Annotated in this window: 52 protein-coding genes and 5 pseudogenes (2 of these 57 running past the window's edge); 23 read left to right on the forward strand and 34 right to left on the reverse strand. The window is 70.4% G+C overall.

What is annotated here, in order from left to right; genetic code table 11:
• The 3 genes in view from QQY66_RS03820 to QQY66_RS03830 are tightly spaced (each overlapping or abutting the next) and all read right to left on the reverse strand, a layout consistent with a single transcriptional unit that may run on beyond the window.
• Positions 1-830: the 5' portion of an RNA polymerase sigma factor gene (locus tag QQY66_RS03820; protein WP_301977588.1), read on the reverse strand. It extends 415 nt beyond the left edge of the window; only the first 830 of its 1,245 coding nucleotides appear in the window; it begins with the start codon at positions 828-830; its stop codon lies off the left edge, out of view.
• The gene (locus QQY66_RS03825) at positions 827-1,168 is read right to left on the reverse strand and encodes a YciI family protein (protein WP_301977590.1); all 342 of its coding nucleotides are present in this window, start codon (positions 1,166-1,168) and stop codon (positions 827-829) included. The genes QQY66_RS03820 and QQY66_RS03825 overlap by 4 nt, the downstream gene beginning before the upstream one ends.
• Complete coding sequence (locus tag QQY66_RS03830; protein WP_301977591.1) at positions 1,165-1,908, reverse strand: SgcJ/EcaC family oxidoreductase; 744 nt, start codon at positions 1,906-1,908, stop codon at positions 1,165-1,167. Before QQY66_RS03830 ends, QQY66_RS03825 begins: the two co-directional genes overlap by 4 nt.
• 118 nt (positions 1,909-2,026) lie before the next feature.
• On the opposite strand from QQY66_RS03830, the gene QQY66_RS03835 reads away from it, so the two are divergent.
• The 3 genes and pseudogenes from QQY66_RS03835 to QQY66_RS03845 all read left to right on the forward strand — a co-directional run.
• A complete protein-coding gene (locus tag QQY66_RS03835; RefSeq protein ID WP_301977592.1) occupies positions 2,027-2,854 on the forward strand; it encodes a class I SAM-dependent methyltransferase in 828 nt (275 codons plus the stop codon).
• A gap of 294 nt (positions 2,855-3,148) precedes the next feature.
• Positions 3,149-4,291, forward strand: a complete 1,143-nt coding sequence (rho, locus tag QQY66_RS03840) for a transcription termination factor Rho (protein ID WP_301977593.1) — start codon at positions 3,149-3,151, stop codon at positions 4,289-4,291.
• Between the two features lie 193 nt (positions 4,292-4,484).
• A pseudogene (locus QQY66_RS03845) lies at positions 4,485-5,264 on the forward strand (D-alanyl-D-alanine carboxypeptidase family protein); the annotation flags it as partial.
• Positions 5,265-5,299: 35 nt separating this feature from the next.
• Here QQY66_RS03845 and QQY66_RS03850 read toward each other — a convergent pair.
• From QQY66_RS03850 to QQY66_RS03920, 15 genes and pseudogenes are all read right to left on the reverse strand, one after another.
• Entirely contained in the window at positions 5,300-6,652 is a 1,353-nt protein-coding gene (locus tag QQY66_RS03850; protein WP_301977595.1) for a glycosyltransferase 87 family protein, read from the reverse strand.
• Positions 6,649-8,049 (reverse strand): polyprenol phosphomannose-dependent alpha 1,6 mannosyltransferase MptB, encoded by a 1,401-nt coding sequence (gene mptB / locus QQY66_RS03855; RefSeq protein WP_301977596.1) that lies wholly within the window; start codon positions 8,047-8,049, stop codon positions 6,649-6,651. Before mptB ends, QQY66_RS03850 begins: the two co-directional genes overlap by 4 nt.
• Before the next feature lie 123 nt (positions 8,050-8,172).
• Positions 8,173-9,093, reverse strand: a complete 921-nt coding sequence (locus QQY66_RS03860) for a glutaminase (RefSeq protein ID WP_301977597.1) — start codon at positions 9,091-9,093, stop codon at positions 8,173-8,175.
• Positions 9,094-9,138: 45 nt separating this feature from the next.
• Positions 9,139-10,179 (reverse strand): annotated as a pseudogene (locus QQY66_RS03865) (lyase family protein).
• Between the two features lie 78 nt (positions 10,180-10,257).
• The gene (locus tag QQY66_RS03870) at positions 10,258-11,274 is read right to left on the reverse strand and encodes an asparaginase (protein WP_301987154.1); all 1,017 of its coding nucleotides are present in this window, start codon (positions 11,272-11,274) and stop codon (positions 10,258-10,260) included.
• 32 nt (positions 11,275-11,306) lie between these two features.
• Positions 11,307-11,864, reverse strand: a complete 558-nt coding sequence (locus tag QQY66_RS03875; protein ID WP_301977598.1) for a hypothetical protein — start codon at positions 11,862-11,864, stop codon at positions 11,307-11,309.
• Positions 11,861-12,538 carry a FadR/GntR family transcriptional regulator gene (locus QQY66_RS03880; protein ID WP_301977599.1) on the reverse strand — a complete coding sequence of 226 codons (678 nt, stop codon included), beginning with the start codon at positions 12,536-12,538 and terminating at the stop codon, positions 11,861-11,863. Before QQY66_RS03880 ends, QQY66_RS03875 begins: the two co-directional genes overlap by 4 nt.
• Positions 12,539-12,690: 152 nt before the next feature.
• Complete coding sequence (locus QQY66_RS03885; RefSeq protein ID WP_301977600.1) at positions 12,691-13,527, reverse strand: undecaprenyl-diphosphate phosphatase; 837 nt, start codon at positions 13,525-13,527, stop codon at positions 12,691-12,693.
• Positions 13,528-13,605: 78 nt separating this feature from the next.
• Positions 13,606-13,959, reverse strand: a complete 354-nt coding sequence (gene crcB / locus QQY66_RS03890; protein ID WP_301977601.1) for a fluoride efflux transporter CrcB — start codon at positions 13,957-13,959, stop codon at positions 13,606-13,608.
• Complete coding sequence (locus QQY66_RS03895) at positions 13,956-14,336, reverse strand: DUF190 domain-containing protein (protein WP_301977602.1); 381 nt, start codon at positions 14,334-14,336, stop codon at positions 13,956-13,958. The genes crcB (QQY66_RS03890) and QQY66_RS03895 overlap by 4 nt, the downstream gene beginning before the upstream one ends.
• Positions 14,333-14,782 carry a fluoride efflux transporter CrcB gene (gene crcB, locus QQY66_RS03900; RefSeq protein ID WP_301977603.1) on the reverse strand — a complete coding sequence of 150 codons (450 nt, stop codon included), beginning with the start codon at positions 14,780-14,782 and terminating at the stop codon, positions 14,333-14,335. Before crcB (QQY66_RS03900) ends, QQY66_RS03895 begins: the two co-directional genes overlap by 4 nt.
• A 161-nt stretch (positions 14,783-14,943) precedes the next feature.
• Entirely contained in the window at positions 14,944-15,906 is a 963-nt protein-coding gene (locus QQY66_RS03905; RefSeq protein ID WP_301977604.1) for an SMP-30/gluconolactonase/LRE family protein, read from the reverse strand.
• Between the two features lie 36 nt (positions 15,907-15,942).
• A complete protein-coding gene (locus QQY66_RS03910) occupies positions 15,943-16,230 on the reverse strand; it encodes a helix-turn-helix domain-containing protein (RefSeq protein ID WP_301987156.1) in 288 nt (95 codons plus the stop codon).
• Between the two features lie 129 nt (positions 16,231-16,359).
• Positions 16,360-16,580, reverse strand: a pseudogene (locus tag QQY66_RS03915) (arabinogalactan endo-1,4-beta-galactosidase); the annotation flags it as partial.
• A gap of 114 nt (positions 16,581-16,694) precedes the next feature.
• Positions 16,695-18,716 (reverse strand): beta-galactosidase, encoded by a 2,022-nt coding sequence (locus QQY66_RS03920; RefSeq protein WP_301977605.1) that lies wholly within the window; start codon positions 18,714-18,716, stop codon positions 16,695-16,697.
• A 220-nt stretch (positions 18,717-18,936) separates the two neighbouring features.
• Between QQY66_RS03920 and QQY66_RS03925 the strand changes: the two genes are divergently transcribed.
• The 6 genes from QQY66_RS03925 (at position 18,937) to QQY66_RS03950 (ending at position 24,082) form a co-directional block, all read left to right on the forward strand.
• A complete protein-coding gene (locus QQY66_RS03925) occupies positions 18,937-20,256 on the forward strand; it encodes an ABC transporter substrate-binding protein (RefSeq protein ID WP_301977606.1) in 1,320 nt (439 codons plus the stop codon).
• Positions 20,256-21,230: a carbohydrate ABC transporter permease gene (locus QQY66_RS03930; RefSeq protein WP_301977607.1), complete on the forward strand. Its 975-nt coding sequence runs from the start codon at positions 20,256-20,258 to the stop codon at positions 21,228-21,230. Before QQY66_RS03925 ends, QQY66_RS03930 begins: the two co-directional genes overlap by 1 nt.
• On the forward strand, positions 21,227-22,129 hold the full coding sequence (locus QQY66_RS03935) for a carbohydrate ABC transporter permease (RefSeq protein ID WP_301977608.1): 903 nt from the start codon (positions 21,227-21,229) through the stop codon (positions 22,127-22,129). Before QQY66_RS03930 ends, QQY66_RS03935 begins: the two co-directional genes overlap by 4 nt.
• A complete protein-coding gene (locus QQY66_RS03940) occupies positions 22,126-23,157 on the forward strand; it encodes a LacI family DNA-binding transcriptional regulator (RefSeq protein ID WP_301977609.1) in 1,032 nt (343 codons plus the stop codon). Before QQY66_RS03935 ends, QQY66_RS03940 begins: the two co-directional genes overlap by 4 nt.
• A gap of 134 nt (positions 23,158-23,291) precedes the next feature.
• Positions 23,292-23,639 (forward strand): VOC family protein, encoded by a 348-nt coding sequence (locus QQY66_RS03945; protein ID WP_301977610.1) that lies wholly within the window; start codon positions 23,292-23,294, stop codon positions 23,637-23,639.
• A 53-nt stretch (positions 23,640-23,692) separates the two neighbouring features.
• Complete coding sequence (locus QQY66_RS03950; RefSeq protein WP_301977611.1) at positions 23,693-24,082, forward strand: MarR family winged helix-turn-helix transcriptional regulator; 390 nt, start codon at positions 23,693-23,695, stop codon at positions 24,080-24,082.
• Positions 24,083-24,382: 300 nt separating this feature from the next.
• Here the strand turns inward: QQY66_RS03950 and QQY66_RS03955 are convergent, their stop codons facing one another.
• The 3 genes from QQY66_RS03955 to QQY66_RS03965 form a co-directional block, all read right to left on the reverse strand.
• Complete coding sequence (locus tag QQY66_RS03955; RefSeq protein ID WP_301977612.1) at positions 24,383-24,784, reverse strand: SseB family protein; 402 nt, start codon at positions 24,782-24,784, stop codon at positions 24,383-24,385.
• A gap of 96 nt (positions 24,785-24,880) precedes the next feature.
• Positions 24,881-25,408 carry a hypothetical protein gene (locus QQY66_RS03960; protein WP_301977613.1) on the reverse strand — a complete coding sequence of 176 codons (528 nt, stop codon included), beginning with the start codon at positions 25,406-25,408 and terminating at the stop codon, positions 24,881-24,883.
• Positions 25,409-25,504: 96 nt separating this feature from the next.
• Positions 25,505-26,122: an acyl-CoA dehydrogenase family protein gene (locus QQY66_RS03965; protein WP_301977614.1), complete on the reverse strand. Its 618-nt coding sequence runs from the start codon at positions 26,120-26,122 to the stop codon at positions 25,505-25,507.
• A gap of 266 nt (positions 26,123-26,388) precedes the next feature.
• Between QQY66_RS03965 and QQY66_RS03970 the strand changes: the two genes are divergently transcribed.
• Genes QQY66_RS03970 through QQY66_RS03980 form a run of 3 tightly spaced genes read left to right on the forward strand, consistent with a single transcriptional unit; the run spans position 26,389 to position 29,966 of the window.
• The gene (locus tag QQY66_RS03970) at positions 26,389-27,810 is read left to right on the forward strand and encodes a family 2B encapsulin nanocompartment shell protein (RefSeq protein WP_301977615.1); all 1,422 of its coding nucleotides are present in this window, start codon (positions 26,389-26,391) and stop codon (positions 27,808-27,810) included.
• A gap of 5 nt (positions 27,811-27,815) precedes the next feature.
• Positions 27,816-29,054 carry a family 2 encapsulin nanocompartment cargo protein terpene cyclase gene (locus tag QQY66_RS03975; RefSeq protein WP_301977616.1) on the forward strand — a complete coding sequence of 413 codons (1,239 nt, stop codon included), beginning with the start codon at positions 27,816-27,818 and terminating at the stop codon, positions 29,052-29,054.
• Positions 29,055-29,096: 42 nt separating this feature from the next.
• The gene (locus tag QQY66_RS03980; protein ID WP_301977617.1) at positions 29,097-29,966 is read left to right on the forward strand and encodes a geranyl diphosphate 2-C-methyltransferase; all 870 of its coding nucleotides are present in this window, start codon (positions 29,097-29,099) and stop codon (positions 29,964-29,966) included.
• 18 nt (positions 29,967-29,984) lie between these two features.
• Here the strand turns inward: QQY66_RS03980 and QQY66_RS03985 are convergent, their stop codons facing one another.
• Positions 29,985-30,125 carry a hypothetical protein gene (locus QQY66_RS03985; protein ID WP_301977619.1) on the reverse strand — a complete coding sequence of 47 codons (141 nt, stop codon included), beginning with the start codon at positions 30,123-30,125 and terminating at the stop codon, positions 29,985-29,987.
• 520 nt (positions 30,126-30,645) lie between these two features.
• Here QQY66_RS03985 and QQY66_RS03990 point away from each other — a divergent pair.
• Positions 30,646-33,651 (forward strand): family 16 glycoside hydrolase, encoded by a 3,006-nt coding sequence (locus QQY66_RS03990; RefSeq protein ID WP_301987158.1) that lies wholly within the window; start codon positions 30,646-30,648, stop codon positions 33,649-33,651.
• 36 nt (positions 33,652-33,687) lie between these two features.
• On the opposite strand, the gene QQY66_RS03995 is transcribed toward QQY66_RS03990, so the two are convergent.
• Positions 33,688-33,861 (reverse strand): hypothetical protein, encoded by a 174-nt coding sequence (locus QQY66_RS03995; RefSeq protein ID WP_301977621.1) that lies wholly within the window; start codon positions 33,859-33,861, stop codon positions 33,688-33,690.
• A gap of 84 nt (positions 33,862-33,945) precedes the next feature.
• On the opposite strand from QQY66_RS03995, the gene QQY66_RS04000 reads away from it, so the two are divergent.
• Positions 33,946-34,707: a PIG-L deacetylase family protein gene (locus QQY66_RS04000; RefSeq protein ID WP_301977622.1), complete on the forward strand. Its 762-nt coding sequence runs from the start codon at positions 33,946-33,948 to the stop codon at positions 34,705-34,707.
• Positions 34,708-34,726: 19 nt separating this feature from the next.
• Here QQY66_RS04000 and QQY66_RS04005 read toward each other — a convergent pair whose 3' ends face one another.
• From QQY66_RS04005 to QQY66_RS04015, 3 genes are all read right to left on the reverse strand, one after another.
• Positions 34,727-35,272, reverse strand: a complete 546-nt coding sequence (locus tag QQY66_RS04005) for a nitroreductase/quinone reductase family protein (protein ID WP_301977623.1) — start codon at positions 35,270-35,272, stop codon at positions 34,727-34,729.
• A gap of 59 nt (positions 35,273-35,331) precedes the next feature.
• On the reverse strand, positions 35,332-35,865 hold the full coding sequence (locus QQY66_RS04010; protein WP_301977624.1) for a GNAT family N-acetyltransferase: 534 nt from the start codon (positions 35,863-35,865) through the stop codon (positions 35,332-35,334).
• A gap of 674 nt (positions 35,866-36,539) precedes the next feature.
• Positions 36,540-37,097, reverse strand: coding sequence for a TetR/AcrR family transcriptional regulator (locus QQY66_RS04015; protein WP_301977626.1), 558 nt, complete (start codon positions 37,095-37,097; stop codon positions 36,540-36,542).
• 95 nt (positions 37,098-37,192) lie between these two features.
• Here QQY66_RS04015 and QQY66_RS04020 point away from each other — a divergent pair, with 95 nt between their 5' ends.
• Positions 37,193-37,795: a DUF2867 domain-containing protein gene (locus tag QQY66_RS04020; protein WP_301977627.1), complete on the forward strand. Its 603-nt coding sequence runs from the start codon at positions 37,193-37,195 to the stop codon at positions 37,793-37,795.
• Positions 37,796-38,327: 532 nt separating this feature from the next.
• On the opposite strand, the pseudogene QQY66_RS04025 reads toward QQY66_RS04020, so the two are convergent.
• The 3 genes and pseudogenes from QQY66_RS04025 to lnt all read right to left on the reverse strand — a co-directional run.
• Positions 38,328-38,622 (reverse strand): annotated as a pseudogene (locus QQY66_RS04025) (SDR family NAD(P)-dependent oxidoreductase); the annotation flags it as partial.
• A 54-nt stretch (positions 38,623-38,676) separates the two neighbouring features.
• Positions 38,677-39,156: an NUDIX domain-containing protein gene (locus QQY66_RS04030; protein WP_301977628.1), complete on the reverse strand. Its 480-nt coding sequence runs from the start codon at positions 39,154-39,156 to the stop codon at positions 38,677-38,679.
• Positions 39,157-39,214: 58 nt separating this feature from the next.
• On the reverse strand, positions 39,215-40,825 hold the full coding sequence (gene lnt / locus QQY66_RS04035; protein ID WP_301977629.1) for an apolipoprotein N-acyltransferase: 1,611 nt from the start codon (positions 40,823-40,825) through the stop codon (positions 39,215-39,217).
• Between the two features lie 240 nt (positions 40,826-41,065).
• On the opposite strand from lnt, the gene QQY66_RS04040 reads away from it, so the two are divergent.
• Positions 41,066-42,133, forward strand: a complete 1,068-nt coding sequence (locus QQY66_RS04040) for an O-antigen ligase (RefSeq protein WP_301977632.1) — start codon at positions 41,066-41,068, stop codon at positions 42,131-42,133.
• Positions 42,134-42,161: 28 nt separating this feature from the next.
• Here QQY66_RS04040 and QQY66_RS04045 read toward each other — a convergent pair whose 3' ends face one another.
• Both QQY66_RS04045 and QQY66_RS04050 read right to left on the reverse strand, forming a co-directional pair.
• Positions 42,162-42,716: a hypothetical protein gene (locus tag QQY66_RS04045; RefSeq protein WP_301977633.1), complete on the reverse strand. Its 555-nt coding sequence runs from the start codon at positions 42,714-42,716 to the stop codon at positions 42,162-42,164.
• A gap of 106 nt (positions 42,717-42,822) precedes the next feature.
• Positions 42,823-43,608 (reverse strand): glutamate racemase, encoded by a 786-nt coding sequence (locus QQY66_RS04050; protein WP_301977634.1) that lies wholly within the window; start codon positions 43,606-43,608, stop codon positions 42,823-42,825.
• Between the two features lie 57 nt (positions 43,609-43,665).
• Between QQY66_RS04050 and QQY66_RS04055 the strand changes: the two genes are divergently transcribed.
• Positions 43,666-44,841: a glycosyltransferase gene (locus QQY66_RS04055; protein ID WP_301977635.1), complete on the forward strand. Its 1,176-nt coding sequence runs from the start codon at positions 43,666-43,668 to the stop codon at positions 44,839-44,841.
• A 7-nt stretch (positions 44,842-44,848) separates the two neighbouring features.
• On the opposite strand, the pseudogene QQY66_RS04060 reads toward QQY66_RS04055, so the two are convergent.
• A pseudogene (locus QQY66_RS04060) lies at positions 44,849-46,112 on the reverse strand (TerD family protein).
• A gap of 286 nt (positions 46,113-46,398) precedes the next feature.
• On the opposite strand from QQY66_RS04060, the gene QQY66_RS04065 reads away from it, so the two are divergent.
• From QQY66_RS04065 to QQY66_RS04080, 4 genes are all read left to right on the forward strand, one after another.
• Complete coding sequence (locus QQY66_RS04065) at positions 46,399-46,830, forward strand: DUF6643 family protein (protein ID WP_301977636.1); 432 nt, start codon at positions 46,399-46,401, stop codon at positions 46,828-46,830.
• A gap of 42 nt (positions 46,831-46,872) precedes the next feature.
• Positions 46,873-47,706 (forward strand): MOSC domain-containing protein, encoded by an 834-nt coding sequence (locus QQY66_RS04070; RefSeq protein ID WP_301977638.1) that lies wholly within the window; start codon positions 46,873-46,875, stop codon positions 47,704-47,706.
• Positions 47,707-47,884: 178 nt separating this feature from the next.
• Complete coding sequence (locus QQY66_RS04075; RefSeq protein ID WP_301977639.1) at positions 47,885-48,490, forward strand: hypothetical protein; 606 nt, start codon at positions 47,885-47,887, stop codon at positions 48,488-48,490.
• A gap of 163 nt (positions 48,491-48,653) precedes the next feature.
• Positions 48,654-51,089, forward strand: coding sequence for a right-handed parallel beta-helix repeat-containing protein (locus QQY66_RS04080; RefSeq protein WP_301977640.1), 2,436 nt, complete (start codon positions 48,654-48,656; stop codon positions 51,087-51,089).
• On the opposite strand, the gene QQY66_RS04085 is transcribed toward QQY66_RS04080, so the two are convergent.
• Entirely contained in the window at positions 51,059-53,386 is a 2,328-nt protein-coding gene (locus QQY66_RS04085; RefSeq protein WP_301977641.1) for a hypothetical protein, read from the reverse strand. The genes QQY66_RS04080 and QQY66_RS04085 overlap by 31 nt on opposite strands.
• Before the next feature lie 307 nt (positions 53,387-53,693).
• Here QQY66_RS04085 and QQY66_RS04090 point away from each other — a divergent pair, with 307 nt between their 5' ends.
• Positions 53,694-54,524 carry a DeoR/GlpR family DNA-binding transcription regulator gene (locus QQY66_RS04090; protein WP_301977642.1) on the forward strand — a complete coding sequence of 277 codons (831 nt, stop codon included), beginning with the start codon at positions 53,694-53,696 and terminating at the stop codon, positions 54,522-54,524.
• A 97-nt stretch (positions 54,525-54,621) separates the two neighbouring features.
• Positions 54,622-55,095, forward strand: a complete 474-nt coding sequence (locus QQY66_RS04095; RefSeq protein WP_301977643.1) for an SRPBCC family protein — start codon at positions 54,622-54,624, stop codon at positions 55,093-55,095.
• A gap of 37 nt (positions 55,096-55,132) precedes the next feature.
• On the opposite strand, the gene QQY66_RS04100 is transcribed toward QQY66_RS04095, so the two are convergent.
• Positions 55,133-56,031: the 3' portion of a PLP-dependent cysteine synthase family protein gene (locus QQY66_RS04100; RefSeq protein ID WP_301977644.1), read on the reverse strand. 226 nt of this gene lie beyond the right edge of the window; 899 of the gene's 1,125 nt are visible here — the last part of the coding sequence; its start codon lies off the right edge, out of view — the gene reads right to left on this strand; it ends in the stop codon at positions 55,133-55,135.

Consider the following 56,031-nt stretch of genomic DNA (forward strand, 5'->3'; position numbering starts at 1 on the left):
CCGGTGCCTTCGTCGATCTCGGCGCGGTCCCACACCGTGCGGTCCTGGTCCTCCAGCGTCACCAGGTCGCCCGCCGCGTTCACGCGGGTCGCCCGGCGGGCGTCGTGCAGGAGCAGCAGCGCCAGCAGGCCGAGCACCTCGGGCTCGTCGGGCATGAGCCGGGCGAGCAGACGGGTGAGGCGCAGGGCCTCGGTGGTGAGGTTCGTGCGCATCAGGTCGGCGCCGGACGTGGCGGCGTACCCCTCGTTGAAGAGCAGGTAGAGCACGCCGAGCACGCCCGTGGTGCGTTCGGGGAGGAGGTGCGCGGGCGGTACGCGGTAGGGGATGCCGGCGTTGCGGATCTTCCGCTTGGCGCGCACCAGGCGCTGCGCCATCGTCGCCTCGGGGACGAGGAAGGCGCGGGCGATCTCGGGCGTGGTCAGCCCGGCGAGGGTGCGCAGGGTCAGGGCGACCCGGGCCTCGATGGGGAGGGCGGGGTGGCAGCAGGTGAAGATCAGCCGGAGCCGGTCGTCCTCGACGCCGCTCTCGTCGTACTCGTCGTGTCCATCGCGTGTCAGCACGGCCGCCTCCCGCAGCTTCGCCGCCCCCACCGCCTCCCGGCGCAGGACGTCCAGGGCCCGGTTGCGCGCGGTCGTCGTCAGCCAGGCGCCGGGGCGGCGCGGCACTCCGTCGCGCCGCCACCGGTCCAGGGCCTGGGCGAAGGCGTCCTGCGCGCACTCCTCGGCGAGGTCCCAGTCGCCGGTCACCCGGATGAGGGTGGCGACGACCTGACCCCATTCCTCGCGGAAGGTGGCGGCGACCGCCTCCTCGACGCCGTCCGTTGAGTTCACTCCCAGACCGGCCGTACCTCGACCGAGCCGCCGCCCAGTGCGGCGGGATGCCGGGAGGCGAGCGCGATGGCCTCGTCGAGATCGGCGACCTCGATGATGTCGAAGCCGGCGACGTACTCCTTGGACTCCACGAACGGCCCGTCGGTGAGCAGGACTTCGTCGCCCTGCACGCGGACGGTCGTCGCATCGGAAGAGGGGCGCAGACGTGCGCCGCCCTTCACGATGTCGCGGCTGCGCACCAGGTCGATGTACTCGGTGAAGCGGGGGTCGTCGGCGATCTCCTCAGGGCTGAGTTCCTCGCCGCCGACGGGGGTGCAGATGAACAGCACGTACTTCATGACCGGGCCTCCTCGATTCCGGCGTCGAACGGGGCCGACGTGTGCTGATGGACGATGAGCCACCGGCCGGCCGGGAGCCGGTAGCCGGTGGTCACCCGCACGGTGCTGTCCAGCGGCTCCCCCGTGGTGAGGGTGGCCCGCATCCGCACGAGCGCGTGACTGAACGCGACGCTCTCGTCCACGCGGACCCGGAACTCCAGCACCTCGCGCTCCACGGGCCCCGTCACGGTCGAGAACCACCACTCCTGGGCCTTACGGAATGCGTCGATACCCCGCTGTTCCAGACCCGTCATGGGGTGGAACACCTCGACGTCGGGGGCGTAGCAGGCGAGCATCCGCGCGATGTCCCGTTCGCGGACCGCCTCGGTCAGTTCCGCGTCGAGCCGGCGGATCGATGTCTCGGCGTCCTCCTCGTCCCACATCGGCCAGAAGGGGCGCACCTCCATGGCACCGATGGTGGCCACGGGGTGCCTGGACGCCGCCTCGATCGCCTCCTCCAGGCTGTCGCACTCGAGGATGTCGTATCCGGCGACGTACTCCTTCGTCTCCGCGAACGGCCCGTCGGTGCGCAGCACTTCGCCGCCACGCACCCGCACGGTGACGGCCTCGGCGGGCAGGGCGAGGCGGTGGCCGTGGAGGCGAACGCCATGGTCGCCGAGTTCCTCCACCCAGGGTTCGACGGGGGCCATGCCGGAGGCGTCGGCGGTGTCGTCGCCACAGACGAGCAGCATGTATTTCATGGGTTCCTCCCGGTGCTCATGAGCTTCCTACACCCCACCGACGAACGGGCCACGGCCGAATCGACACACCTTCCTTGTTTTTCCCGCGAAGAGGCAGGGGCACCGGTTGGATGGCCCCATGACCACCGACGAGTACACACGGCTGATGCGGGCCAACCAGGCCAACTGGGACGCCCGTACCCCCGTCCACCTCGCCAGCCGGTTCTACGGCCTCGACCAGGACCTCGATCCCGACCGCTGGTTCGCCGACTTCGAGTGGGAGGACCTCGGCGAGTTGTCGGGCCGCGACGTGCTCCACCTCCAGTGCCATCTCGGCACCGAGACGCTCGCCTTCGCCCGGCGCGGCGCACGGGCCGTCGGCCTCGACTTCTCCAAGGCGTCGGTGGCGGCGGCGACCGGCATCGCGGAGAAGGCGGGCGTCGACGTCGCATACGTACAGGCGAACGTGTACGACGCCGTGGAAGCGCTGGAGGGACGGCAGTTCGACGTCGTCTACACCGGCAAGGGCGCTCTGTGTTACCTGCCGGACCTGGATCGCTGGGCGGATGTCGTCGCCCAACTCCTGCGACCCGGCGGCCTGTTGTACGTGGTCGAGTTCCATCCGCTGCTCAACTCCCTGGGGCCCAAGCCCGCTCCGGGCGAGGGTCCCGAGCTGTTGCTGCGCCATGACTATCTGGGCGGGGACGGCCCCGTGCACCGGGACGCGACGCACACCTACACGGACGGTCCCGCCGTCGAAGGCGCCACGGACAGTTATGAGTGGATGCACGGAATGGACGAGGTCGTCAACGCGTTGATCGGTGCGGGACTGGCCGTCCGGCGGCTGCGGGAGAGCGACGAGCTGCCCTGGCAGCGCTGGCCGCGGATGGTGCGTACGCCGTCCGGCTGGTGGCGGCTGCCCGAGCCGCGTATCCCACTGCTGTACGGCCTGTTGGCCGGCCGCTGAGTCTCATCTCACAGACGCGGCAGCGCACCGGGTGGTACGCTGCCGTCAGCACTCGTGTTCGCCGCATGATCGGCGCCGGTGCCAGTTCTTCTCTCCAGTTCGCCGAACAGCCCACCCTTTCCCGGGTCGGTGCATCGGCTTCCTGACACCACCTCGCAGCAGCGTTCGTCTGCCGTACCCGAGGTGAGGTTCCCCGCCGCCCCGAGGTGCGTCGTACGCCCTCCGGTTCGCGGCTTCTCTCCCCTTCCTTCCGCATGTCTCATGCACCTTCCGTCCTTGAAAGGACCACCATCAATGACCACCACACTCGAACACCCTCCCCTTCAGCAGGAACTCCCGGCCCGGGCCGCCACCGGCGTCCTCGACATCGACGCGGGCGGAAAAGGTCACCTGCGCGCCGAGAGCTGCCTGCCGTCCCCGTCCGACCTCCAGGTCCCCGCCGCGCTGATCCGCCGCCACGGCCTGCGCAAGGGCAACCTCGTGGACGGCGTACGCGGCACACAGCGTGCGCTGACCGAGGTCGTACGGATCAATGGCCGCCCCGCCGGGGAGCTGCGCGACCGCCGTCACTTCCGTGACCTCACGCCGCTGCACCCGCGCGAGCGGCTCCGCCTCGAACACCGGGCGGCCGGCCTGACCGGGCGCGTCGCCGACCTGATCGCGCCCGTCGGCAAGGGCCAGCGCGGGCTCATCGTGGCCCCGCCCAAGACCGGCAAGACCGTCCTCCTCCAGCAGATCGCGGCAGCCGTCGCCGGCAACCATCCCGAGTGCCGGCTGATGGTCGTGCTGATCGACGAGCGGCCGGAGGAGGTCACCGACATGCGGCGCTCCGTGCACGGCGAGGTGTACGCCTCCACGTTCGACCAGGGGCCCAAGCAGCACATCGCGCTCGCCGAGCTGGTGATCGAGCGGGCCAAGCGGCTCGTCGAGGCCGGCGAGGACGTCGTCATCCTCTTCGACTCCCTGACCCGGCTGTGCCGGGCTCACAACAACGCGGCCGCCGCCGGTGGCCGCACCCTCAGCGGCGGCGTCGACGCGACCGCACTGATCGGGCCGAAGCGGTTCTTCGGCGCCGCCCGGCTGGCCGAGGAGGGCGGTTCGCTCACGATCCTCGCCACGGCACTGGTGGAAACCGGCTCGCGTGCCGACGACTTCTTCTTCGAGGAGCTGAAGAGCACCGGCAACATGGAGCTCCGGCTCAGCCGCGAGCTCGCCGCGCGCCGGGTGTTCCCGGCCGTCGAGATCAACCCGTCCGGCACCCGCCGCGAGGAACTCCTGCTGCCCCCGGCCGAGTTGACGGCCGTACGCGGGCTGCGGCGGGTCCTGCAGAGCCGCGACGGGCAGGCCGGCCTGGAGACGCTCCTGGAGCGGATGCGCGACACCCCGGACAACGCGACCTTCCTGCGCCGGATCCAGCCGACGCTGCCCGCCTCCTGATCCCTGCGTGTGCGGCATCCGGGTGCACACACGCGGCGCTCGGCCCGGGCAGCGCAGCTCAGAGCGGGGACGTTTCTAGGTTTCCGATATGACTATCGGATTTAGGTCCCGTGCCGTCGTGTCGACCTGCGTGCTCTGTACGGCGGGCCTGCTGGCCCTCGCCCCCGCCGGCACCGCCGCCCACCCCGCCGGCATGGACCCGGACGCGCCCGGACCCCGGCCGGCCACACCGCAGCCGGCCCTGCTGTACCGCTCCGGCACACAGGTCCGGCCGCACCCCCGGACACCCGAACTCCCGGAGGTCTCCGCGCTGTCCTGGGTGGTCGCCGACGCACGCACCGGCGAGGTGCTCGCCGCGCACGACGCGCACCGGAAACTGCCGCCCGCCAGCACGCTCAAGACCCTGTTCGCGCTCACGGTGCTGCCCGTGCTGCCCGGCCGCGTCCGCCACCGGGTCGACGCGGAGGAACTGTCGGACCTCGGCCCAGGCAGCAGCCTGGTCGGGCTCGCCGAGGGCCGCACCTACCGGGTGACCGACCTGTGGAACGGCGTCTTCCTCAACTCCGGCAACGACGCCGTGCACGTCCTGGCCCGGCTCAGCGGCGGCTGGCACGCCACGGCCCATCGGATGCAGGCCAAGGCCCGCGCCCTGGGCGCCCGGGACACGCACGTCCTGTCACCGGACGGCTACGACGCCCCGGGCCAGGTGTCGTCGGCGTACGACCTGGCGGTGTTCGGCCGTGCGGGACTGCACCACCGGGACTTCGCCCGGTACTGCGCCACGGCCGTGGCCGCGTTCCCGGGCGGAGGCGGCTGGTCGTACGACATCCACAACACCAACCGGCTGCTGACCGGCGCCGACGGCGTGGACCCCTACCCCGGTCTGATCGGCATCAAGAACGGCTACACCAGCAACGCCGGCTACACGCTCGTCGCCGCCGCCCGCCGCAGCGGGCGCACCCTCGTCGTCACGGTGATGAACCCTCAGGAGGGCGGCCGGCACGCCGTCTACGAGGAAGCACGGTCGTTGCTCGACTGGGGGTTCGACGCCGCCGGGCGGGTCGATCCGGTGGGGTCGCTGGACGCGTTGCGGGTCAGGCCCAGGCCGGCTCCGGAGGCCGTGCCCGTGGTCGCCGCGGCCGCCCCGGACACCGAGCCCGACTGGGCGGCGACGGGCGTGATCGCGGGTGCGGCCGTGCTGGGCGCCGCCGTGGTGGTGCTGGTGGTGCGACGGATGGGCATCCGGCTCACACGGGACTGACCGACCGGCAGCCACAGCAGCAGGCCGAGCGTGATCCAGGCGTACGTGTTGCTGCCGAGGAATCCGTCGATGCCGGAGGCGTCGTCGAACCACAGCCACACCACGCTGGTGCACAGCACCGCGTACAGCCCGGCCGCGACCCGCGGGTGCCGGGCACGAACCAGCACGGCGAACGCGGGCAGCAGCCACACGAGATGGTGCACCCACGTGATCGGGCTGATCAGACACGCGGTCAGCCCGGTGAGGGCGAACGCCGCCGCCCAGTCCCCGACGGCGACCGCGCGGCGCGCCCGAACCGCCCACACGCCCAAGAGCACCACGACCACGGCGGCCCACACCGCGCGGTCCGTCTCGCCGAGCCGGGCCAGAATCCCCTGCACCGACTGGTTCGACACATAGTCGAGGCGGCCGATCCGGGTCGTGTCCCACATCGCGTCGGTCCAGTAGAACCGTGAGGCGTCGGGCGCCACCAGCGCGGCGAACCCGGTCGCCGCGACGGCGACGACCGACGCGACGGCGGCAGCACGCCAGCGGCGGGCCAGCAGCAGCAGAAGGATGAACAGCGCCGGAGTCAGCTTGATCGCCGCCGCGAGGCCGATCCCCACCCCCGCCCACCTGCCCCGCCCCGTGGCCAGCAGCCAGCAGTCGAAAAGGACCAGAGCCATCAGCAGCACGTTCACCTGGCCGAAGCTGAAGGTGTCGCGCAGCGGCTCGAACAGCGCAAGAGCACAGGCGCCGAGCGCGCAGCCGTACCAGCCGTACCTCCGCCACGACCGTCCGGCCAGGATGCGCACGACGACCGCGAGCGCCCCCAGGTTGAGCAGCAGCGCCACGGCGATCGCGGCGTGCAGCCCGAGCAGCGCCATCGGCAGCATGGCGACGGCCGCGAACGGCGGATACGTGAAGCCGTACGTCGTCCCGGGCACCCGGTAGTCGTAGATACGGCCGCCGTGGTGGACCCAGGTGTCGACGGCCCCGTAGTAGACGCGCAGGTCGAACCAGCCGCGCAGCAGCGGAACCGTTGCGGTGAAGACGATGACGACGACGGCGATGGCGGCCACGAGCAGCGCGCGCCCGCGGTCCGTGCGGGGCAGTCTCATACGGTGCTCTCCCGCAAGGGTGCCTGGGCCGCCTGATGGGCCTGCCAGAGGACGACGACGGCGAGCACACCGCCGGAAACAGCCAGGATCAGTTCCTCGGCGCCTGCCGGGAGGCCGTTCGGCATGGCGAGCAGTGCGACCACTCCGGTCACGGCCGCCAGCCGGTACCGCACCGAGCTGCTGGGTGCCGCCGCGGCGAGGAGGAACACCCCCCACAGGGCGTACCAGGGCCGGATCGCCGGGCCGAGGACGACGACCGCGGCGAAGCTGAGGCCGAGTGCGTAGACCGGGCTGAAACGTGGGCGGTGCAGCCATATGGCAGCGATGGCCGCGGCGGTGGCCGCCAAGCCGAGCACGTGCCAGGCCGGCACGGCGAGCGGAGCCAGGTCGCCGAGGCCCAGCTTGGTGAGAACGGTGCCGGTGGCACGGCCGAGCAGGCTGGTGAGCGCCCAGTTCTGCGGGGACACAGGGGTTTTCAGGGCTCCTATCCAGCCGTATCCCGTTCCGGCCAGGGTGGTTGCCACGACCGTGGTCACGGCCGCGGCGGCTCCCGTGGTGAGCACCGACCGCACCGGACTGCGGCCCGCGCGGATCTGCAGGGCCACGACCGCGGCGAGCCCGAGCACGGCGGGCGCCTTGACCAGCGCGGCGAGCGTGACCAGGATCGCGCCCAGCACCGGCCATCGGCCGAGGGCCGCGACCAGTCCCACGCCGAGCAGCCCGAGCATGATGGCGTCGTTGTGGGCGCCGGCCACCAGGTGCAGCAGCACCAGCGGGTTGAGGGCGCCCAGCCAGAGGGCGGCTGCCGGGTCGGCGCCGCTGTGCCGGGCCAGCCGGGGCAGCGCTGCCGCCATCAACGCGACACCGAGCAGCGCGACCAGCCGCATCCCGAACAGCCCCGCCGGAATCTCGCCCCGGGTGATGCCGGAGAGCGCGGAGGCGACGGCGAGGAACACCGGGCCGTACGGAGCGCCGGTCTGCTGCCACAGCGGCGACACCTCGTCCGCGAGCGGGCCGCCGAGCCGGGCCGGGCCGTGTGCGTAGACGTCCATGTGGGCGTCGACCATCGCCCCTTGTGCGAGATAGCTGTAGACGTCCCGGCTGAACAGCGGCGGCGCGAGCAGCAGAGGCGCCGCCCAGACGGCGAGGACGAGCAACATGGCCCGCGGGGACGGCGGTTCCGCGCTGCGGATCAGCCGTCCGAGCAGAGCCCAGGCGGCTATCAGCAGAATGATGCCGAAGTACACGCCGACCAGGCCCAGGGCCGCATGCGCGGACGAGGGCGCGATCAGCTCACGGACCGGCAGGGCTCCCGCCGTCTCACCACCCAGTGCGAGAAAAGCGGTACCGGCCAGACCGAGAGCCTGGCAGCGACGGAGATCGACGGGGAAAGCCATGGCCAACACTCGGAAAGCGTGTCAACGTCGGGTGGCCGGAAAGCGACGAGCCGCCCACCAGGTGGGGGCCGAAGTGTTACCGGTGTGTGATTGTTGCAGGTCCCGGCACTGCACAAGCCCCTCTTAGAACACTGACAGGCCCGTCAGTGTCGTGAAACGCTCCAACGCCGCCACGCCTGCCACCGAGTTGCCTCGCTCGTCCAGTCCGGGGCTCCACACGCACAGCGCGCAACGGCCCGGGACTACGGCGATGATGCCGCCGCCCACGCCGCTCTTGCCGGGAAGGCCCACTCGGTAGGCGAACTCGCCTGCCGCGTCGTATGTGCCGCAGGTCAGCATCACCGCGTTGACCTGTTTGGCCTGGCTGCGGGTGAGGAGGCGGGTGCCGTCGGCGCGGATGCCGTGGCGGGCGAGGAAGGTGGTGGCCAGGGCGAGGTCGGCGCAGGAGGCGCTGATGGAGCACTGGCGGAAGTACTGGTCGAGGAGGGCCGGGACGGGGGTGTCGATGTTGCCGTAGGACGCCATGAAATGGGCGAGGGCGGCGTTGCGGTCGCCGTGGGCGGTTTCGGAGGCGGCGACGTCCTTGTCGAAGGTCAGGTCCGGGTTGCCGCTCTCGGTGCGCAGGAACGTGAGCAGTTCGCCGGCCGCGTCGCCGGTACGGGTGTGGAGGCGGTCGGTGACGACCAGCGCGCCCGCGTTGATGAGCGGGTTGCGCGGGATGCCGTTCTCGTACTCCAGCTGCACAAGGGAGTTGAAGGGATTGCCGGAGGGCTCCCGGCCCACGTGCTCCCAGAGCGCGTCGCCCTCGCGGGCGAGGTCGAGGGCGAGGGTGAAGACCTTGGTGATGGACTGCGTGGAGAACGGCTGCCGCCAGTCCCCCACGCCGTACACGGTGCCGTCCGGCTCCGCGACCGCCATGCCGAAGCTGCGCGGGTCGCAGGCCGCGAGGGCGGGGATGTAGTCGGCGGGGCGGCCGCGGCCGGGCAGCCGCCGGATCTCGTCGGCGATGCGTTCCAGGACCGGTGCGAAGGTCGGGGACGTCATGATCACTATTGTGCCTCCGGACCGGTCCTGGTGCGCTTGTGCAGGTCAGGCGAGAGCTGAGCCGCTGCCCGCGACGACCTCCGGCCGCAGCAGATCGGCCAGCCGCTCGGCGGGCAACAGGCCCTTCTCCAGGACGAGTTCGGCGACTCCGCGTCCGGTGGCGAGGGCTTCCTTGGCGATGTCGGTGGCGGCCGTGTAGCCGATGTGCGGGTTGAGGGCGGTGACGAGGCCGATGGAGTTCTCCACGCTCGCGCGCAGCGCCTCGGTGTTGGCGGTGATGCCGGACACGCACCGTTCGGCGAGGGTCAGGCAGGCGGCCCGCAGGTGCGTGATGCTCTCGGACAGCGAGTGCAGGATGATCGGCTCGAAGGCGTTGAGCTGGAGCTGCCCGGCCTCCGCGGCCATGGTGATGGTGACGTCGTTGCCGGGCATGATGCTCGAACCGGCCTGCACGGGCGGCAGGTTGATCTCACCCAGGCCCGCGCGCGGGCCCGACGACAGCAGCCTGAGGTCGTTGCAGCTCTTGGAGAGCTTCACGGCGATCCGCTTCAGCACGCCGGACATCTGGACGAACGCACCGCAGTCCTAGGTGGCTTCGACCAGGTTGGCCGCGGTGACGAGCGGGAGCCCGGTGATGTCCGCGAGGTGGCGCCGAGCCGACTCGGCGTATCCGGCGGGCACGTTGAGGCCGGTGCCGATGGCCGTGGCACCCAGGTTGATCTCATGGATCAACTCGACAGCCTCGTCAAGAATCGCGATCTTGACCGCGGTCGGGTAGAGCCCCTTCCCATGACCGAGCAGCTCCAACGCCCTGTTCGCGACTACCTCGTTGGCATTCATGTTGGTCGACGTACCGGCACCGCCCTGCACCACGTCGACCACGAACTGGTCATGCAACTTGCCGTCCCGGATCTCACGACAGGCTTCCACAATGGCAGCGGCCTCCTTCACGGCAGCGAGCGCGTCGATCAGATGCGGGTAGGCCGAGATCGGCGTGCCGGTAATGGGAAGGTTCTCCGTGGCACGCAGAGTGTGGATGCCCCAGTACGAGGGTGAGGGTCTCCTTCTGAGGCACGGAGGTGACAGCGCCCTGAAGGGGCGCGGGGAACTGCGCGACCAGCCACACACGGCCCGCAGCCGCCGGACAAGAAGCCCGGCACATCCTTAGGCGCAGGCCGGAACAACAACCGGCTCCAGCGACCGAACGGGCCGCACACACCCGACCGCCCGCCCGCCACCCAGCAGTGCCTCACCCTGAAACTCAGTGAGCAGCCCCGGATCAACCCCGGCCCACCCAAGCGCCGCCGCAGCAACCGGCACCCGCGCCCGATTCGCCCCGTCAGCGATCTTCACAGCAACGGCCCGCCCATCAGGAAGGGCCGCGACCTGAACGCCCTCGAACCCGTCCTTGGCGAGCAGCCCCGGCACGGCCCGCATCAACGCGGCCACATCCCGCCCCGACCCGGAAGCCATCTCCGCGTGGTCCCGCATCGCGTCGGCGACCAGAGCCTCAGGAGTGCCGGCTACCGCAGTCGTGATCCGCGCGGCGGCCCGAGCCAGCCCATGCAGCGACACGGAGAACAGCGGCGCCCCACACCCGTCGACGGTCACCTGAGCGATCCGCTGCCCGGTGAGATCCTCGACGATCTCCGCGATGGCCTGCTGAAGGGGGTGCGCAGGATCGAGGTAGCCGTCAAGGGGCCAACTGTTGAGCCGGCAGGCGTACAGCATGGCCGCGTGCTTGCCGGAGCAGTTCTGGGCAAGCCGGGACGGCAGGCGGCCTTCCCTCACCCAGGAGTCCCGTACGAACGGGTCGAACGGCAGGTCCGGCACATTGCGCAGGTCGTCCTCGGTGACGCCGGCCAGGTCCAGGATCCGCCGGGTCCCGGCGAGGTGGCGTTCCTCTCCGGAGTGGCTGGCCGCGGCGAGCGACAGCAGCTCTCCGTCGAGCGGCAGCCCGGCGCGCACCATGGCGACGGCCTGGACGGGCTTGAGCGCCGAGCGCGGATAGAAGGCGGCCTCGATGTCACCGAGCTGGAGCTGGACCTGGCCGCCGGTGTCGAGGACGACGACGGAGCCGTAGTGGATGCCCTCGATCACCCCGCCGCGCAGGAGGTGGGCGACGGGGGCATGGAGGGGTTCGCGGATCAGGGGTGCGTCCACGAGGGAACTGCTGTACATCACTGCCTGGTTGGGTTCGGCCGGTACGCGGTTCACGCGTCGGCTCCGGTCGGGGACTTGGGCGCCGTACGGCCGCGGATGGCGTACCAACCCGCGACCAGCGCTGCGGCGATCAGCGGCAGGCACAGCACGGTGGTGCGTCCGGCGCCGCCGTCGGCGTACATGAGGACCAGAACGGAGGCGAGGAAGGCCGGCGTCACGAGTTCGGGCCAGGGGGAGCCCGGCAGTCGGTAGCCGGGGCGGGTGAGCTCGCCCTTCTGGGTCTTCTGCCGGAAGAGCAGGTGACAGATCATGATCATGCCCCAGGTCGCGAGGATGCCGATCGCCACGAAGTTGAGGACGATCTCGAACGCGTCGGCGGGGACGACGAAGTTGGGGCCCACGCCGAGGACACAGCTACCGCTGATGAGCAGGATTCCGCCGTACGGGACCTGGCTGCGGCTCATCACGGAGGTGAACTCGGGCGCGGAGCCGTTCACGGCCATCATGTTGACGTGCCGGGACTTCAGGGACTTGCTGTAGCCCTCGTCTCCGGCATCGACATGGCCGGAACGTTTCTGCAAGCCGTCGTGCAGGGACTGCTCGCTCACGCCTCGGGTCCGCCTTCCGTGGGGGTGTCCGTGCGCGCGGAGCGCACGATGTCGGTGAGGGTCGTCTCGACCCGGTCGAGGTGGTGGGCCATGGCATCGACCGCGTCCTGCTCGCTGCCGTCGATCAGCGCCTCGACGATCGCCCGGTGCTCGCGGTTGGACTGCTCGCGCCGGCCGCCCAGCTCGTTGAGGAACGCCGACTGACGGGCCAGTGCGTCGCGGATCTCCTCGATGACCCGGCGGAACACCGGGTTCTGGGCGGCCTCGGCGACGGCGAGGTGGAAGAGCGTGTCCATCGCGACCCACGCGGTGGTGTCCGTCTCCCGCTCCATGCGGTCGAGAAGGTGGGCCAGATGATCCAGGTTCTCCGGGGAACGGCGCGCCGCCGCGTACCCGGCGACCGGGATCTCGACATGGCGTCGCACCTCGAGGAGGTCACTGGCCACGTAGTCGCCGAAGGTGGGGTCCTCGACGGTGTTGGCGACGACGAAGGTGCCCTTGCCGGTCTTGGAGACGGTCAGGCCCATCGTCTGCAACGCCCGCAGGGCCTCGCGCAGCACCGGTCGGCTGATCTCCAGGGTGCGGCAGAGCTCCGCCTCGGAGGGGAGCTTCTCCCCGATGGCGTACTCGCCGCGCTCGATGGCGCTGCGGAGGTGTGCCAGCACCGCTTCCATGGCGCTGACACGCCGTGGAGGCTGACTGGCTGTCCGGCTGTCTGACAGGTTCACGAGAGTGATACTCCGGGCGACGGAAGGGTGCTGTCAAGCCCGGGTGAAAGAAGAATTTCAGGGGCGTGAGGGCTGAAAGACCTCACACCCCGGGTATGTCAGCTGTTCAGCACGCCTGTCCCGAGCAGACCGAACAGCAGCAGGCCCACGACGATGCGGTAGATGACGAAGGAGTTGAACGAGTGCTTGGCGACGAACTTCAGCAGCCAGGCGATCGAGGCGTAGGCCACGACAAAGGAGACCAGGGTGCCGACGACCAGCGGAGCCGCGCCGGCGCCCGTGCCGAGGGCGTCCTTCAGCTCGTAGATTCCGGCACCGGTCAGGGCGGGGATGCCGAGGAAGAACGACAGGCGGGTGGCGGCCACCCGGTCGAGGTCGAGCATCAGCGCGGTGGACATGGTGGCGCCGGAGCGCGAGAAGCCGGGGAAGAGCAGGGCGAGGATCTGCGAGCTCCCGACGAGCATCGCATCCTTGAAGGACGTGTCGTCCTCGCCTCGCTTGTGCCGCCCCATCTGGTCCGCCGCCCACATCACGCCACTGCCGACGATCAGTGAACCCGCGACCACCCAGAGGGAGGCCAGCGGTCCCTGGATGAGGGGCTTGGCGGCGAGGCCCACCGCCACGATCGGGATGGTCGCGACGATCACCCACCAGGCGAACTTGTAGTCGTGGTGGTAGCGCTCTTCGCGGTCGGCGAGGCCCCGGAACCAGGCGGTCATGATCCGCACGATGTCCTTGAAGAAGTACACGAGCACGGCCGCGATCGCGCCGACCTGGATGACGGCCGAGAACCCGACGACGGCGTCATCGTCCACGGGGATGCCCATCAGCCCCTCGGCGATCTTCAGATGGCCGGTCGAGGAGACGGGCAGAAACTCGGTCACCCCCTCGATGGCTCCGAGGACGACGGCCTGACCGACGTTGATGGCGCTCATGGGATCCACTTCTGGCGAGGTGACCGACAGTGCGGTGACCAGTCTTACCGCGCGCGAGTGTGGTCCCGCGCGTCACACTCACACCGTCTGGGCGATCCACACCCCGGCGAAAGCCGCGCCCAGCCCGACCACCACACTCCCGGCGGCATTGGCGGCGGCGTAGAGCCCCGCCCCGGTCTCGGTCAGCCGCAGCGTCTCGTACGAGAAGGTCGAGTACGTGGTGAGGGCCCCGCACAGACCGGTGCCGAGCAGCAGCTGAACGTGGGAACTCGCGGCTCCGGTCACCAGGCCGAGGGTCAGACACCCGGCGATGTTCACCACGAAGGTGCCCCAGGGGAACACCGAGTCGTGCCGGGACTGCACAGCGCGGTCCGTGAGGTAGCGGAGCGGGGCGCCGACCATGGCACCCACGACGACCAGCAGCCAGTTCACAACGCCTTCTTACCTTTCGTGTCCGATTCGCCCGATCCGGGGTCGCGGCCGACGTACCGGATGACTTCGCAGTCGTCGAGGATGACCAGTCCCTCGGTGACGAGTTCGTCCAGCTGCGGCAGAAAGGCGCGGACGCGCTCCTCGGTGTCCACGATCACGATCGCGACGGGCAGGTCCTCGCTCAGGGACAGCAGCCGTGAGGTGTGGATCAGGGAGGATGCACCGAAGCCCTCGATGCCCCGGAAGACACTGGCCCCCGCGAGGCCCGCCGCATGCGCCCGGTGCACGATCTCCGTGTAGAGGGGCTTGTGGCGCCAGGTGTCGTTCTCGCCGATGAAGACGGTCACACGCAGTGCCCTGCCGGTCGGCCTCATCATGGCTGCCTCCGTCTCAGAACGCGCCGGGTCGCCCTGGCGGCGAGCCACACCGCGGCGAGTGCGGCGAGCAGGGTGGCGGCGAGATAGGCCAGACCGGTGCCGGGACGACCCGCGTCCACCAGCTTCTGGATGTCCACGGCGTATGTCGAGAAGGTGGTGAAGCCGCCGAGCACGCCGGTGCCGAAGAAGGGGCGCACCAGGCGGTGGGCGGCCCACACGTCGGTGATGACCACCATGAACACTCCGATCACGGCGCAGCCGATCACATTGGTCCAGAAGGTTGCCCAGGGGAATCCGCCCGGCTGCGTCGGCCACCACAGGGCGGCGGCATACCGGGCGACTGCGCCGATGCCCCCGCCGAGCGCGACCACGGCGACGACGGGTGCCTGACCGTGCCGGCCGGCCCGCCGCGACGCATGGAGAGGGGTGGTCTCGGGGGCTGCCATGTCGTACGTCTCCTACTCGCCGGAACCCGGGCATGCGGTCGTCGCAAGTAGGGACCGTTGGCGGCATCTGTGCCGCGGTTCGGGTACGGCGGGCCCCACCGCCGGTGCCGCGAGGAGTCACCGCGGCCGGGGACCAGGGTAACTCCATCGGTTCGCGCGGGTCACTTCGTGACCGGTGCCTCACACACGGCCACGCCCCGCTCCCACAGGCTGCCGAGGATCAGGTGGCCGTCAATCTCGCAGACGCTGGTGACCATACGGAAGCGGGAGCGGCGGCGGGTGAGGTGGTGCAGGACGGTGCCCTCGTCGTCGAGCGCCAGGACGCCGGCCCACGCCGTCGGGCGGTAGGGGGCGCGCACGGCGAGGTGTGCGGCGGTGCGGCGCACGGTGGGGGTGGCGCGGTGGAGCAGGTCAAGCGGGGGGACACGCGGTCCGGCCAGGGACACCCACATCGGTCCGTCCGGTCCGGCGCGCCAGAGGTTGTCGGGCATGCCGGGGAGGTTCTCGGCGAAGGGTTCGGAGTGACCCGCCTTCGGCCCGGTGAGCCAGTAGCGCGTGAGGCGGTACGCGCCCGTCTCCGCGACGACCAGGAAGGACTCGTCGCCGCTCGCGGCCAGCCCGTTGGCGAACTGGAGGCCTTCCAGGAGCACGTCGGGCGTGTCCGAGCCCGGTGCCAGTCGCAGGAGGCGGCCCGTTCCGGTGTGCTCGACGAGATCGCCGATCCACTGTTCCAAGGGGTAGCGGCGGCTGGAGACGGTGAAGCAGACGCCGCCGTCGGACAGGGCGATCACATTGCTGCAGAACCGCAGCCGCTCCCCCGCCACCGAGTCGACGAGGATACGGACGATCCCGTCGGCGAGGCCGACGCGCAGCAGCCCGTGCACGGCGTCGCACACCAACAGGGCGTCGTCCGGGAGGAGTTCGAGGCCGAGCGGCCGGCCTCCGGTCTCCGCGATGACCTCGACGCGCGCGGCGAACGGCTCCGTCAGACGATCGATGCGCAGGATACGGCCGTCCTCGACGCCGGTCAGCACCCGGCCGCGGGCATCGGCCACCACGTCCTCGGGGCCACGGCCGCCGATCGCGACGTAGTGCCGGGGGACGAGAACGGTGGGCCGGTCCATGCGTTCGTGCCCTTCGCGGTCGGGGGGTGTACGCCGCTACCAGCCCTTCTCGAACATCCGCGCCACTTCGGCGATCCGCACCTCGTCGCGCCGGTAGTAGGTGCGCAGCCGGATCCTCTTGGTGCGCAGCAGGCCGATGGCGGTGAGCAGGCCGAGGTGGGTTTCCGCGACCGAGCGGGACACCCCGAGTTTCGCGGCGACGGAGGCCGCGGTGACTCCGTCCTCGACGGGGTCACCGTGCCGCTGCGCCGGGAAGTGCCCGGCCGGATCCTTGAGCCACTCCAGGATGTCCAGCCGCCGTTCACTGACGGGAGTCCTCAACATCGCGCCCCCTCCGTCCTGGCCTCCTGCGACCGCGTGTTCCCACTCTTCCGCAGACCAGACCACCCCGTCCGGAACTTCGCCACGTTTGTCCGATATCGAACGCCCATGCGCTCCACACGCAGTCGCGCCGACACAGGCGGTCACCTTGCAGTTGCCGTTGGTCAGCCCCGACAGGTACTGGTACGTCTCCACCTTGTAGGCGGCGGACGAGTAGTGGCTCATCCGATTCGAACCCGGTGTTGGTCAGGGTGCTCGCCGCCTGGGCGGTCTGCGCGGGCAGGGCGCTGAGCGCGAGGCCCCGCCGCGAGCGGCAGCAGCAGGACTCTCAGGGTGCGTCTGGGATGGGACATCGTCGTCCCTCGTCCCTTCGACGTGCATGGGGATGCGGGCGCCCCCTCGCCGAGGAAGTGAGGGGTCCCCCTCCGCCCGCGGCTCGTGGCACGCACGGGCGGAGGGGAGTCGGCTCAGCCGTCGAGTCGTACGACCCGCACGGCTCCCGCGGGCACCGCGAGGCGGCCCGCGGCGCGTTCGCCCGTCAGCAGCTCGGTGCCGTGTGCCTCCAGCGGCACCTTCACGTCGGACGGGCTGTGGTTGATGGCGAACAGGAAGGTGCCCGACTCGCCGGTGCGGCGCACCACTTCGACGTCGTGCGGCAGGTCGGCGCGCGGCGCGATCCGGGCATCCTCGGTGGCCCAGCCGAGCAGGGCGTCCAGGCCGTGCGCGTCGAGGCGGGTCGACACGTACCAGGCGGTGCCCTCGCCGAGGCCGTGCCGGGTGACGGCCGGGTGGCCGGCGGTGAGGCCGTCGGCGTACGTCCACACGGTCTCGGCGTCGCCCGGCACCACGAACTCGGTCCATACGTCGCCGGTGAGTTCGGAGCCGTCCGGGCCGGTGATGCGCACCGTGTCGCCCTGCAGGAGCGGCGAGAACTCCTCGACGGTCAGGCCGAGGACGTCCCTGAGCGGGCCCGGGTAGGCGCCCTCGTGCACGGCGTCGTGCTCGTCGACGATGCCGGAGAAGTACGACACGACGAGGGTGCCGCCGTTCTCGACGTACGCGCGCACATTGGTCCCGGCGGCCTCCGTCATCAGGTACAGGGCGGGGACGACGACAAGGGGATACCTCGACAAGTCGGCTTCCGGGTGGGCGAAGTCGACCGTGAGGTGGCGGTCGTACAGGGCCTCGTAGAAGGAGTCGGCGCGTTCGCGCGCGTCGTGGTCCTCGGTGGGGCGCCACTGGAGGTTCTGCGCCCACCAGGAGTGCCAGTCCCACAGGACGGCGACGTCGGCCTGGGTGCGGGTGCCGCGCAGTGGGCTCAACGAGTCGATGGAGGCGCCGAGTTCGACGACCTCGCGCCAGACACGGGTCTCGGTGCCGCCGTGCGGGAGCATCGCCGAGTGGAACTTCTCGGCGCCGCGCCGGGACTGCCGCCACTGGAAGAACAGGGCGCCGTCGGAGCCGCGCGCGACGTGAGCGAGAGAGTTGCGAGCCATTTGGCCGGGGGCCTTGGCGGGGTTGCGGGGCTGCCAGTTGATGCCCGATGTGGAGTGCTCCAGGAGCAGCCAGGGGGAGCCGGACGCGACGGAGCGGGTGAGGTCGGCGGCCATCGCCAGGTTGACGTGGGTGCGGCGGCCGTCGGTGATCAGATAGTGGTCGTTGGTGACGATGTCGACCTCACGGCCCCAGGCCCAGTAGTCGACGGAGTCGCACTGGCTGAGCGCGGTCATGAAGTTGGTCGTGACCGGGACGCCGGGTGTCAGTCGGTGCAGGATGTCCCGCTCCGTCACGAAGTTCTCGCGCATGGTGGCGTCGGCGAACCGCTTGTAGTCCAGCGCCTGGGCCGGATTGCCGACCGTCGGGGTGACGCGCGGCGGGTTGATCTGCTCGAAGTCGGCGTACCGCTGTCCCCAGAACGCGGTGCCCCACAACTCGTTGACCGCGTCGACGGTGCCGTACGTCGTCGCCAGCCAGCGGCGGAAGTGCGCGGCGCAGGAGTCGCAGTAGCAGGCCGAGACCGGGACGCCGTACTCGTTGTGCACGTGCCACATCGCCAGGGCCGGGTGGCCGGCGTACCGCTCGGCCAGCTTCGTGGTGATGTTCGCGGCGGCCTCGCGGTAGTCGGCGTTGCTGTGACAGATGGCGCCGCGCGAGCCGAACTCGTAGCGGATGCCGTCGGCGGCCACGGGCAACGCCTCGGGATGCTTGCGGTAGAACCAGACGGGCGGTACGACGGTGGGGGTGCCCAGATCGACGCGAATGCCGTTCTCGTGGAGCAGGTCCAGCAGCCGGTCGAGCCAGCCGAAGTCGTACACACCGGGTGAGGGCTCGAGCAGGGCCCAGGAGAAGATTCCGACGCTCACCATCGTGACGCCGGCCTCGCGCATCAGCCGGACGTCCTCATGCCAGACGCTCTCCGGCCACTGCTCGGGGTTGTAGTCACCACCGAAGGCGAGCCCGGTGAGGCCCGTGGGGGTGGTCTCCGGCATGGATCTCTCCCATTTGGTTGAACGTTTTGGGAACGTACACACACCGCGCCGATCGACGCGAGGCCCAACATTCCCGCACTGCACCAACCATTGACAAGGGCCATGGATGTTTCTCTACTGTGAACGCTCACAGCTCCCAGCACCTCACAGCTCCCAGCACACCGCGCACGGCCGGTCTGCTGATCCAACGCCTTCAGGCCCTTGTCACGGGAGAACACCCATGCAGTTCACGATGCGCCGCCGCTTCGTGGCCACGTCGCTCGCCGTTGCCCTCGGTGCCGCCACGCTCGCCGCCTGCAGCTCCGACTCCGAGAACAAGGACTCGGCCGACTCCGGGCGGGTCTCCCTGACCTACTGGGCCTGGGCCCCGGGTACGGACAAGGCCGCCGAGATCTGGAACAAGAAGAACCCCGACATCCAGGTCACGGTGAGGGAACAGGCCTCCGGCGACGACCTGGTCACCAAGGTCATCACGGCGGCCAAGGCCAACAAGACCCCTGACCTGGTGCAGGCCGAGTACCAGGCGATACCCACCCTGGTCAGCAACGACGTCCTCGCCGACATCGCGGACGAGGTGAAGGACGCCGAGGACAAGTTCGCCCCCGGCATCTGGCAGCAGGTCACACTCGGCACCGACAGCGCCTTCGCGGTCCCCCAGGACTCCGGGCCGCTGATGTTCTACTACCGCGAGGACCTCTTCAAGAAGTACGGCCTGACCGTCCCCGCCACCTGGGACGAGTTCGCGGAGACCGCCCGCAAGCTGAAGAAGGAGGACCCCTCCAAGGCGCTCACCACCTTCTCCTCCAACGACTCGGGTCTCTTCGCGGGCCTCGCCCAGCAGGCCGGTGCGAAGTGGTGGACCGCCGAGGGCCAGAAGTGGAAGGTCGCCATCGACGACGCGGCCACCAAGAAGGTCGCCGACTTCTGGGGCGGACTGGTCGAGGAGGGCGCCATCGACAACCAGCCCATGTACACCCCGGCCTGGAACAAGGCGCTCAACACCGGCAAGCAGATCGCCTGGGTCAGTGCGGTCTGGGCCCCCGGCACGCTGACCACCGGTGCCCCGGACACCGCGGGCAAGTGGGCGATGGCCCCGCTGCCGCAGTGGAGCAAGGGTGAGAACGCCACCGGCAGCTGGGGCGGCTCCTCCACCGGAGTCACCACCAACTCGAAGCACAAGGAGGCCGCGGCCAAGTTCGCCACCTGGCTGAACACGGACCAGGAGGCCATCGCCGCCATGGCGGAGGACGGCAGCATCTACCCGGCCGCCACGGCCGCCCAAACCAGTGACGCGCTGTCCAAGGCCCCGGACTTCTTCTCCAACCAGCCGGACTTCTACGCCAAGGCCGCCGAGATCACGAAGACCACGGCACCCTCCGCCTGGGGCCCCAACGTCAACGTCGCGTACACGACCTTCAAGGACGCCTTCGGCAAGGCCGCCAAGGCCAAGAGCAAGGACAGTTTCACGTCCGCGCTGACCGCCATGCAGGACGACACCGTCGCCGACATGAAGAAGCAGGGCTTCGAGGTCGCCGAGTGATGTCCGGCACCACCGAGAACACCGGCAAGGTGGCGCACGGCTCCGGCCGTGCGCCCCGCACCCGCGCCACCGGTGGAGGCGTACGGCGCGCCCCGTACGTCTTCCTCCTCCCCGCCGTCGTCCTGTTCCTGCTGTTCTTCGTCCTGCCCATCGGCTACGCGCTCTACCTCAGCGTCCGCAAGGTCGAGGTCAAGGGTCTGGGCCTGGGCTCCGGGGCCCGCAGCGAGGTGTGGGCGGGGCTGTCCAACTACACCGCCGCCCTCTCCGACTCCGAGCTCATCGACGGCGCCCTGCGCGTCCTCGGGTACGGCGCGATCGTCGTCCCCGTCATGCTGGGCCTGGCGCTGCTCTTCGCGCTGATGCTGGACGCCGACCGGGTGCGGCTCACCACGTTCACCCGGCTCGCGATCTTCCTGCCGTACGCCCTCCCGGGGGTGATCGCGGCGCTGCTGTGGGGGTTCCTCTACCTGCCGAGCGTCAGCCCGTTCTACTTCCTGCTCGACAAGGCGGGCCTGCCCCAGCCGGACCTGCTGGACGGCGGACCGCTGTTCATCGCGCTGTCGAACATCGCGATCTGGGGCGGCACCGGATTCAACATGATCGTCATCTACACCGCGCTGAGGTCCATCCCGGCCGAGGTGTACGAGGCGGCGAAGCTGGACGGCTGCTCCCAGGTGCAGATCGCGTTGCGGATCAAGATCCCGATGGTGACACCCTCCCTGGTGCTCACCTTCTTCTTCTCGATCATCGCGACGCTGCAGGTGTTCTCCGAGCCGACCACCCTCAAGCCGCTGACCAACTCCGTCTCCACCACCTGGAGTCCGCTGATGAAGGTGTACCAGGACGCCTTCGGCAACAACGACATCCACTCGGCCGCCGCCCAGGCCGTGATCATCGCCGTCGCCACCCTCGTCCTGTCCTTCGGATTCCTGCGCGTCGCGAACGCCCGCTCCAAGCAGGAGGAAGCCCGATGAGCACTCTTGCCGTCCGGAAGGCCGCCCCGGCGGCCGATACCTCGCCGGGCACCCAGAGGCCGCCGCTGCGCCGCCGTATCGCCGTCGTTCCCACCCTCGTCCTGCTGCTCGGGGCCATGTACTGCCTGCTGCCGGTCACCTGGGTGATCATGGCCGCCACCAAGTCGGGCACGGAGCTGTTCTCCACCTTCACCCTGCTGCCGGGCACGGGCCTCGCCGACAACCTCGCGGATCTGAACGCCTACCGCGACGGCGTCTACTGGCAGTGGATGGGCAACTCGGCCCTCTACGCGGGGCTGGGCGCGCTGCTGTCGACCGCGGTCTCCGCCGTCTCCGGCTACGCCCTCGCCGTCTACCGCTTCCGCGGCCGTGAGACCGTCTTCAACATCATGCTCGCGGGCGTGCTGATGCCGCCGGTCGTCCTCGCCATCCCGCAGTACCTGCTGCTCGCCAAGACCGGCCTGACGGACTCCTACGTCTCCGTGCTACTGCCACTGATCCTCTCCCCGTACGGGGTCTACCTGGGTCGTATCTACGCGACCGCGGCCGTACCCGCCGACATGGTGGAGGCGGGGCGCGTCGACGGGGCCGGAGAGTGGCGAATCTTCGCGCGGATCGGGCTGCCGATGATGGTGCCCGGACTGGTGACGATCTTCCTGTTCCAGTTCGTGGCGATCTGGAACAACTTCCTGCTGCCGTACATCATGCTGAGCGACGACGAGAAGTTCCCCATGACCCTCGGGCTGTTCACGCTGCTCGCCCAAGGCCACAGCGAGCCCACGCGCTACACCCTGGTGATCACGGGCTCGCTGCTCGCGATCATCCCCCTCATCGCCTTGTTCCTGGTCATCCAGCGGTTCTGGAACCTCGACCTGCTGTCCGGAGCCGTAAAGTCATGACCATGAGCAACACCGGGGGTCGGCGCAAGCCGCCGACCATTCACGACGTGGCGCGCGTGGCGGGAGTCTCCCGGGGCACCGTGTCTCGCGTGCTCAACGGCGGCCACTACGTCAGCCCGGCGGCGCAGGAATCTGTCAACGCCGCGATCCGCAAGACAGGTTACGTCGTCAACCGGCACGCCCGTTCGCTGATCACGGGGCGTTCGGACTCGATCGGCTTTCTGCTGACGGAGCCGCAGGAGAAGCTCTTCGAGGACCCCAACTTCAATGTTCTGCTGCGGTGTTGCACCCAGGCGCTGGCCTCGCACGACATTCCGCTGCTGCTGATGCTGGCAGGGACGGAGGCCGAGCGGCGCCGGATCACGCGGTACATCACGGCCGGTCACGTCGACGGGGTGCTGGTGGTGTCCAGCCACTCCGCCGACCCGGTCGCCGAGCAACTGCACGAGGCGGGGGTGCCCCTCGTGCAGTGCGGCAAGCCCATGGGGCGCGGCTCCAAGGTGAGCTACGTGGCGGCGGACGACCGGGACGGCGCCCGCGACATGATGCGCCACCTGCTGTCGCTGGGCCGCCGCCGTATCGGCGTGGTGAACGGCCCGATGGACACCCCGGGCGGTGTCGATCGCCTCGCCGGCTACAAGGAGGTGCTCACGGAAGCGGGCCTGGAGATCGACGAGCGGCTCATCGTCTCCGGCGACTGGGGCCGGGCAAGCGGCGAGGCGGGCGCCGAGCGGCTGCTGGCGCAGGCCCCGGACATGGACGCCGTGTTCGTGGCCTCCGACCTGATGGCGCAGGGCGCCCTGACGGCACTGCGCCGAGCGGGCCGCAGGGTCCCCGAGGACGTGTCCGTGGGCGGCTTCGACGACTCCACGGCCGCGACGGAGTCCACCCCCGCCCTCACCACGATCCGCCAGCCCTACGACCGCATCAGCAGCGAGATGGTGCGCGTGCTGCTGGCCCAGATCGGGGGCGAGGACCCGGCGGCGGTGATCCTGCCGACGGAGCTGGTGAAGCGGGAGTCCACGTAACGGCGCAGCGGAGCAACCGGTCAGGATCCAAGAAGCCACCCGCCGCCCCCCGCCCTAGCGTGAAATCAGCGCCGCAACCCCTCGGCGCGAACCCGGCGCGAGTCGTCGGGTCACGCTTCACCAAGGAGTCCGCCATGACCGCCGGTGTCAACACGATCATCTACCCCGTCAAGGACATCACCCGGGCCAAAGCCCTGTTCAGCGCCCTGCTGGAGGTGGAGCCGTACGCCGACGAGCCCTACTACGTCGGCTTCAAGGCCGCCGGCCAGGACGTCGGCCTCGACCCGAACGGGCACGCCAAGGGCATGACCGGACCGGTGCCGTACTGGACCGTGACCGACATCCGGGCCCGTCTCGCGGCCCTGCTGGACGCCGGTGCGGAGCTGCTCCAGGACGTCAAGGACGTCGGCGGCGGGCGGCTCATCGCCTTCGTGAAGGACGCGGACGGGAACCTGGTCGGGCTCCTTCAGGATCCTGCCTGAGCCGTCTTCGAGTGCCGTTCACGTGTTCATGCATGTGCATTAACATTGGGTGCATGGCAGTCGACACGGCCGAGGCCCGGCTCGAGGAACGCTGGCGGGACATCCTGTCGGTACACGCACGCACGATGTGCGAGATCGACCGGGTGCTGCACCCGCACGGGCTGGGGGCGAGCGATTTCGAGGTCCTCGACATCCTCGCCTCCGCCTCGCCCGACGAGGGCGACCAGTGCCGGGTGCAGAACCTCGTCGGCCGGGTCCATCTCAGCCAGAGCGCACTGTCCCGGCTCATCGGCCGGTTGGAGAAGGACGGCCTGGTGGAGCGCTCGATGTGCGTGGAGGACCGGCGCGGCGTCTGGGTCGCCCTGACCGGCAAGGGCCGCGACCTGCACGCGGAGGTGCTGCCGTTGCAGCGGGCGGTGCTGGGCCGGATGCTGGGCGGCTGAGGCACGGGCCGGTGCGTGCGGCCGACCCCCACGCGGGGGGGATGTCGCCGATGGCGTACGTGAGCGCGGTGCGGCTGCAGCGTGTCCATGGTCAGCTGCGTGCCCAAGCGCTCTGCTCGAAGTGCCGCGATGGGCCGTCGTGGGTCCGCGTGCTTGAACCGCAGCCCCCCGAGGAAGCCTGCGGCACCATCGTGGCTGGTCGCGCCCGCGCGGCGGAGCCGCATATTGACACAGCCCCGCGCCCCTTCAAGGCGCTGCGGCTGCTCCCCCTCCGATACGCAGTGGCCGGCCCCGCCCCACTCACCCGCGCGGGCGGGCCAGCAGGGTGCGTACTCCCTCCGAGGTGAGCGTCAGCGGATGCCGGGAGGCCCCGTCGATGGTGAGGGCCAGATCGTCGGTGGGCCACTGTGCGGCGAGGGCGCCCAGCGGCACCAGCCGGTAGCGGGAGACGAACGGCAGCAGCCCGGCCAGCTCCGGTTCCGAGGTGAACACGGGCACGGTCGGTTCGCCTCCCGGGTGCTCGATGACCGGCAGCGCCACGGCGCCGGGATCGGTGGCGTCCTCGTCGCTGACGTCGTCGGGCACGGGCACGAGCACCTCGCTGCTCGCGAGCGCGTCCAGCGCCGCCGTGTCCTCGGTGTTCTGGGCCAGCACGTCCAGCGCGCGCTGGGCCGCGGTGGCGGGGGTGTGCGGTGTCTCCATGGCAGATTCCCTGGTAGCGGCGGTCGTACGTGCCTGTTCGGAAGAGATGCGGGCCCTGCTCGCGTACCCCATCCGGAGCAGCGCATTCATCCGGGATCAGGGGATCAGCGGGATGTGGTCCGAAGGCAGGCCGAGGCGGTCGCAGCCGACCCGGCGGTACAGCGGCTCGGCCATGCTCGGGCCCACATGTGTCCAGTACGTGGCCGCGTCCCGGAAGTAGCGCTGCATCCGCTCGCCGTCGCGGGCGTGCCGGGAGCCGGCCGTGCGGAAGAGGATGCCCTGGAGCACGTCCCAGACCATGCGTCCGGCGTTCAGGAACATCAGCGCGAGCCGGTTGTCCTCGGCCACGGTGAAAGGGGCCTCGCCGGTGGCGTTGCGACGGCAGGTCTCCATCCAGTCCTCGGCCGTGCGCCGCAGCGCCGCCTCGGCCGTGTGGACGACGCCGAGCGCCTCGCCCAAGTGCCGCTGGTAGTCGTGGAGTTCGGACCGGGTGCGGTCGGGTTCCAGGGCGAGGGCACGGGCGGCGAGGATCCGGGCGTACTCGTCGGCGGCGGCGTACGCGGTGCCGACCATGATGGCGGCCAGCTCTCCGTGGAAGAAGCTCGGCGCGCGCCCGGCGTACATGGGGTTGCCGTGCAGGCGTGATCCTGTGCTGCCGCCCTCCACCGGCAGGTCGAGCAGGCTCGCCTCGATCGTGCAGTACGCGGGGATGCGGGCCTGTTACATGTGGATGCTGTTGGATCCGCTGCCGCGCAGGCCGAGCACGCCGTACCAGTCGTCCAGGACCGTCCACACCGAGCGCGGGGCGACGAACAGCACCGGCGGTCCCGGCGGGTCGCCGGGCTTCTCGGGGGCGCGCAGGGTCTGGCCGACGTAGTGCGTGGAGTAGGGCGCGCCTGAGGAGTACGGCCAGGTGCCGTCGAGGACGATCCGGCCGTCGCCGTCGGGCTGTGCGACCCCGATGGGCAGGACCGTGGAGGCCGCCCGGAAGTCGCCGTCGGTGCCGAAGATCTCGTCCTGCGCCTTCTCCTCGAAGACCGAGGCAACCTGGAGGACGTGTGCGGCGGTGAGGGACAGGGCCCAGCCGGTGGAGGGGCAGCCGCGGGCGATCTCGGTGACCACGCGGTAGAACACGGGCAGGGCGAACTCGTAGCCGCCGTACCGCCGCGGCTGGAGGATCCGGTAGAAGCCGGCCCGCAGGAAGTCGTCGTGGGTGTCCTTGGGGTAGTGCGTCAACCGTTCGGTCTCCGGCTGGCGTTCGAGCAGCGCGGGCCGGAGCGCTGCGGCCCGTTCGATGATGTCGCGTTCGGTCAGTCCGGGTTCGGGAGCGACGATCACGGTGCCTCCTGAGGTGTGGGGCCTGTCCGTTCGTGACGCGATATGAGCGATTGAACACGGCAAGTGGTCCGGGGTACCGACCGGATACCGCCAACTAGGTGCGCGTGGGGGGAATCCGGGGTGGTGCGGGGGCACTTGGGCCTGGGGCGTGCCTCGTGCGCCGCTCAACGGCATCACTCGACGGGGCCGGTCACGGGTAGCTGTAGCCGCGGAATCTGACAGTCCGCACATGGACTGTCACTCATGGCGACACGAGAGAAGGAACCATGTCGGTCGAGACCGATATCGCGCCCCCGGCGGACGCAGCGGAACGAGAGCAGCAGAGCCTCGGGACCGCCGCCGCGCGGAACCTCGCGACCACGACCAAGTCCGTACCGCAGATGCAGGAGATCAGCTCCCGATGGCTGACCCGCATGCTGCCGTGGGTGCACGTGCCGGGCGGCACCTACCGCGTCAACCGGCGCCTGACCTGCACGATCGGCGACGGACGGGTTTCGTTCGTCAAGACGGGAGCGCAGGTCAGGGTCGTCCCGGCGGAGCTGTGCGAACTCCCGTTGCTGCGGGGCTTCTCGGACGGTGACGCCCTGGGCGCGCTGGCGGAGCGGTTCGAGCAGCGGGAGTACGCCGCAGGTCAGGTCCTGGTGACGGCCGGCGGTCCGGCCGACCATGTGTACCTCGTCGCGCACGGCAAGGTGGAGCAGCTCGGTGAGGGCCCCTACGGCGGTGAGGCCGTCGTAGGTCTGCTCGCGGACGGGGACACCTTCGGCGGCCATGTGCTCGCCGGAGCGGACGGCACCTGGGACTTCACGGCGCGCGCGGCGACGGCCGCCACCGTGCTGGCGCTGCCGCGCTCGGCGTACGAGGCGGTGGCGGGCCGGCACGAGGAGTTGCACGCCCATGTCCAGCAGGCTGGATCGGACCACGGCAGGCCCACCAACCGCTCCGGCGAGGCGGCCATCGCGCTCAGCTCCGGGCACGTGGGCGAACCGGACCTGCCGCGCACCTTCGTCGACTACGAACTCGCCCCGCGCGAGTACGAGTTGAGCGTGGCGCAGACGGTGCTGCGCGTGCACACGCGCGTGGCCGATCTCTACAACCAGCCGATGAACCAGACGGAGCAGCAACTCCGGCTGACCGTCGAGGCGTTGCGCGAGCGCCAGGAGTACGAGCTGGTCAACAACCGGGACTTCGGGCTGCTGCACAACGCGGACTACGGCCAGCGGATCTCCACCCACTCCGGCCCGCCCACCCCGGACGACCTGGACGAGCTGCTGAGCATGCGGCGCGGGACACGTTTCCTGTTCGCGCATCCGCGGGCGATCGCCGCGTTCGGCCGTGAGTGCAACAAGCGCGGCGTCTACTTCAGCAGCGTCGACTTCAATGGTCACCGTCTGCCCGCATGGCGCGGGGTGCCGATCCTGCCGTGCGGCAAGATCCCGGTGAGTCAAACGCGCACGTCGACGATCATCGCGATGCGCACCGGCGAGGAGGACCAGGGCGTGATCGGCCTGTTTCAGACGGGGCTCCCGGACGAGATCGAGCCTGGCCTGAACGCGCGGTTCATGGGCGTCAACGAGCAGGCCGTCATCGCCTACCTGGTCAGCACGTACTTCTCGGCGGCGGTGCTGGTGCCGGACGCGCTCGGCCTGCTGGAGAACGTCGAGGTCTCCCGCCCGAGCGGGAGCTGACGCCGGTGTCCGTGATCTCCAGGGTCCTGGCGCCCTCCGCCGGCGCCGAACTCGCCGAGCTGGTCGCGGCGTTGCTGTCGGCGCGGGTCAGCGCACAGCTGCGGCTGCCGTCAGCTCCGGCCAGAGCTGGCACGTCGGCGGTACGTCCGGTCGGGGCCGCACTCCCCACTCCGCCGCCCGCCGCCGTCGTACGACTGCCGGGGCCGCGCATGCCGACGGGTCCCGCCGGTCTCGGTACGTCGGCCGCCCGCGCGTTCACCCCCGGTCCGCCCGCTCAGGCGCCGCCCGTCGAACCCGGTGCGCGGCTGCACTGTCCGCCCGCCGTCCGTGACGACCCCGCCCTGGGCGAGACCGTCAACGAGCGGCTGGTCGAGTGGGCCGAGGAGGTCGGGATCTATCCCGGCCAGCTCGACAAGGTCCAGCGGGCGGGCTTCGGCCGGCTGATCATGCTGGCGCACCCCGAGTCGGACGATCCCGACCGGCTGCTGGCGGCGGCCAAGTGCGCGCTGTCCGAGTGGTCCGTCGACGACCATTACATGGACGGCGAGGTGGAGGAGGCCCGACCTGAACTGCTGGGGCAGCGCCTCGCGATCGCCCACTCGGTGATCGACCAGGCCCACCTGCCGCTGGCGTACGCGCCGCAGCTGGAGCGGGTCGTACGGGCCGACCCGGTGATGCGGGCCCTGCGCGCGGGGCTCGACGACCTGGCCCGGTACGCCACCAGCAGCCAGGTGCGCCGGCTGCGCAACGAGTTGTCGATCATGTTCGTGGCGTACAACCAGGAGGCCGTCTGGCAGACGGGCGAACAGACGCCGCCGGTCTGGGAGTTCCTGATGCACCGGCACGAGAACAGCTTCGTGCCCTGCATGGTGCTCATCGACGCGATCGCCGGCTACGAGCTGTCGCAGGGCGAGTTCTCCGACCCGCGGGTGCGCCGTGCCTTCACCGTGGCGGGGTCCGCGAGCGTGATCGTCAACGACCTGTACTCCATGGGCAAGGAGAGCCCGACGGACTTCAGCCTGCCCCGGCTGATCGCCGCCGAGGACGACTGCTCGCTGGAGGAGGCCGTCGAGCGCACCGTCGACATCCACAACGAACTCATGCACACCTTCGAGGCGGAGGCGGCTGCCCTCGCCCTCACCGGCTCCCCCGAGCTGCGCCGCTTCCTGGCCGGCATCTGGGCCTGGCTGGGCGGCAGCCGCGAATGGCACGCCCGCAGCGCCCGCTACACCACTGCGGCCTGACGCTCTCTCACATCACTTCGTCAGCAAGGAGATTGATTCGCCATGTCCATCATCGACACCCCCGTGAACACCGTGCACCACGTCCTGCGCACCGCGTACCAGAAGTCCGTCGCCGCCTACTGGAACGCCGAGAAGAACCCGGTCAATCTCCGCCTCGGCGAGGTCGACGACCTGTACCACCACCACTACGGCCTCGGCGAGTACGACCGGTCCGTCCTCGAAGGCCCGGCCGACACCCGCGAGCAGCGCATGATCGAGGAGATGCACCGGCTGGAGACCGCGCAGGCCGACGTGCTCCTCGACCACCTCGGCGACATCCGCCCCGCGGACCGTCTGCTGGACGCCGGTTCCGGCCGCGGCGGCACCAGCATCATGGCGAACGGCCGCTTCGGCTGCCACGTCGACGGCGTGAGCATCTCCGAGCAGCAGGTCGCCTTTGCCAACGACCAGGCGGTCAAGCGGGGCGTGGCCGACCAGGTCCGCTTCCACTTCCGCAACATGCTCGACACCGGCTTCGCGACCGGCTCGCGGCGCGGCATCTGGACCAACGAGACGACGATGTACGTCGATCTCTTCGAGCTGTACGGGGAGTTCGCGCGGCTGCTGGAGTACGGCGGCCGGTATGTGTGCATCACCGGGTGTTCCAACGACGTCCAAGGGCTGCGGTCCAAGGCGGTCAGCAAGATCGACGAGCACTACACCTGCAACATCCACCCCCGCAGCGAGTACTTCAGGGCCCTCGCCGGGAACGGTCTCGTGCCGATCGACGTGGTGGACCTGACGCCCGCGACGATTCCCTACTGGGAGCTGCGGGCCAGGTCCGAGGTGGCGACGGGGATCGAGGAGGCGTTCCTGACCGCGTACAAGGAAGGCAGCTTCCACTATCTCCTGATCGCGGCGGACCGGATCTGACCGAGTGCCCTCTCTCGATCACGCTGCCTGCGTACAGAGGAACAGGTGCCGGTCCTGGTCGTCGGCGAGAGGGTCGGCGGTGTGTGCGGCTCTGCCGTCGACGGTGGAAGGCATGACGAAGGCGCAGGTGGCGGAGGTGTCCTCGCGGTAGTTGGCCATGTTGGCGCGGAGGATCGCCTCGGCGAGCCGGTCGGTGTGGTCGGTGCGCAGATCGGTCGGCAGGCGCAGGGAGGGTGGCCGCGGTCAGGGTGCTCCAGTAGTGGGGGAAGACGTCCCCCCACAGGCGGTCGGCGCCGCACCAGAAGCCGTCCCAGTGGCGGATCGCCGCCCCGTGCAGCCGAGCGTGGGGCTGCGGTCCTCATCCAGGACGGCCCGCCGCCGGACTGACCGCGAAGAGCCCCCTCCCGACTGCTGGTGACGGACCGCAGGACCGGTGCGGCAAAGGCCGAGCACGTCTACGAGGCCGACCGGACGAACACGGCCTGTGCATGCGCCCGTTCGCCTGCCCCACCCACTGACCGACGGCAGTTTTTCCTTTCTGTGGACAAAGTGTGGACGCATAGGAGCCAAGTACTTACGCTGAGCGTCGCTTTGCCACAGAAGTCTGCGTGCGTCGCCGCCGAACAACGCAGGAGGAAGAGTGAAGCCACCCCCCGAGCGCCACGAATCCCCCGGGCATATAACCCGCCTCGTCCGTCACAGAGTTCGAAGAGCCACCGGGTTGCTGCTCACCGCCCTCCTCGGCGGCGCCCTCGTCAGCCCCGCCGCGGCCGACGACGTTCCCCGGCCCTTCGCGGACCTCCCGCCGCAGGAACCAGGCGTCACCCTGCGGGTGTTCGACATCCAGTCCCCGCTCAGCAAACTGTGCGATCTCAAGCCCGCACAGACGCCCAATGTCGACAAGCTGATTCCGGCGGCCGACTGGACGTCCACCGACGGCTTCGGGTTCAGCGACAACTTCGTGTCGCAGATCATCGGCAATCTGAACGTGCCCAAGGACGGCGGGTACACCTTCCGGCTGATCAGTGACGACGGATCCCGGCTCTTCCTCGGCGACCAGCAGGTCATCGACCACGACGGGCTGCACGGCGCCGAGCCCAAGGACGGCGGGATCACGCTGAACGCGGGCTATACCTCGCTGCGCATCGACCACTTCGACGCGGGCGGCGGTCAGCAGGTCACGCTGCAGTGGAAGCCGCCGGGGGCAGCTGAGTTCACGGTCGTGCCGAACTCCGTGCTGAGCACGGACGCCGGGGTCGTCAGAGTCACGGCTCCCGGACGCAAGGAGTGCGAGGGGACGTACGACACCCCGGGCGACGGGCTGCCCCTGACCGAGGTCAACCCCGGCTACAGGCTGACGAATCTGCGGCCCGAGGGCTTCGAACCGCAGGTGTCCGCGATGGACTGGCTGCCCGACGGCCGGCTCGCGATCTCCACCTGGGGCGGCAGTGAGCAGACCAAGGGCGAGGTGTACCTCCTGGACCACGTCACCGGCGACACCGGACCCGACAAGGTCACGTACAAGAAGATCGCCGACGGGCTCAAGGAACCCATGGGCATCAAGTACGTGGGCGGGAAGCTGTATGTGTCGGAGAAGCATCAGCTGACCGAGCTGAACGACACCAACGGTGACGATGTGACGGATGAGAAGAAGAAGATCGCCGAGTGGCCGTTCGGCGGGAACTTCCATGAGTTCGCCTTCGGACTGCTCTACGACAAGGGCGACTTCTATCTGAACCTGTCCGTCGCGATCAACTACGGCGGCGCGACCACCGACCCGCAGCCCGCCCCCAACCGCGGCACCACCATCAAGGTCAACAAGGCCACGGGCAAGGTCAGTTACCTGGCCGGCGGCCTGCGCACCCCGAACGGCATCGGCCGCGGCCCCGACAACGAACTGTTCGTCACCGACAACCAGGGCGGCTGGCTGCCCGCCTCCAAGCTGGTGCACGTCGAGCAGGACCGGTTCTTCAACCACTACATGAACCCGGACGGCCCGTACGACGACAAGCCCGTCACCAAGCCGGTGCTCTGGCTGCCGCAGAATGAGATCGCCAACTCGCCCAGCACACCGATGCGGTTGAAGAAGGGCCCGTTCGCCGGGCAGATGGTGTTCGGTGACGTCACCTACGGCGGACTGCAGCGCGCCGATCTCGAGAAGGTCGACGGCGAGTACCAGGGCGCGGTGTTCCGGCACACGCAGGGCCTCGAGTCCGGCATCACCCGGATCAGCGAAGGGCCCGACGGTGCGATCTACACCGGCGGTCTGGGCGCCGACGGCAACTGGGGGCAGGCGGGCAAGCTCCGCTTCGGCCTGCAGAAGCTGACCCCGAACGGCAAGACCGCCTTCGACATCAAGACGATGCGCGCGACCCCGAACGGCTTCGAACTCACCTACACCAAGCCCCTGTCGAAGGAGACCGCGGCCAAGCTCACCGAGGGCGCGTACTCCGTCGAGCAGTGGCGTTACGCGCCGACCCCGGCGTACGGCGGCCCGAAGATCGACGAGGAGTCGCTGCCGGTCACGTCGGCGAAGCTCTCCAAGGACCGCAAGAAGGTCCAGCTCACCATCCCCGGCCTCAAGACCGACCGCGTGGTGCATGTCCGCTCGCCGCGCCCGTTCTCGTCCACCGAGGGCGAGCAGCTGTGGTCCACCGAGGCCTGGTACACGCTCAACGCCAAGCCCGGACCCGATGAACCCGTCACCACGTACGACGCCGAGTCCGGCCGCCTGTCCGGCAGCGCGGGCACCGACACCGAGCACGCCGGATACACCGGCGGCGGCTTCGTCGACGGCTTCGGTGAACAGGGCGCCAAGGTGAGCGTGGACGTCGAGGTCGGCAAGCAGGGCGCGTACGACGTGGGGCTGCGCTACGCCAACGGCCCGCACCCTGCCCCGGGCACGAAGACGGTCGGCGTCTCCGTCAACGGCGGCGAGGCGAAGCAGACGAGACTGCCGTCGACGGGCGAGTGGAACCGCTGGTCGACGAAGACCGAACGCTTCGAGCTCCGCAAGGGCCGCAACACGATCACGTACTCCGTGGGCGAAGGCGACACCGGCCACGTCAACCTCGACGCGGTCGACATCCGCCGCCCAGGCGCGCGGATCGACCTGTTCTCCGGCGGCAGCATCTCCACGGCCTGGCAGCACACCGACGGCCGCAGCGCCGAATGGCCGCACACCGCCGAGAAGTCCATGGAGGTCTGCTGCGGCGACCTGCGCACGAAGCAGCACTTCGGCGACTTCAAGCTGCATGTCGAGTTCCGCGTCCCCAAACTCCCGGACGACGTCACCGGCCAGGACCGCGGCAACAGCGGTGTCTATCTCCAGGATCGGTACGAGGTGCAGATCCTCGACTCGTACGGAGACACGGATCTCGCGAACAACGAGGCGGCGTCCGTCTACCTGAAGAAGGCCGCCGACCTCAACGCCGCGAAGCCTCCTGAGACATGGCAGACGTACGACATCACCTTCCGTGCCGCGCGCTTCGACGGGGACGGCAAGAAGGCTTCGGACGCGCGGGTCACGGTGATCTGGAACGGCAAGAAGGTCCACGACGACGTGGCCATCGGCGGGCCGACGGGTGGTGGTGAACCCGAGTCGGCCGCGCTCGGTGCGATCCGCCTCCAGGACCACGGCAACAAGGTCCGGTTCCGCAACGTGTGGGTGGAGCCGCTGTCCTGACCGAGAGGCAGAGCACACCTCGACCGTGCCGGCGGCTCACCGGGCCGCCGGCAGGGTCTTGCCCACACGGGCGAGCGGGGACAGGGCAATGACAGTCTTTGCGTGCAGCTCTCGGCCTTTCGCGTACGCCGCGGCGCACTCTTCCAAGGTCATGCGCGCCGCGCACGACATGTCGATCTTGTTCGGCCTGCGGGTGTCTGGCTGTCTCATGCTCATGGGTTGCCGCTCAAGATCAGTCTCAGATTCATGGCATTTCTTCAGACGGCGGGCCCTGTACACGGAAGGATGGGCGACATGACATTGCCTGCCCTCCCCGAGGAGTCCTTTCAGCGCGTGCTCTGCGTCGTCGCGCACCCTGACGACATGGAGTACGGCACATCCGCGGCCGTCGCTCGCTGGACCGCGCGCGGCATCGAGGTCGGTTATCTCCTGCTCACCCGCGGCGAGGCCGGCATGCCGAACCCTCCCGAGGAGACGGCACGCCTGCGCGTCGCCGAGCAGAAGGCCGCCTGCGCCGTCGTCGGCGTCAAGCACCTGACCGTACTCGAACATCCGGACGGCGTGCTCGTCTACGGCCTCGACCTGCGCCGGGACATCTGCCGGGAGATCCGCCGGTTCAAGCCCGACGTCGTACTCGGCACCGGCTACGACATCGAGACGCCCTATGGCTTCGACCAGGCCGACCACCGCGCGGCCGGGCTCGCGACGCTCGACGCGGTGCGCGACGCGGGCAACCGGTGGGTCTTCCCGGAGCAGGTCGACGACGAGGGCCTCGAACCGCACTCCGTGCGCTGGCTCATCGTCCCCGGACTCGCCGGCTCCGGCGCGACCCACGGCGTCGAGGTCACGGGTGAGCCGCTGCGGCGCGGCGTCGCCTCGCTCAAGGCACACGCCGCGTACCTGGCCGCGCTCCCGGACCACCCTGCCCCCGAGGACTTCATCCCGAAGTTCACCGCGCTGAGCGGCAAGGCCATGGGCGTCGAGCACGCCGTCCTGTTCCGCGCCCACGACCTGCAGGCACCACCGGAGTTCTTCACCGAAGCCGTGGAGGACTGACTCCTTGAGTGAGTCAGCGTCAGTCCTGCGGAGTGAGCGGGACGATCCGGATTTCGCGGTCGGTCCTCTGTGCGTCCTCGTCGTACAGCGGGAAGACGCGCACCATCCGGGGCCGGAGGAGCTCACGCTCGGCCGGGGACGCGACCCGGGCGCGAGCGGTGAACCGCCGGCCGCCGACCTGCACCCCGACGCTCGGGTCCGCCCGGAGGTTCTTGAACCACGCCGGATCCTCGCCTGCGGTGCCGTAGATCAGGCACGGGCGGCGCGGAATGCCGGTCCTGCATCCGGTCCTGGCGAGTACGAGCGTGTGGACGCCGTTCGACTCGTGTCCCTCGCTGCCACCGAAGGCCAGATACGTACGAGTCTGCTCAGCGACCCAGTCCCATCGCGAGTCGGTGGCGTGGTCGAGGTCGGCCACCGGCGTGTGGAACGTCGACAACTCGACCCGGCCGTGGCCGTCCGGCGTCCGCACGACGGCGAGGTCCGCCTCCCTTCCTCTCAGTTCGACCGACTCGAGAGGAAGGTCGCAGCGCCGGCTGCCGGCCAGCCAGGTAGTTGCCCGCACTCAGTCCGAGTCGCTTGCCGCGGGGGCCTCAGCCCTTCGGGAGTCGGACGTGTCGGAGTTCACGCCTGGTACTCGGTGAGGTCGATGGTGTGGACGCGTAGCGGATAGCCATATACCGGGTGTGTCGTCTCACGCTCGGGTGCCATGCCGAGCTTGCGGATGATGTCCTCGGAGGCGTCGTCCCCCACCCGGTTGATGCTGATGACGCGGTCGAGGCCGCGGTCCTGGAGTGCGAACTCCAGTGTGGCGTGGGCGGCTTCGGATGCGTATCCCTGGCCCCAGAACGATGAGCCGAGCCGCCAGCTGATGGCCACGGCGGGCAGTACCTCCGGCAGGAACTCGGGCACGGACAAGCCGGTGAACCCTGCTAGTTCCCCCGAGGCCAGCAGCTCGACGGCGAAGAGTCCGAACCCTTCCTCGTCCCATTCCTCCTCCCACCGCTCGATGGCTTGTGCCGTGTGGTCCAGGTCGCGCACCGAGCCGTCGTCGATCCAGTGCATGACCTGGGGGTCCGCGTGGATGTCCGCCATCGGCGCGAGGTCGTCGTCATGCCAGCGACGCAGGAGGAGGCGGGGTGTGCGGATCTCGGTCATGGCGCCCATCCTGCCGAAGGCAAGGGCCTTACCGGTAATCCTGCGCACGCCCGTGCTGCCGCTCGGGGACCGCAAGGCATCAAGCCGCCTGCACCGCACACCGTGACGTGTGGCACATCGGGACCCAGTCGCGGCAGCGCTCGGGGCGGCGGCCTATGTGGTCGCGGCCCGGGCCGACCTGGTCCCGCGGCTGCCGCCACGTCGTCTGGTGCGCCAGAGCGTCTGGGGTGTCGCAGGCGTGCTGCTGCGAGGTTCGATCGGTCTGGCGTCCTCCGCTCCGACCGGCCGACCGACCGACCGATTTCACCCGCTGGGATCTGGCGCTGCATTCCCCGCTGTGTCTGGCGCTCGGGGGGTTGACGGCATACGTCGCCGCCTCCACTCGCGACCCTCACCGTCCAGACCGGCGCCATGTCATCAAGAGACTCAAGGACCCCACGAATCGAGGAAGCTGACGATGACACGGTTGATTCCCCGACTGGTGATCACACTGACCGCAGTGCACTTCGCGGTCGCCCTGATCGCAGCCAGGCGGGACAGCGCAGGGGTGAGCCGTCGGACACCTGCTGTCGACAACTACCGACCGTGAGCAGTGCGGTGCTGCTGGACGTGCAGTCTCTTGAGCGCATGCCGTCGCACCCGTAGGGGTGGCCTGGCACGCACTTCCGCGACGTCTACTCCAGCAGCCGTTGCCTGATCAGTTCCATCACTTCCGCTCGGCTGTACTTGCCGTTGTCGGCGGCGTTGAGGTGGTTGCCGATGCGCACCGAGACGGCGAGCAGGCAGCGGGCCTCGACCTCGCTCTCGTCGGGGCAGAAGGAGGAGAACAGGGAACGCAGGTAGTCCATACGGCGGTTGTCGACGCGGCGCAGGCGCTCGGCGACGGCCGCGTCTCGGCGGGCCCAGTCGCGGATCGCGATGTCGGCGGTGATGCCGCGCACCGGCCCGTCGGCAGCGGCAACGATGGCGAACAGCCGCTCCAGTCTGGCCCTGGCATCTCCTCCGCCGCTGTCAACCTGTTCGATCACGCTCTCGGTGACCTCGTACTCCCAGGTGTCGAGCATTTCGGTGAACAGCGCAGCCCGGTTGCGGAAGTATCCGTAGAAGCCGCCCTTGCTGACGCCGAGAGCCTGGGCCAGTGCCTCGATCCGGACGGCTTCAGGGCCGCCCGCGGCGAGGGCCCGCAAGCCTTCCTCGATCCACTTGCCGCGTGGCGTGCGGGTGGCGCCCATCGTGTGCATCTCCTCACGTCCCGGCCAAGTATACGGAGGCGTATAGATCGCCCTACACTCGATATATACGCCACCGTATAGACAGGGGCCTGCGCATGCGACTTCCCCGAACCGCCCACACCGACCGTCCCTGGCGGATCCACGAGATCGCCGGCGACTTCACGGTCGAGGACGTGTGGGCACTGCCCACCCCCGGCGGACCCGACGACCTTGAGTGGCTGGTGCGCCAGATCTCCGAAGGGATCAGGGGCGGGGTGAAGGGAGAGGGGCTCGTCTCCCGCGTGCTCTTCGCCGTCCGCTGGAAGCTCGGTGCGCTGTTCGGCTGGGACAAGGCCACCGCCGGCATCGGCACCCGTCTGCCTTCTCTGCGCGACCGGTTGCCTGAGGACCTTCGCGAAGGTCCTCAGGGTCCCGACCTCGGCTCGTCCCCGTTCACTTCCCTCTATCAGAGGGACGACGAGTGGGCCGCCGAGATGGGCAACAAGACCGTTCACGGGGTGCTGCACATCGGCTGGGTTCCGGACGGGGTCGGCGGCCACCGCGGCCAGATGGCCGTCCTGGTGAAGCCGAACGGGCTGCTCGGCACCCTCTACATGGCCGCCATCAAGCCCTTCCGGTACATCGGGGTGTACCCGGCGCTGATCCGCTCCATCGGCCGCGAGTGGCAGGCGAACGCCGCCGCACGGAGCGCGCGCTGACGGAGCGAGAATGCCGTTGATGATCCGCAACTGCCGGTACGGCTGCCGGGATGGTCTAGTCCCGCCGGAACTCCCGGGCCGGTACGGCATCGGCACGGCCGGGTCGCCGATGCGCAGGCCGACATCGACACCTGCCCGGTGTCTGGCATACAGGCCGGCGCCGGGGCCTGAGGCATCACGCCACCGTCAAATCACCGCCGACAACGCATCACGGACACTCGTCGTACCGACCCCGACGAGCCGCTGAACCACCTCCTCTTCGAGCAGGCATGAGGGCTGGACGCATGGCTCGGCCATGAACTATGTCGTCCCGCCACATGTGCCCCCTGACCTGCATGTTCCTACGGTGTCCCGACACGTACCCGTCCCCACCGCACACGAGGAAGTGGCGCACAAGCAGGTTGGCGGCGTCGATGGCGGCCGCGGCGAGTGCGGCGAAGGAGCCGAGCAGCGCGATCTGCTCCCGCTCGAAGACCCGGGCACGCCGGTCGGCCGCGAACAGCACACCGATCACATGGTGCATGTGCCGCACCTTGGACAGGCCTTCCAGTCCATGTTTGGCGGCCACATAGGCCGACTTGAAAGCCGAGGCGCGCAGCCCATGGACGGAGGACACATTCACGATGCGGCCCCAGCCCTGTCCCTTCGGCGAGCGCCTCCAGCCCCTCGGCGTCCCGGTCGACCGCTCTCACCTGGGCCCCGGCTTGCGCCAGCCGCAGCGCGCAGGCGCGGCCGATGCCGCCGGCGGCGCCGGTGACTAGGGCGGTACGGCCGCCGAGATCGAGCGAGGGAGCGTGGGGTCCCGTTAGGGCGCTGCCAGCCGTCATGCCACGACCCTAGGCAGTACCGACACCTCGCCACATGTGCTCAACACCCATACTTCAGCTGGAACTCATAGGGTCGAACCACGTGGGTGCGTCCGACAGTGCCTGCTTGACCCGCAGCAGTCCGAACTCGTTCAGCTCGGGCAGGGCATCCACGTCGAACCAGCCCACCTCCAGCGACTCGTCGTCGTTGACCCGCGCCTCACCGCCGACGGCCCGGCACCGGAAGGTGATGTCCATGTACTGGCAGATGTCGCCGTTGCCATAGGTGACCGGATCCAGCGCCTGAACGAGAACGACCCGCTCGGCGACGCACCGCACGGCGGTTTCCTCGTGGACCTCCCGCACCGCGCAGGCGGCGGGCTGCTCCCCCGGATCCGGGATGCCGCCGATCACCGACCACCTGCCGGTGTCGGTACGACGGCCCAGCAGCACTCTGCCCTCGTCGTCGAAAACGATGGCGGTGACTCCGGGGAGCCACAGCAGCTGTTGGCCGGCCGAGTCGCGGATCGTGCGGATGAAGTCAGGAGTAGCCATGCGACCGACCCTAACGGGCCCGGTCGCTCACCCCCGGGGGCGTTACGACGGCGTACGACTACACGTCACGAGCGCGTCGCCCGCGCACACCGGCCCCGATGGCCCAGCCGAGCCCGCCCGCGGCGATCACTACCAGGGCGATCTCCGGGAGGATGCCCAGCTTCGTGGCGGGCGTCTCGGAGGAGCGCAGCGGCACCTTCTGGACCAGTGAGTCGGCGACGAACATGCCCGTCTTCTGGGTGATCTTCCCGTCCGGCATGATGATCGCGCTCACCCCGCTGGTCACCGGCACGGTGACGGTCCGGCTGTGCTCGACGGCCCGGACGCGGGACATGGCGAGTTGCTGGTAGGTCATCTCACTGCGGTCGAAGGTCGCGTTGTTGCTCGGCACGGAGATCATCTGCGCGCCGTCGGTGACCTCGGAGCGCACGGCCCAGTCGAAGGCGGCCTCGTAACAGGTGACCAGGCCGACCTTGGCGCCGTCCATGGTGAACACGCCGGGCTCGCTGCCCCGGCTGAAGTCCTGGCGGACCATGCTCGTCCAGTCGCTGTTGATGGCCCCGATGAGCGAGCGCAGCGGCAGGTACTCGCCGAACGGCTGGATCTGCCGCTTGTCGTAGGTGTCGATGGGTCCCTTGACCGGGTCCCACAGGATCTGCTCGTTGAGGAGCTTGCCGTCCCGTTCGACGACGCCGCCGACCGAGATGGGCACGCCGATCGCCTTGGCCGCCCGGTCGATGACGGCTCGGGCGTCGGCGTTGGCGAACGGGTCGATGTCCGAGGAGTTCTCGGGCCACAGCACGAAGTCGGGCTGAGCAATCTTGCCCGCCTTGACCTCGGCGGCCAGCCGCTCCGTCTCACGCGCGTGGTAGTCGAGCACGGCCCGCCGCTGGGCGTTGAACTCCAGCCCGGCCCGTGGCACGTTGCCCTGGATGACGGCGACGGTCGCGGTGCCGTCCTCGGCCTTGTCGCTGACCAGCGGCCGGGCGGCCAGGGCCCCGAGCACCGGGACGGCGACGCTGAGCAGCGCGACGGCGGCGGCTCCACGCCGGATGGAACGGGTACGTCGACTCTCCAGGGCCAGGCGTACGACCTCGTACAGGCCGAAACCGCTCAGCACGACCGCAAAGCCGAGCACCGGGGTGCCGCCGACCGCGGCGAGCGGCAGGAAGATGCCGTCGGCCTGGCCGAAAGCGATCTTGCCCCAGGGGAAGCCCTCGAACGGCATACGCGCGCGTGCCGCCTCCGAGGCGATCCACACGGCGGCCGCCCACACCGGCCAGGCGGGCAGCTTGGACACCGCGGCGATGCCTGCGCCGGCCAGCGCCACGAAGATCGCTTCGATCGCGACCAGCGCGAGCCAGGGCACGGAGCCGACCTCCACGCCGGTCCACACCAGCAGCGGCAGCAGGAAGCCGAGGCCGAACAGGTAGCCGAGGCCCAGGCCCGCCTTCCAGCTGCGACCGCGCAGCACCCAACCGAAGACCGCGAAGGCCGGCAGGGCGAGCCACCACAGGGTGCGCGGCGGGAAACTGACGTACAGCAGCACTCCGGAGAGCGTCGCGACGGCGGCCGGAACGAGGCGCGCGAGGCGGGTTCGGCGTGAGGCGGGCGCGTTCTGCGGCTGCAGCTGGTCCGACTCGTCCACGGAGGTTGCGGTGACGGTCACTCCGGGAGTGTACGGCGGGTGACCTTGCCGCCGACAGCGCGGTCCACGGGACGGTACGGGCGTTCTCCCAGCTCGTGCGCCGCATCGTTCCCGCGCGACTCGGCGCGACTCATCCACAAAACGTTCATCAGCCGTTACGGTGTGCCGGAGCCTCTGTCGTGCGACCGCTCAGGTCGGGACGGCCGGGGTACGTCACAGGTCGGGGGACCGGGTTCGGGGGGCGGGGTGGGTTCTACGGGGATGACGTCTGCGGCCGGTCCGGAGGAGGTCGGCGACAGACGAAACGTTTCGGACGCGGCGGGTGTCGCGATGCTCGGGGCCTGCGCGGTCTGGTCGCTCATCACAGCGACGGTGCATGGCGGCCGTCCCGAGGGTGTGCTGCTCGCCATCCTGGCGGTGGCGGCCGGTTATGCCGCGGGGCGGATCTGCGGAGCGCTCCTGCCGGTGGCCGCGCCCGGTGCCGCGGCGCTGGCCGGTCTGGCCCTGACGGTGGCCGTTCCGCAGCTGGCACCCGGGCCCGAGATCGTCGCACCGCTCGGCCACGCCGGCGCCACCGCCGCGGTACTGATCCTGTCCACCGGCTCCGCATGCTGCGCGGCCTGGGCTGCGTCGGCTCCGCCGCTGCGCCTCGCCCTGCGCGGGCTGGCCGCCGGGATCGCGGTGACCGCGGCCGCCCTCGGCTCGACCACCGGTTTCGTCCTCTGCGTGGCGGTGCTGCTGTGCTCGCTCGCCGCGGGCCGGATGCACCACCGCGGCCTGGGCATCGCAGGGCTGGCCCTGGTGACGGCCCTGATGACGGGCCTGCCCTGGGCGGTGGCCGGGAACGCGGTGCCGGACGGGTTCGCCGGATATCTGGAGGGTCAGCTGACCCGGCACCGGATCGAGCTGTGGCACGACGCCCTGCACATGGTCCGCGAGGATGCCGCTTTGGGCGTCGGCCCGGGGCGTTTCGGTGAGCTCAGCACGACGGCCACCCAGACGCTGCTGTCCGACGGCAAACCCCACTCCGCCCCGCTGCAGCAGGCGGCCGAACAGGGTGTCGTCGGCTTGGCCCTGCTGGCGATGGTCTTCTGCTGGGTGCTGCACGCCTTGTGGCGCACTCCCCGCTCCACTCCGGTCGCGCTCACCGCGGGCGCCGCACTGACCTCGCTGGCGGCGATCGCCGCGGTCGGCAACGCGATGAGCTTCACCACCGTGTCCGTGGGCGCCGGGCTGCTGGCGGGCCTGGCCACGGCACGCCCGCTCACCGACGAGCCATCCCAGCGGACCTGGGACACCCGCCCGCGCGGTGACCGCCTGACACCGTGAAGCCGCGGAACAGACCGCGCGCGTGAGGTCAGTGCACCGGTCCGGGCGCGTTCGGCCGCAGCCGGGCGCGAATGGCTCGTACGGCGGCCTCCGCGTCGTCCACCGTGATGGTGAACGTATGGCCGTCCCACAGCCGCAGCACCACTCCCTCGCCGCGCCGTACGACGACCGCGGTGCCCTTCTCGGGCCGCCAGCGATAGCCCCAGCCGCCCCAGTGCCGGGGGGTGATCTCCGGGTCGAAGTCGGCGCCGGCGACATGGGCCAGCGGAATGCGGCGGCGGGGCACGCCCATGTGCCCGCAGCGGACCTCGACGCACTCCTTGTCGAGCTTCAGGTCGACGTGGACGAAGGCCAGGGTGCCGAAGAGAACCAGCAGTCCCGCGGCGATACAGCCGACGACGGCCATGACGAGCGGAGCGATACCCGACGTCCATGTCCATGCCGGGTCGACGGCGAGTTCGATACCGAGCGCCATGCAGCCCGCCCCGACGAGCGCCAGCAGCCACTGGATCCGGTTCGTGGCACGTCCGGTCCAGACGTCGGGGTGGTGCGCGGCGTTCGCCTCACGGGGGTGGTCCCTCATGCCTACGAGGTTACTCAGGTTTCGCTGCGCGGCTACCGCGTTGCACAGGGTGACTGCGCCAGGCGGGCGCCCGCTGAGGTATCGGCGTCCGTTTTGTGCCGGTCGGTCACCGGGCAGGGCTGATCGCCGGGAGCTGCCGGCCCTCCTCGTAGGCCAGGGCGGGCGTGGGCAGCACGCCCTCGCGCCCGCTCAGCAGCACCGTCAAGGTGCCGTCCGCGGCGGCCTCCGGGGCGGGCAGCTCGCCGATCCGGCGCAGCGCCTGGGCGGCGACCGCTCCGGCGGAACCGTGCAGGACGAGCGGCGGGCGGCCGGGGCGCTGCACGGCGGTGCGGATGCGTTCGGCGACCAGTTCGTAATGGGTGCAGCCCAGGACGACGGTCGTTACATCGTCGGGGGTCAGCGCTGCGGCTGCGGCAACGGCGGCGGTGATGGCGGCCTCGTCCGCGTGTTCAACGGCTTCGGCCAGGCCATGACAGGGCACCTCGGTGACCGTCACACCGTCGGCGAAGTCCCGGATCAGACCGCGCTGGTAAGGGCTGCCGGTGGTGGCCGGCGTCGCCCAGATCGCGAAGGGGCCGCCGCCGGCCGCGGCCGGCTTGATCGCCGGGACCGTACCGATGACCGGAATACCGGGTTCCAGGAGGGCGCGCAGGGTGGTCAGCGCATGGACGGTCGCGGTGTTGCAGCCGACGATCAGGGCGTCGGGCCGGTGGGCGGCGGCCGCCTCGGCGACGGCGACGGCGCGCTCCGTGAGGTCCTCGGTGGTCCTGGGTCCCCAGGGCATGCCGTCGGGGTCGAGGGAGAGGACGAGATCTGCGTCGGGTCGCAGACGCCGTACCGCGGCAGTGGCCGCCAGCAGACCGATTCCGGAGTCCATGAGCGCGATCTTCACCCGGCCACGATAGACGATGTGCCGTGTGGCACCGGAGCGGTGGGGCAGACTGCGCGGGTGAGTGCCATCGCGTGGACCGCCGCCGCATCACTGGTCGCCTGGCTGTGGCTGCTGCTGGGGCAGGGCTTCTTCTGGCGTACGGACGTACGCCTGCCGTCGCGTCGCGAACCGGGGACCTGGCCTGCTGTCTGTGTCGTCGTCCCGGCCCGGGACGAGGCCGCCGTACTGCCCGAGAGTCTGCCGTCGCTGCTCGTCCAGAACTATCCGGGGCGGGCGGAGGTGTTCCTGATCGACGACGGCAGCACGGACGGCACCGGGGAGTTGGCCCGGGCGCTGTCCCGGCGGCACGGCGGGCTGCCGCTGACCGTTTCCTCGCCGGGTGAGCCGCCCAGGGGCTGGACCGGCAAGCTGTGGGCGGTTCGCCACGGCATCGGCCTGGCACGCGCGCGTGACCCCGAGTATCTGCTGCTGACGGACGCCGATATCGCCCATGCCCCGGACAGTCTGCGGGAGTTGGTCGCGGCAGCGCACGCCGGAGGTTTCGACGTGGTCTCCCAGATGGCCCGGCTGCGGGTGGCGAGTGTGTGGGAGCGGCTCGTCGTGCCCGCCTTCGTCTACTTCTTCGCCCAGTTGTATCCCTTCCGCCGGATCGGCAAGCAGGGGGCGCGGACCGCGGCCGCGGCGGGCGGCTGTGTGCTGCTGCGGGCCGAGACGGCCGAGCGGGCGCGGATCCCGGACGCCATCCGGCACGCCGTCATCGACGATGTGGCACTCGCGCGTGCCGTCAAGGACGGCGGGGGTCACATCTGGCTGGGGCTGGCGGAGCGGGTGGACAGCGTGCGCCCGTATCCACGGCTGTACGACCTGTGGCGGATGGTCTCGCGCAGCGCGTACGCGCAGTTGAGGCACAATCCGCTGCTGCTCGCCGGTATGGTCGCGGGGCTCGCGGTGGTCTATCTGGTGCCGCCCGTTGCCCTGGTCCGGGGCCTGGCCGCGGGCGATGCGGCGGCTGCGGTCGCCGGTGCCCTCGCGTGGCTGCTGATGACGGGGACGTATGTCCCGATGCTCCGTTACTACCGGCAGCCCCTGTGGCTCGCTCCGCTGCTGCCGTTCACCGCGTTCCTGTATCTGCTCATGACGGTCGATTCCGCGGTCCAGCACTACCGGGGCCGCGTCGCGGCCTGGAAGGGCCGCACCTACGCACGTCCGGGCGCCGTCCCCGACGAGGGCTGAAGCCCGGTCACTTCCTTCCGGGCGTCCAGTTCATGCCCCAACCGTAGGCGTAGTCCACCGTCCGCTGCGGGCTGACCCCGCGCTCCGGCACCAGGTAGCGAGCCTCGCGCTGGACGACCAGGTCACTGCCGGTGTTCGTGATGAGGACGAGCGCGCACACCGTCGAGGGGACGGTGCACTCGTCGAGCGAGAAGTCGATCGGGGCGCCGTGCTGCGGAGTGAGGGTGACCGTGGCGTGCAGGTCGGCGAAGGAGCGCGCGCCCTCGTAGATGGTCACGAAGATGAGGATGCGCCGAAAGGCCTGTTTGTGGTCGAGGTTGACGGTGAGGTTCTCGCCGCTCGCCATGGCGCCGGTGCGGTCGTCGGCGTCGAGGTGGATGAACGGGGGCTGGTGCAGCGCGCCGAAAGCGTTTCCCAGGGCCTGGACGACTCCCTTGCTGCCATCGGTGAGTTCGTACAGCGCGCACAGGTCGAGGTCGAGGTCGGAGTGCATGGCGACGGCACGGCCCAGCTTGCTGGCCCAGCCGGAGAACTGCTTGCGCACCTCCCAGTTGAGGTTCACGCGCATCGCGCCCGAGGTGCCGCCCTGCTTGGTCAGCGACACCGAGGGCGACGCCTTGGTCAGCGTCACCTTGCTGAGGCTGACCGGTGCCGCGGGGGGCGCCGCAGGAGGGGGTGGCGGCGTGGTCACCGGGGCTGCGACGGGCGCCGGCGGAGTGGGGGCGGCCTGCTGCGGCTCGTCGACCGTGATGCCGAAGTCCCTGGCGAGGCCCTCGAGCCCGCTGCCGTACCCCTGGCCGACGGCGCGGAACTTCCAGGCGCCCTGGCGGCGGTAGAACTCACCGAGCACGTAAGCGGTTTCTACCGTCGCGCCCGTGCTGTCGAAACGGGCGACCACGGTGTTCTGGGCGGCATCGCGGACCTCGATATAGAGGTCCGGCACCTGTCCGAACGTACCGCCGTCCGCGGATGCGGCCAGGACCACCGTCTCGATCGCGGGCTCCACGCGCGCGAGGTCGACCAGGAGACTGTCGACCACCAGGCCGTCGGCGTCCCGCTTGCCCTCGTGGCGCACCGCGCCCGAGGAGTGCGCCGGCTGGTTGTAGAAGACGAAGTTGGCGTTCGGACCGGACCTTTCCGCCCACCAGCAGCAGTGCCGACGCGTCCGCGTCGGGCACTCCCGGGCCGGAACGCCGGCCCAATTCGACCCGCAGTGCCGTCGTCGGCACCGGAGCATTCGATCCTTTAGGCATTGACATGTCCGCCCCCATCGCGAGTCACCGTGCCAGGTCGTCACGCCCCGGCAGCCCATTGGGTTCTGTCCTGCTCGACCAACCTATTCTCCAGCACGGCGAACTCCCATGAGGAGCCCAGGAAGATCACTGTCCAACCGCCGGTAACCTGCGCGGAACTCGGCATTTACAGGATCCGAACCCCCACCGCCGCCCCTTTTTGCCAAGTTCGCTCGCATTGGGGATCCCGCGTCACGGCCGACACGGAAAACAACCCTCTTATCGGTCTCCCCAACCAGCACATCGTGGGCTTAACTTATGTGCCATGACCTCCCCCCGCTCCACTTATGGCGGCGGCTACTACTCCGCCTCCTTCCCGGACACTCCGATCTACGACAAGCTCGTCGCCGAGCGGGGTACGCCGCAGATCGCCCCGATCCGGGTCCCTGCGGCGTACGACATGCCGGGCAGCCACCTGCCCGCGCTGCCGTCGGCGCTGCCGGCCCTTCCGGCCGCCCCGTCCCAGCCCTCCTACGGCTACCCGCAGGCGCAGCAGCCGGCCCCGCTGCAACAGGCACCCGCGGCCCACATCCCGCAGCAGGCCGGTGCACCCCGCGGCTATCCCGGTCCGCAACAGCAGCAGCCGCGCCCGATGGCGCCCGGTACGGGCTACGAGGCGATGCGCCCCGCGGCTCCCCGGCCCACCCCGGCTCCGTACCAGGACCCGTACAACAACCAGCAGTACCGCGGCTACTGATCCTCCACCGGAGCTGTCGCTTCCGGCTGGCACGATGGCCCCATGGGGAACGCGCAGCTGCAGTCGATTCATGTTCATCCAGTCAAGTCGGTCCGGGGCCAGGCGCCCCGGGAGGCCGTCGTGGAGCCCTGGGGCCTGGCCGGAGACCGACGATGGGCGCTGATCGACGACGGGGGAAAGGTCGTCACGCAACGCCGGCAGCCACGCCTGGCGATGGCCGCCGCCGAGCTTGTGCCCGGCGGCGGCGTTCGGCTGTCCGCACCCGGTATGGATCCGTTGACGGTTCCCGTCCCGGAGCCCATCGGCGCGGTGACGATGGAGATCTTCCGTGACAAGGTCGACGCCTTCCCGGCCGCCGACGCGGCGGCGCACGCCTGGTGCAGTGACTATCTCGGCGCCGAGGTGCGCCTCGTGCACATGGACGCCCCGGCCACACGCCGGCCCGTCGACCCCGAGTACGCGCTGCCGGGCGAGACCGTCACCTTCGCCGACGGCTATCCGCTGCTGCTCACCTCGGCCGCCTCGCTCGACGCCCTCAACTCCCTGATCGCCCAGGGCGATCACCCGGACGAGGGCCCCCTGCCCATGAACCGCTTCCGGCCGAACATGGTGGTGTCGGGCACCGCCGCCTGGGCCGAGGACGACTGGTCGCGCCTGGCCATCGGCGAGGTCGTCTTCCGAGTCGCCAAGAAGTGCGGGCGCTGCGTCGTGACCACCACCGACCAGGGCACCGCCGGACGCGGCAGCGAGCCCCTCCACACCCTCGGCCGACATCGCCGCCTCGCCGGCAAGCTGGTTTTCGGACAGAACCTGGTGCCCCAGTCACGCGGCACGATCCGGGTCGGCGACCCGGTCAGGATCCTGGAACGAGAGTGATCCGCTGCCGCCCGGCGGGCGGGAACTCGGCTCGGGGGGCGGCACGTTGGGATGGTGGGATTTCGTGAGAAGTTCATGAGAGGCCCGATCGGGGGTGATTTCGCTCTCTCTTTGACCGGGCCCCCGCGTGAACGGCTCCGCCGGGGGTTATCACGGAGCGGGAAGGGGGTGCAGGACCGTGCGAACCATCAGCGGACTCTGGCGCTGGCGGCACAATCCGCTGCGCCGCACGACCGATCTGGCCGAGGCCTGGGCCGCCCTGGTAGCCCTGCTGCTCATCCTGGCCGCCGCGCCCGTGGCGGGCAGCGTGATCGGCAGTGTCGCTCAGGACGCGCTCCAGCAGTCCGTCCGGGAACAGCGCGAGTCGCGTCATCCGGTGACAGCGACCGTGGTGCGCAAGCTGAACGGCTCCGCGCCGGACGCCGACCCCGAGACCTCGTCCGCGCGGGACACACGCAGTCGCGTCCTCGCCGACTGGACCGCCCCGGACGGCACCGCGCAGCACGGGCCGGTCACGGCCCACCTCGAAGACCCGCAAGCGGGCGACCACTTCATGCTCTGGACGGACGCCCACGGCCGCATCATGGCCCGCCCCCTGGACTCCGCCACGGCGACGACGCACGCGGTCCTCGCCGGATTCGGCGCCACTCTGCTCACCGCGGGCCTGGTCGAGGGCTCCAGGCGGCTGATCGTCTGGCGCATGGTCCGCCGCCGGTACGCCCGTTGGGACCAGGCCTGGGACCGGGCGGGCCCCGACTGGGGCCGGACCGGCACCGGCAGTTGACGGCCTTCCGGCTCTGGTCAACCCACTGCCTGCGCGCACGCTACGGTGGACCGGCCGAACTCTCTTCGGCGTCAACCCGCGCGCGAGCGAGCCGCAGGGGCGGCTGAAGCGCCCCGAAGGCGACGAGCCATCAGTACGACCGAGGTGGGGGCACAGCAACGCCATGGCACAGGGCACGGTCCAGGTGACGCACACCGGCACATCGCGGTGGCGCCGCCGCACGGGTGAGTACGCATCGCTCGCCGCCGCCCTGGAGGCAGCGGCCGACGGCGACGTCCTCACCGTCGCGCCAGGCACCTACCGGGAGAACCTCGTGGTGCAGCGGGCGGTGACCCTGCGCGGCCCTGAGGGCTCCCCCGGCTCCGTCCGCATCGCGCCCGTGGACGGTGTGCCGTTGACCGTGCGTGCCTCCGCGGTCGTACAGGACCTGCATGTGGAGGGCCAGGACGCGGCCGCGCCCGCGCTGCTCGTCGAGGAAGGCGCACCCGAGCTGTCGGATGTGCGGATCGTCACGCGGTCCGCGGCAGGCATCGAGGTACGCGGCGGCGCCCGGCCGACGGTGCGGCGCTGCACCGTCGACAACCCGGCCGGCATCGGCATCGCCGTACTCGACGGCGGGGGCGGGGTGTTCGAGGAGTGCGAGGTCGTCTCGGCCGGCCAGTCCGGGGTCGCGGTACGCGGGGGTGCCCACCCGCGCCTGGAGCGCTGCCGCGTCCACCACACGTCGGGCGCGGGCCTGACGGCGACCGGGGAGAACTCGGCGCTGGAGGCCGTGGGCTGCGAGGTGTACGAGGTCCGGGGCAGCGGCGTGCAGGTCAGCGGCCGGGCCACGGCACATCTCACCGACTGCGATGTGCACCGCACCACCGCCGACGGGGTCACCCTCGACACGGACGCCGTGCTGACTCTGGCCGACTGCCGCATCCATGACATCCCGGAGAACGCGGTCGACCTGCGCTCGCGCTCCGTGCTGACGCTGACCCGCACGACGGTGCGTCAGTTCGGCCGCAACGGCCTGTCGGTGTGGGACCCGGGCACCCGCGTGGACGCCAACCAGTGCGAGATCTTCGACAGCACCGGCGACTATCCCGCGGTGTGGGTCAGCGACGGCGCCACCGCGGTCCTCGACTCCTGCCGGGTGCACGACGTCCCGGACGCGCTGTTCGTCCTGGACCGCGGCTCCCGCGCGGACGTCGTCGACAGCGACATCTCCCAGGTGCGCAACACGGCCGTGTCGGTGAGTGACGGAGCCACCGCACAGCTCGACGACTGCCGTATCCGGGACGCGGCGACGGGCGCCTGGTTCCGCGACCACGGCAGCGGCGGCACCCTCAACGGCTGCACGCTGGACGGCATGCAGACCGGCGTGATCGTCACCAAGGGCGCCGACCCCACCATCGAGCGGTGCACGGTCGACTCCCCCGCGGAAGCCGGTTTCTATGTGTCGGCGGGCGGCCGTGGCAGCTTCCTGAACTGCCGGGTGACGGGCAGCGGTGGCTATGGCTTCCATGTGATCGACGGCTGCCGTACGACGCTGAAGAAGTGCCGTACGGAGCGGTGTGCGCGCGGCGGGTACGAGTTCGCCGACGGCGGGCCGGAGACGGCCGGTGCCGGTCCGGTCGTGGAGGACTGCAGCAGCGACGAGAGCGGGGGCTTCAGGCCGCCCGCGGCGCGGGAGACGGTGGTGCAGACGGTCAGTCAGTCGCCGGGCCTGCTGGGCGCGATCCCGGGGCAGCGCACCACCGAACAGGAGCCGCTCGTCGCCGCCACCCTGCCCGAGAAGCCGACGCGGACCTCGAAGGACGTCCTCGGTGAACTGGACGCGCTGGTCGGCCTGGAGAGCGTCAAGCGCGAAGTGCGGGCGCTGACCGACATGATCGAGGTGGGCCGGCGCCGCCAGCAGGCGGGCCTCAAGGCCGCATCCGTCAAGCGTCACTTGGTCTTCACCGGCTCCCCCGGCACCGGCAAGACGACGGTGGCCCGTCTGTACGGCGAGATCCTGGCCGCGCTCGGCGTGCTGGAGAAGGGCCATCTCGTCGAGGTGTCCCGCGTCGACCTGGTCGGCGAGCACATCGGCTCCACGGCGATCCGCACCCAGGAGGCCTTCGACAAGGCGCGCGGCGGCGTGCTGTTCATCGACGAGGCGTACGCGCTGTCACCGGAGGACTCGGGCCGGGACTTCGGCAAGGAGGCCATCGACACGCTGGTGAAGCTGATGGAGGACCACCGGGACGCGGTCGTGGTGATCGTCGCGGGCTACACGGCCGAGATGGAACGCTTCCTGTCCATCAACCCTGGCGTGGCCTCCCGCTTCTCGCGGACCATCACCTTCAGCGACTACAACCCCGAAGAACTCCTGCGCATCGTGGAGCAGCAGGCCGAGGAGCACGAGTACCGGCTGGCACCGGGCGCCTCGGAAGGCCTGCTGAAGTACTTCACCGCGATCCCCAAGGGCCCCGCGTTCGGCAACGGCCGTACCGCCCGCCAGACCTTCGAGGCGATGGTGGAGCGGCACGCGAGCCGGGTCGCGCAGTTCGAGGAGCCGAGCACGGACGATCTGACGCTGCTCTACGCCGAGGACCTGCCCGACTCGCCCTGACCCTCCCCCTTGCGGCGCGGTCCGGGCAGCTCCGGCCGCAGGCGGGCCAGCAGCCGCTCGCGTTCCTCCGCGAACGCCGGGTCGGCCTGGTAATCGGAGTGGCCGAGGATGGGGGCGGGCAGCGGATGCGTGGCCGTGCGGCCGTAGGCGAGGGGATCCTCCAGGGCGTCGCGGTCCACTTCGGGGCCGCAGTCGCCGGCGAGGCGCACCGGGCCGCCGATCGGGTCGGTGAGGCGGTAGAGGTTGCGCCAGCAGTCGACGTCGTGGTGCAGGGAGCTGAGGGCGGCCGGGCCGAAGTGGGCCGGGAACCAGCGGCCGTAGAGGCGCTCGAGCGGGGAGCCGTACGTCAGCAGGGCGACCCGCTTGCGTGCGGACGGGGTGAGCTGCCAGGCCGCCGCGGCGGCGAGCACGCTGCCCTGGGAGTGGCCGGAGATGACCAGGCGTCCGCCGGTGGCACGGGTCCAGGTCGCGATGCGCCAGGTCAGGTCGGGCACGGCCCGCTCGGCGTAGCAGGGCGGGGCGAAGGGGTGGGCGGCGCGCGGCCAGAAGGTGCCGACGTCCCACAGGATGCCGATGGTGCGCCGGGCGGAGGCGTCCTTGTAGGCGCGCCGGCCCCAGGTGACGAACAGTATGAAGCCGAGGCTGATCAGCCAGGAGCCCAGTGCCTGGGCCGTTTCGGCGGCGCCGTGGAGGAAGGGGTGCGTCGACCCGGTGGCCTTGCTCGGTACCTTGTCGGACACCATGGCGCCCACGAGTGCTCCGGCGCCCAGGAGCAGCGTCGTGGTTGAGATGACGGCCACGAGGAGCGGGGCGCGGTCGGTGAGCGTGGACATGGCGCGGGTGTTCGCGATACGGCGGGTGCGGGTGCGGTCCTGGGGGTCGTCCGGGTGGTCGGGGCGCACCGCACGCAGTTCGGCGCGGCACAGCCGCCAGGTCCGCCACGCCAGCGCGCCGCAGAGCACCAGCAGGACGACGAGCAGCGGCGGGATCACGGACGACTGCCAGGTCAGCAGAACCGGCGGACCGGGGATGGACGCGCGCGTGCCGTCCAGCCAGTCCGCCACCCGCTGCGAGAGGCCGCCGGACATCACGCCACCCAGTGCGCAGGCCAGCATCGCGACGGCGGGTCCACCGAAGCCGCGCATCGCGGCACGGGGGTCGGGATGAGTGCGGTACAGCAGGTGGGCGACCACGGCCAGGACGATGACGAGCAGGCCCTGGAGCAGGGCGATGCCGCCGAAGGTCGCGTCACCCGGCAGCCGGCCGTCCGACTCCCAGCCCTGGCGTTCCCACCCGGCGTACACCAGGGCGAGGACGAGCAGGACGAGCGCCGCGAGCGGCAGCCGTCGTACGAGGTGCTCGTCGAGTTCCTGGTCGAGGCGGTTCTCGCTGCGGCCCCGGCGGCAGATCACCCACAGGACGGCGATGGCGCCCGCGACGAGCGCCCCGACCAGGAGCCACCCCAGTGTGTCGAGCAGTGCGGGACCGCCGGGCCCGCGGTCGAAGCGGGCCGCCGACGTGCCGACGGCGGCGGCGACCGTCAGCAGGCCCGCCGCGGTGTGCGCGGCCCGCAGCCGGGCAACCAGGCGCCGCCCGTACCAGAAGCCGGGCCGGCCCAGGGCGGTGCGGCTGGTGTCCTCGTCGGGCTCGACGGTGCGGACGATCGGCTGCTGGGACTCGTACGCGCTCCAGGTGCGGCGGGAGAGGTACCACAGCAGGCCGGTGAGCGCGGTGGGCACCAGGGCGGCGAGCGCGAGCCGACGGCCCGGCAGGCTCCACCAGCCGCCGGCCGCCGGTGACAGGAAGCCCAGCCAGGAGTGCCGTTCGGCGCACGCGGACCTGCCCGCGCACTGCCATGCCGTCAGGTCGAGGGCGACCTCGCATGCGGCCGCGACGAGCAGCACCGTCAGCGTCAGTCCGGCGAGCCGCACCAGCAGCCCGTACAGCCGCACCGTGCGGTCGCGGCCACGCGCCCTGGGGCGCATCCAGTGGGCGAGGTTGACCACCATGAACGGCAGCAACAGCAGCCACAGGGCGCGTGCGCTGTTGCCGGAGGTGAGGTTGGACCAGACGTAGGCCTCGGGCACCGGTTCGTCGCGGTCGCGGGGGCTGGTCTCCGCGTCGGCGTCGTCGGCGCGCCGGAAGACGGCCGCCGTGTCGTCGCCGGTGATCCGCACCGTCCGCGGATCGTCCAGCATCTTCTCGGGCGTGGCGCCACCGACGCCGTGAACCAGCAGTTCCAGGGCGATGCCGGGTTCTCCGGGCTTCTGGGCGGGTCCGTCCGCCCCCTCGGACAAGACACGTTCCACTGTTCTCGCACTTCCCCCGTGACGCGCCGTCGGCTTCTGTCCGTGCGGGCGTAAGGATCTCCGCTCCGCAGAGGCCGCACACCTCTTGTCACCGAATCTCCCCGATCCGGGTGACAGAAGGACAACGGATGGGACACGAGTGACATGCGCGCGCCGGGACAGCCGGTGACACGCCGACGCCGAGCCGTGAAAGGATGGGTCGTCCGCGTCTCGGACCGGGGAGAATGTGCTTGCCGATGCGGAGCGTGTGCGGGGCGTGTCGGACGGCACTTGGACGAAAGGAACCGAAGCGTACGTGAGTGAGAATCAGAACCTCCTCGCGGAGCAGCGGCGCGCCCTGATCCTGGACGAGGTGCGGCGTCGCGGCGGCGTCCGGGTGAACGAGCTGACCCGCAAGCTCGGCGTGTCGGACATGACCGTGCGCCGTGATCTGGACGCGCTCGCGCGGCAGGGCGTGCTGGAGAAGGTGCACGGCGGCGCGGTCCCGGTGGTCGAGGCGAGCACGCACGAGCCGGGCTTCGAGGCCAAGTCGGGCCTGGAGCTGACGGCCAAGGAGGACATCGCGCGGACCGCGGCACAACTGGTGACGCCGGGCAGCGCGATCGCCCTGTCGGGCGGGACGACGACGTACGCGCTGGCGCACCATCTGCTCGACGTGCCGGACCTGACGGTGGTCACCAACTCGGTGCGGGTGGCCGATGTCTTCCATGCCGCGCAGCGCACCTCGGGCCCGCGGCAGGGCGCGGCGACGGTCGTGCTGACCGGAGGGGTGCGCACGCCGTCGGACTCGCTCGTGGGCCCGGTGGCCGACCAGGCGATCGCGGCGCTCCACTTCGACGTGCTGTTCCTCGGGGTGCACGGGATATCGGTGGAGGCCGGCCTGTCGACGCCGAACCTCGCGGAGGCCGAGACCAACCGGCGGCTCGTGCAGTCGGCGCGGCGGGTCGTGGTGGTCGCGGACCACACCAAGTGGGGGACGGTGGGCCTGAGTTCGTTCGCCGCGCTGGAGCAGGTCGACACGCTGGTGACGGACGCCGGACTGCCCGCGGAGGCACGCGATGAGGTGGCGGAGCATCTGCGCCGGCTGGTGGTGGCGGGCGAGCCCGAGGAGGGCGTGGAGAGCTGACGGGCGTCGCCCCTTGGCGAGGCAGACACCTGACGATACGTCAGCTATGGTGAGGCTGCCCGGTCAACGCCCGCCTCGCTGATGGAGGTTGTCGTCCATGGCTCGCCGTCTGCGCCCGGTGGGGCTCGACTTCGTCGGCTCCGCGCCGGTACGTCTCGTCTTCGCGCGGGAGATCTCCGCGCCGCCCGAGGCGGTCTTCGCCGCGCTCGCCGAGGATGTGCCGGGCTGGGTGGACTGGTTCTCGGCGGTGACGCTGGCCAGGCCCACCGGGGACGGCGCCGGGCGCGAGATCCGGCTCAGGGGCGGCACCCGGTTCCAGGAGACGATCATCGCCGCGAAGGGGCCGGAGGTGTACGCCTATCGCGTCGACGAGACCAACGCGCCGGGGGCTCGTGCGCTGGTCGAGGAGTGGCGGCTGAAGCCGGCCGGGACGGGCACGCGCGTGCAGTGGACGTTCGCCGCCGACGGGACTGCTCTGTTCCGCATGGTGCTGAGGCTCGCCCGCACGGGCCTGGGCCGGGCGTTCCGGGACGCGGTCACGGCGCTGGACCGGCGGCTGGCGGTGCGCTGACTGACGACGGCGCCGGCCGGCTGGACGGCGCGCCGGCTCAGGACGGCCAGATCCCCGTCTCCAGCAGCGACTCGATGGCCGCCGTGTACGGCGCGATGTCCAGGCCCTGCTCTACCAGCCATACGTCCGAGTAGTACTTGTCGAGATAGCGGTCGCCCGGGTCGCACAGCAGCGTCACCACGCTCCCCCGCCGCCCCTCGGCCACCATCTCGGCGACGATCTTCAGCGCGCTCCACAGCCCGGTGCCGGTCGAGCCGCCCGCCTTGCGGCCGATGGCCTGCTCCAGGGCACGGACGGCCGCCACGCTCGCCGCGTCGGGCACCTTCATCATCCGGTCGATGGCGCCGGGCACGAAGCTCGGTTCGACACGCGGACGGCCGATGCCCTCGATACGGGAGCCGCGGTCACAGGTGACGTACGGATCGCCGGTGGTCCAGCCCTCGAAGAAGCACGAGTTCTCCGGGTCGGCGACACAGATGCGGGTGTCGTACTGCATGTAGTGCACATAGCGCGCGAGGGTCGCGGAGGTACCGCCGGTGCCGGCCGTGGCGACGATCCACGCGGGCTCCGGGAACCGCTCCAGCTGGAGCTGGCGGAAGATCGATTCGGCGATGTTGTTGTTGCCGCGCCAGTCCGTGGCCCGTTCGGCGTAGGTGAACTGGTCCATGTAGTGGCCGCCGGTCTCCACCGCGAGGCGCGCGGACTCCTCGTACATCTTGCGCGAGTCGTCCACGAAGTGGCACTGCCCGCCGTGGAACTCGATGAGGCGGCACTTCTCGGCGCTGGTCGTGCGCGGCATGACGGCGATGAAGGGCACGCCGATGAGCCCCGCGAAGTACGCCTCGGAGACGGCCGTGGAACCGCTGGACGCCTCGATCACCGGACGGCCCGGCCGGATCCAGCCGTTGCACAGGCCGTAGAGGAACAGCGAGCGGG

The organism is Streptomyces sp. DG2A-72 (genome assembly GCF_030499575.1).
Taxonomy (GTDB): domain Bacteria; phylum Actinomycetota; class Actinomycetes; order Streptomycetales; family Streptomycetaceae; genus Streptomyces.

What these genes read in the sequence shown, in the direction of transcription:
- QQY66_RS03825 (WP_301977590.1), bottom strand. Translation starts at nt 1,168, where the DNA reads ATGAAGTACGTGCTGTTCATCTGCACCCCCGTCGGCGGCGAGGAACTC.
- QQY66_RS03830 (WP_301977591.1), bottom strand. Translation starts at nt 1,908, where the DNA reads ATGAAATACATGCTGCTCGTCTGTGGCGACGACACCGCCGACGCCTCC.
- QQY66_RS03835 (WP_301977592.1), top strand. Translation starts at nt 2,027, where the DNA reads ATGACCACCGACGAGTACACACGGCTGATGCGGGCCAACCAGGCCAAC.
- rho (WP_301977593.1), top strand. Translation starts at nt 3,149, where the DNA reads ATGACCACCACACTCGAACACCCTCCCCTTCAGCAGGAACTCCCGGCC.
- QQY66_RS03850 (WP_301977595.1), bottom strand. Translation starts at nt 6,652, where the DNA reads ATGAGACTGCCCCGCACGGACCGCGGGCGCGCGCTGCTCGTGGCCGCC.
- mptB (WP_301977596.1), bottom strand. Translation starts at nt 8,049, where the DNA reads ATGGCTTTCCCCGTCGATCTCCGTCGCTGCCAGGCTCTCGGTCTGGCC.
- QQY66_RS03860 (WP_301977597.1), bottom strand. Translation starts at nt 9,093, where the DNA reads ATGACGTCCCCGACCTTCGCACCGGTCCTGGAACGCATCGCCGACGAG.
- QQY66_RS03870 (WP_301987154.1), bottom strand. Translation starts at nt 11,274, where the DNA reads ATGTACAGCAGTTCCCTCGTGGACGCACCCCTGATCCGCGAACCCCTC.
- QQY66_RS03880 (WP_301977599.1), bottom strand. Translation starts at nt 12,538, where the DNA reads ATGGAAGCGGTGCTGGCACACCTCCGCAGCGCCATCGAGCGCGGCGAG.
- QQY66_RS03885 (WP_301977600.1), bottom strand. Translation starts at nt 13,527, where the DNA reads ATGAGCGCCATCAACGTCGGTCAGGCCGTCGTCCTCGGAGCCATCGAG.
- QQY66_RS03895 (WP_301977602.1), bottom strand. Translation starts at nt 14,336, where the DNA reads ATGATGAGGCCGACCGGCAGGGCACTGCGTGTGACCGTCTTCATCGGC.
- crcB (WP_301977603.1), bottom strand. Translation starts at nt 14,782, where the DNA reads ATGGCAGCCCCCGAGACCACCCCTCTCCATGCGTCGCGGCGGGCCGGC.
- QQY66_RS03905 (WP_301977604.1), bottom strand. Translation starts at nt 15,906, where the DNA reads ATGGACCGGCCCACCGTTCTCGTCCCCCGGCACTACGTCGCGATCGGC.
- QQY66_RS03910 (WP_301987156.1), bottom strand. Translation starts at nt 16,230, where the DNA reads ATGTTGAGGACTCCCGTCAGTGAACGGCGGCTGGACATCCTGGAGTGG.
- QQY66_RS03920 (WP_301977605.1), bottom strand. Translation starts at nt 18,716, where the DNA reads ATGCCGGAGACCACCCCCACGGGCCTCACCGGGCTCGCCTTCGGTGGT.
- QQY66_RS03925 (WP_301977606.1), top strand. Translation starts at nt 18,937, where the DNA reads ATGCAGTTCACGATGCGCCGCCGCTTCGTGGCCACGTCGCTCGCCGTT.
- QQY66_RS03930 (WP_301977607.1), top strand. Translation starts at nt 20,256, where the DNA reads ATGTCCGGCACCACCGAGAACACCGGCAAGGTGGCGCACGGCTCCGGC.
- QQY66_RS03935 (WP_301977608.1), top strand. Translation starts at nt 21,227, where the DNA reads ATGAGCACTCTTGCCGTCCGGAAGGCCGCCCCGGCGGCCGATACCTCG.
- QQY66_RS03940 (WP_301977609.1), top strand. Translation starts at nt 22,126, where the DNA reads ATGACCATGAGCAACACCGGGGGTCGGCGCAAGCCGCCGACCATTCAC.
- QQY66_RS03945 (WP_301977610.1), top strand. Translation starts at nt 23,292, where the DNA reads ATGACCGCCGGTGTCAACACGATCATCTACCCCGTCAAGGACATCACC.
- QQY66_RS03950 (WP_301977611.1), top strand. Translation starts at nt 23,693, where the DNA reads ATGGCAGTCGACACGGCCGAGGCCCGGCTCGAGGAACGCTGGCGGGAC.
- QQY66_RS03955 (WP_301977612.1), bottom strand. Translation starts at nt 24,784, where the DNA reads ATGGAGACACCGCACACCCCCGCCACCGCGGCCCAGCGCGCGCTGGAC.
- QQY66_RS03960 (WP_301977613.1), bottom strand. Translation starts at nt 25,408, where the DNA reads ATGTACGCCGGGCGCGCGCCGAGCTTCTTCCACGGAGAGCTGGCCGCC.
- QQY66_RS03970 (WP_301977615.1), top strand. Translation starts at nt 26,389, where the DNA reads ATGTCGGTCGAGACCGATATCGCGCCCCCGGCGGACGCAGCGGAACGA.
- QQY66_RS03980 (WP_301977617.1), top strand. Translation starts at nt 29,097, where the DNA reads ATGTCCATCATCGACACCCCCGTGAACACCGTGCACCACGTCCTGCGC.
- QQY66_RS03985 (WP_301977619.1), bottom strand. Translation starts at nt 30,125, where the DNA reads ATGGCCAACTACCGCGAGGACACCTCCGCCACCTGCGCCTTCGTCATG.
- QQY66_RS03995 (WP_301977621.1), bottom strand. Translation starts at nt 33,861, where the DNA reads ATGAGACAGCCAGACACCCGCAGGCCGAACAAGATCGACATGTCGTGC.
- QQY66_RS04000 (WP_301977622.1), top strand. Translation starts at nt 33,946, where the DNA reads ATGACATTGCCTGCCCTCCCCGAGGAGTCCTTTCAGCGCGTGCTCTGC.
- QQY66_RS04010 (WP_301977624.1), bottom strand. Translation starts at nt 35,865, where the DNA reads ATGACCGAGATCCGCACACCCCGCCTCCTCCTGCGTCGCTGGCATGAC.
- QQY66_RS04015 (WP_301977626.1), bottom strand. Translation starts at nt 37,097, where the DNA reads ATGGGCGCCACCCGCACGCCACGCGGCAAGTGGATCGAGGAAGGCTTG.
- QQY66_RS04020 (WP_301977627.1), top strand. Translation starts at nt 37,193, where the DNA reads ATGCGACTTCCCCGAACCGCCCACACCGACCGTCCCTGGCGGATCCAC.
- QQY66_RS04030 (WP_301977628.1), bottom strand. Translation starts at nt 39,156, where the DNA reads ATGGCTACTCCTGACTTCATCCGCACGATCCGCGACTCGGCCGGCCAA.
- QQY66_RS04040 (WP_301977632.1), top strand. Translation starts at nt 41,066, where the DNA reads ATGACGTCTGCGGCCGGTCCGGAGGAGGTCGGCGACAGACGAAACGTT.
- QQY66_RS04045 (WP_301977633.1), bottom strand. Translation starts at nt 42,716, where the DNA reads ATGAGGGACCACCCCCGTGAGGCGAACGCCGCGCACCACCCCGACGTC.
- QQY66_RS04065 (WP_301977636.1), top strand. Translation starts at nt 46,399, where the DNA reads ATGACCTCCCCCCGCTCCACTTATGGCGGCGGCTACTACTCCGCCTCC.
- QQY66_RS04070 (WP_301977638.1), top strand. Translation starts at nt 46,873, where the DNA reads ATGGGGAACGCGCAGCTGCAGTCGATTCATGTTCATCCAGTCAAGTCG.
- QQY66_RS04080 (WP_301977640.1), top strand. Translation starts at nt 48,654, where the DNA reads ATGGCACAGGGCACGGTCCAGGTGACGCACACCGGCACATCGCGGTGG.
- QQY66_RS04095 (WP_301977643.1), top strand. Translation starts at nt 54,622, where the DNA reads ATGGCTCGCCGTCTGCGCCCGGTGGGGCTCGACTTCGTCGGCTCCGCG.